The following is a 57,671-nucleotide window of genomic DNA, read 5'->3' on the forward strand; positions in this document are numbered from 1 at the left end:
GCACATACGGCGAGGTCGGTCCTTTTTGCGAAGCATTGTCTGAGAGCGGCCTTAGCTTCGACGGACAAAGCCTGCAATGCTGTCCCCAAGAAGGTATAGCCGCAAAATGCCTTTTTGATTCCTTTTGCGGCATAGGGCAAAAGGAATGCAAGTGATCTTCGATCACGCGCAGTAGCGGCAGTTAAAAGAACGTTTTTCAAGCAATAAAACTACCCTTCGTAATCGTCGGGCATGGGCTGGTAAACGTAGTTGGGGTCGTTAAGGCGGCGGGGCAATTGTTCCATCTCCCATTTGGTTTCTTTGTCTACAACTTCTACAATGATGGGGCGACGGCTTGGCGAGTTCTCTTTTTCTTCCTTTTCGGCTTTTTCGCGACGTTCTTCACGCTCCATTTTCAGTATATGGGCAATGTCCGAAGCTTTTGGTTCACAGTGTTTTTCGGTTACAATTATTTCTTTCAGTTCCATCTCTTCGGGGTCGAGTGGGGAAGGGACATATTTCTTTTTCACTATTTTCTGGGTATAGCCTTCCATTTTGCGGCGCATGGCATTTCGTGCAAGACGGTACAAGCGTTCCTGACGCTCTTCGATTGCTTCTTCAACAGCCTGAGCAAATTCGGGTTTGTTTTTCTTCCATTCGTAAAACGTTTCGCGGCTTATTTCTGCTGCATCGCACACGTTAGCAATCGACAGGTAATCTTCGGAGATAAGGATGCAAATTTTTTCTACTGTTTCGGGGGTATATTTTGCCATAATCGTTAGAATTTAAATATTAGTGTTTTCCTAATAGATAAAACCATCGAAATTTCTTTGGAAAACAAAAAAAAGACCACCCTGTGGATAGGGTAGTCTTTTTACGATTATGAATTGGTTTTGTTATTTTTTCTCTTTAAGAGCTGCAAATATCAGTTGTTCCAGTTCTTCGGCTAGTTCGGGATTGTCTTTTACACAATCTTTAGCAGCTTCACGTCCTTGTCCCAGCTTAGTTTCGTTGTAACTGTACCACGAACCGCTTTTCTTTATTATTCCAAGTTCGGAACCGAGGTCGATTATTTCGCCCGGACGCGAAATACCTTCGCCATACATAATATCGAATTCGGCTTTACGGAAGGGAGGTGCAACTTTATTTTTTACAACTTTTACCCGTGTTTGGCTACCCATAACCTGATCTCCGTCTTTTAATTGCCCTATACGGCGGATATCGAGACGTACCGACGCGTAGAATTTAAGAGCGTTACCTCCGGTGGTTGTTTCGGGGTTACCGAACATTACGCCTATTTTGTCGCGTAGCTGGTTGATAAATATACAGGTTGTATTTGTTTTATTTATAGCAGCCGTAAGTTTACGTAATGCCTGAGACATTAGGCGGGCTTGAAGTCCCATTTTAGAATCGCCCATATCGCCTTCGAGTTCGGCTTTTGGGGTAAGTGCAGCAACCGAGTCGATAACAACAATGTCGATAGCCGACGAACGGATCAACTGTTCTGCTATTTCGAGAGCCTGCTCGCCACTATCGGGCTGAGATATGTAAAGGTTTTCGATATCTACGCCTAACTTTTCGGCGTAAAAACGGTCGAAAGCATGTTCTGCATCAACAAATGCTGCTATGCCACCTGCTTTTTGAGCTTCGGCTATGGCATGGATTGCCAAAGTTGTTTTACCCGACGATTCGGGCCCGTATATTTCGATAATACGCCCCCGTGGGTATCCGCCAACACCAAGCGCCGCATTCAGACCTATCGAGCCCGAAGGTATTACAGGAATATCTTCCAGCTTTTCGTTGCCCATTTTCATAATAGAGCCTTTTCCGTAGCTCTTTTCTATTTTGTCCATTGCAGCTTGAAGCGCTTTCAGCTTTTCTGCGTTAGGAGCTTTTTTTTCTTCTTTTTCTTCGGCCATTTGTGTTTGTTATTTGTTGTTGTTATTTATTTAATCATGTCTAATATTTGTTCGGCATGCTCTTTGGTCATAATCTCTTTCGGGCCAATTATTTTTTCGATAACGCTTTCTTCGTTTATAAGGAAAGTTGTGCGCAGGGTTCCCATGTATTTTCGTCCTGCTAATGTTTTTTCGGCCCAAACCCCAAATGTTTCGACAAGTTTTTTATCGGTATCGGCAATTAGCGGAAATGGAAGTTCTTGCTTCTCTATAAATTTTTTGTGCGAACTTTCGCTGTCTACACTCACACCCAGAATTTCGTATCCTGCGTGGCGCAGTTCGTAAAAATTATCTCTGAAATTGCACGCTTCTGCCGTGCAACCGGGTGTACTGTCTTTCGGGTAAAAATAAAGTACTAATTTTTTGCCGGCATAGTCGCTTGCCTTAATTTCAATTCCGTCCTGATTTATACCAAGCACTGCTGGTATTTTATCTCCAACTTTTAAAGTCATGTATTAAATCCTTTTTATCTAGGTAATTATAAGTATTTAATGGTGTTTTTTTTTGAATGTAATATCTTGCTTTTTCCTTTGCAAGGTAGGCATTAAGGGCAGGTGCCTTAATGTAGTTTCAAAGATACTCTTTTATTTATTTCCGTACAAAATACTTTTTCAACAAGCCCAAAGGCTTATTTTACTTTTAGTTCAAACCACTTTTCGTTATCGATGGGAACAAAGTTTGTTATTTTGTCGAATAATTTATCTATTTCGGATTCAACAATAAACAAGTTTCTGTATTCTTCTTTCAGAAAACTGTTGTCTATCATTGTGTCGATAAATTTCAACAGGTTGTTGTAATAGCCGGCTGTATTCAGCAAAGCCACAGGTTTGCAATGGAGTGCCAGTTGTGCCCATGTGAGGGCTTCGAACATTTCGTCCATAGTGCCAAATCCTCCCGGCAATACAATAATAGCATCGCCCAAGCTATACATTATCGATTTTCGTTGGTGCATTGTGTCTACCGTTATAATTTCGGTAACTCCTTCATGTTCAAGTTCCTTTATTTTCATAAAACCGGGCAACACGCCTGTTACTTTGCCTCCGTTATCGAGTGCGCCATCGGCCACGGCACCCATTAAGCCTGTTTTTCCACCTCCGTATACAAGTTCCATTTTTCTTGTAGCCAGCTCTTTTCCCAAATCAATGGCCTGTGTTTTAAACAGAGGATTACTTCCCGAATTTGAACCACAGAACACAGTTATTCGTTTCATTAATGATATTTTTATTATGTTATTCAGTATTTCTCGCAAATATAAATATACCTTTACATAATGCAAATATTTATTATTTGTTAATAACAGAAACAAATGAAGATTATGAAATATTTTATTTTTTTGATTGGTTTGGCTTTTCTTTCATCCTGCTCAGTTCAGAAGCAAGGCCAAAGTAAAACCGAGTATGGATGGCAGGATGTAGTTGTTATAGAAGATCTGGAGGTTTTTGTAGATACAACCGATATCAGGCAGCAAAACGGCCTTTATTATGCCTATGTGAAGAATGTTTATACTACGGATGATAGCCGTGCGGTATATGTGAACAAAATAAGGAAGGTTTTTGAAAAACAAGGCAACAAAAAGGCTGACGAAAAGATAAAAAAATGGGAAAACTTTAGTTATAACATAGCTTTGTACGAGTTTGATTGCCCGAATAAAAGATATCGGATACTCGAAGTTACCGACTATGATAAGCGCGGGCAGAAAATATTGGCTACAAAACCTAATAAAAATACAGTGAATTGGGTAAATGTTGGTATAGACACTATGGGCGATTATACTTTATTTTTTGTGTGCGACTATTCTGATTGAACAGGGTAGGGAAAAGTGCAATCTTTTATTTAACTTTGCGTCCGAAAATAATTTCAATAATCAATACTTAGACGAATTTAGAGTTATGCAAAAACCATCTATACCCAAAGGAACGAGAGATTTTTCACCAGTAGAAATGGCTAAAAGAAATTACATATTCGATACAATTAAAGATGTGTATAAACTTTACGGCTTTTCTCAGATTGAAACTCCGGCGATGGAAAATTTGTCGACACTGATGGGTAAATATGGCGACGAGGGCGATAAACTTTTGTTTAAGATTCTGAATTCGGGTGATTTTCTTTCCGATATATCGGAACAGGATATGGCCGAACGGAATCCTTTGAAAATGGCTTCGAAAATTTGTGAAAAAGGACTTCGTTACGATCTTACAGTACCGTTTGCTCGCTATGTGGTAATGCATCAGAACGAGATATCGTTTCCGTTCAAGCGTTTCCAGATTCAGCCTGTATGGCGTGCCGATCGTCCACAGAAGGGGCGTTACAGGGAGTTTTATCAGTGCGATGCCGATATTGTTGGTTCCGATTCGTTGCTAAACGAAGTTGAACTTATACAGATTATTGATGAGGTTTTCAAACGTTTTGGAATAAGGGTTGCCATAAAACTAAACAATCGTAAAATATTGAGCGGAATTGCCGAAATTATTGGTGAGCCCGAAAAAATAGTCGATATAACGGTTGCGATAGATAAACTGGATAAAATAGGTTTGCAGAAAGTAAACGAAGAACTTTTATCGAAAGGTATATCTGAAGAGGCTGTAAGTATGCTTCAACCTATTATATTATTGGAGGGGGAGAACGATGCAAAATTGGAAACCCTCCGTTCTACATTAGCCACATCGGAAGTTGGCTTGCAAGGCGTAGAAGAACTCGATTTTATTCTGAATAAAATTAAATTAGCCGATATAACTACTCAATTAGATTTAGATCTGACTTTGGCTCGCGGGCTAAATTATTATACGGGTGCCATTATCGAAGTAAAAGCATTGGATGTTCAGATAGGTAGCATTACGGGAGGTGGCCGTTACGATAATCTTACGGGTATTTTTGGCTTACCCAATATATCGGGGGTTGGTATATCTTTTGGGGCCGACCGCATATTTGATGTGTTGAACCAACTGGACTTGTATCCAAAAAGTCAGGGACAAAGCACACAAATATTATTCGTGAACTTCGGGTCGAAAGAAGAGGATTATATTTTTCCCTTAGTATCGCAAATACGAAAAGCCGGAATTGCAGTTGAAATATATCCCGATTCGGGCGCTAAGATGAAAAAGCAGATGTCGTATGCCAATAACAAAAACATTCCTTATGTTGCGATAGTTGGCGATAACGAGATAGAAAATAACCTGATATCGGTAAAAAATATGATATCAGGAGAACAAAGCCAGCTTTCGCTGGAAGAATGTATTAAAGCTATTGCCTACTCGGAGTAAACTTTAGGCTTTCTTTTTTCGGCAATAACATTCATTATGCTGTCGCCTACCAATTTTATTTGTTCAACAACCAGTTCGTTGTCGGTGTCGAGTAACGAATCTTTAACACAGGGTATTTTTACCAGCGTGTTTTTCTCTATGTTAAGAGGGTTTTCTAACGTAGGGTTGGCTTGTATGATGTATGGCCAAAATATATCGCTGTTGTAGAATATTTTGGACAAATCCAAAATGTTGAATTTTTTATTGAGAATAATTTGGGCTTTGTATTTAGCCGAATCGTTATTTTCTAATAAAATATAGTCTTCTTTATGTTCAATTCCGGCTTGTGTAGCAGCATCTTGTGTTTCCAGATCGGTAATATAATAATAACCGATTGCAGCTATAGCTACTATAATAAGGAACGCAATAAAATTCTTTTTTGATTTTTTGCCACCTCTTCTCGACGATGAGCTTCTTCTTTTTTTAGACATGTTTATTTTCGAAATTACATACTTGTTACTTACCTTTTTTCCTTACTGAAACTTCTTATTTTGGCGAATATCAGCTCGTTTAACGATTTTATTCGCTCAACATTTTCTTCGTTGTTAAAGTCCAGAAGAGAATCCTCTATCTTTGGTATTTTAATAATTGTGCCTTTCTTTATATCTAAAGGAATAACTTCTCCGTTTTCGTTTGCATTGTATATGTACGACCAAAATATTTCGTGCCCGTAATTATATTTCGAAAGAAACAGGAAGTTCGTATTATCTTCTATTTTAATAACCTTTAGTATGTTGATAGTGTCAGGGTTTGTAATTTCTGTGTAAGGTAATTTTTCGTCAATAACTATTGGTTCCGACGGGTATAATAAATATAAAAGCGCAACGGCACATATTATAGTCGAAAGCACCAACAGGAAATTTCTTTTCCAGTTTGTCTTTTCTTCAGTGGGGTCGTCTATGTAATACTCGTCGTCGTTGTTGTCGTTAGCAACAAATGTTTGGGTTTCTTCTGACGAAGTAGTTACGTCTTGAGTATATTTTTCTTCTACTTCTGCAATAGGGTCTGTTGTCTCATTATTCTCGTTTTCGATAGGTATAAACAATACAGATTCCGAATCGCTTGTGTTAAAATCGGATGGTGGCGAAATTTGTTCATCTATGTTTATTTCGATGCCGGGTATTTCTGCTTCCGGTTCTTTTACTTCCTCCTTGTCATCTAATGGTATGAGTGCATATTTATCAGGATCGATACGCTCTTTTTCTTTGGCAAGTTCAATGTCTTTTCTGAATTTACCCAAAAAGAGAATTTTTTCGGATGTCGAACTTTTTATTATCCTGAATATCCCAAGACCGTTTATTTGAACATATGAAGATTCGACCAGCTCTTTTTCGATTTCTCTAAAGAGTTGGGTTATAAATAGCCTGACAATTTTCGGGTCAGTATTTGTCTGAGCCGAAACAATGTCAATTAGATTAAACAAATTCCTCTTGTCATTCATCTTCTTCTGTTTATCCGCTCTGTAAGCTTATCCGAAGGTTTGAAAAATGAAACCGATACATTGTGTTGCTTTCTTCTGGAGAAAGTCCCAAAATCATCGACTTCGAGAGTATCTTCTTTTTCGAGAACGGTATCTATTGCCGCAATAGTAGTATGCAGCAATTTTTTCAATTCGTCATCAGTCAAATCTCCAAGCCCTGATTTTGTATTGTTTTTTATGTTTTCGAGCAAGTCCCGCTCTTTCATTATGTTGTGGTGTTTTTTTATTTATCTGCTTATTAAGAAGTTAAGCTCTTTTTCGACAAATACTAAATCTTCCGAATCCATTCTCTCAATAATGCTGTTTATTATTTCGATAGTAGGTTTCATGTAATTGGTGTAATATTCGTCGTAAGTCTCGTCCATCAAGCCTTCATTTTCGTGTAGGTTTTGTACAGTATTTTTGTACTTTCTGGAAACCGAAGATAGTTCTTCCCTGAATGTTTCCAATTGCTCTTTCATTCGCGTCAACAGTTCTGTTTGATATGAATACGAAGTTTTATTAGCCATTTTCTTTTTAAGTTAAGTTTTGTATGTATTGTTAGTATAGTTTTATAATTCGTTTTTTTGCATAGCTTCTAATGCATGCACAAATGTAAAAAGTTTTTTCTATAAATTAAAGAATATCTTACGTCTCTTAAAAAAGAGTCTATTTATATATTATAAAATTCGATACTTTTCGACTCGCAGATTTCTATAATTTTACTTTTAATGTCTTTAATGTCGTTATACCTTAGGGTTCCCATATCCAAGGTGTAGGTTTTAGCTGCTTTGGTGTTGAAAACCAAACTGCTGAGGCCTATTCCTATTCCTGATATTTCGTTCCATTCTATATTCAGGCTTTTTTCGCCCTGAAGATTCGAAACAAGTTGCATGTTGTTTATTTTCAGCAAAGTTTTTTTATCCCATATAGCGAAACATAAAAATAGTATAACCGATAGGATAAGAAGCAGTAATGCTGCAAAAAACATGTAGTTATACACGCCGGCCACAAATTGGCGGATAGTTATATCGAGCGATATAGCCGCCGAAACAGCCGATACTGTAATGCCTAAGTATCTGAAGCTGCTTTTCAGGTTATCTATAATTAACAATTCATTCATAATTTTGCTTTCAAAAAACTGTAAATGCAAAGTTATATTTTATAATTATTAAAATATCCTTTTTAAATGAGAAAAAAAGTGAGACTATGCCGATATACAAAAAAAAATTTGTTAATTTGCTAGGAAATGTATAATTGACCTATTTTTAATATTTAGTATCTGTTATGAGTGAGAATATTGTTCCAGAGTTGCCAAATTTAGATAATGATGTGCAACCCGAATCGTCTAAAGAAATTCAATTGCCGGTAACCGAAGATTTGACCAAAGAAGAAATTGTAGCTAAACTGAAAGAAATTCAGGAAGGCGATGAAATGCCGCCGCGCTCGGTAACCGATGCTTATAAGCAAGTGTTTTATAAGTTGAGGTCTGCCGAAACAGAATCGGCTAAAGCTGCTTTTGTCGAAAATGGAGGTGTGCCCGAAGAATTTGTGCAAGAAGCTAGTCCTATCGAAGAAGAATTTAAGGATATACTAGGAAAAATAAAAGATAAAAGGGCTAGAATTATAGCGGAAGACGAGAAAGCAAAGGAAGAAAATCTGGCAAAGAAATTGCAGATAATAGATGCAATAAAAGATCTGACCGAAAGTTCGGACGACTTTGGCAAACTTTATAAGGATTTTAAAGATTTGCAACAACAATGGAGCGATATAAAAAATATACCACAAGGTAAAGTTAAAGAATTGTGGCGTTCGTACCAGATCTATACCGAGAAATTTTACGATTTGTTGAAGATAAACAACGAGTTGCGTGATTATGATTTCAAAAAGAATCTGGAACTGAAAACTGCATTGTGCGAGGCAGTTGAAAGATTAAAAGATGAACCCGATATTGTTTCGGCATTCCATCAATTACAAAACTTTCATCAACAGTGGCGCGAAATAGGCCCTGTGGCTAAAGAACTGAGAGATGAAATATGGGAGAAGTTTAAAGCTGCATCTACTGCAATAAATAAAAACTATCAGGAGCATTTTATCGATCTGAAATCGCAGGAAGAAAATAACCTTGCCGAAAAGACTGCTATAATAGATACCCTTAAGGCTATAGACTATGCAGTATTAACAAGCGCTAAAGAGTGGGACGAAAAAACCAAAGAGGTTATCGCCTTACAAGAAAAGTGGAAAACTATAGGTTTTGTGCCTCGTAAAGTAAATACTCAGATATTTGAAGAATTCCGTTCGATATGCGATTCGTTCTTTGAGAAAAAAGCCGAGTTTTTCCGTCATCAAAAAGATGGAATGGAAAAAAATCTGGAACGAAAGAGAGCTTTGTGCGAAAAAGCAAACGCTTTGAAAGATAGCATAGATTGGAAAGAAGCAGCCAACGAACTTATTGCAATTCAGAAAGAATGGAAAACGATAGGTCCGGTTCCGCGTAAATATTCCGATGCATTGTGGAAAGAATTTATTGGAGCGTGCGATTACTTTTTCGAACAAAAGAATAAGTCGCAGGCATCGCAGAAAGAGGAAGAGGTTGCTAATCTGGAACTTAAAAAAGATATAATTAAGCAAATAACCGAATTAGACAACAGTTTAGAACCGGATGCATTAATGCCTCAGATTCGCGAACTGATGAATAAATGGAACCAGATAGGTTTTGTTCCGTTTAAGGAAAAAGACAAGATTTATAAAGAATATCAGGCTGCGCTGGACGTTTACTTCGATAAAATGAAAATAAGTAAAAGTGAGCGACGTTTACAAAGTTATAAATCGTCGGTAACGGATATTTCGAAAGCCGACAGGCCTAAAGGTGCTTTGTATAAAGAACGCGATAAGTTGATGCATCAGTTTAATAAGGTAAAAGCCGAGTTGCAGACTTACGAAAATAATATGGGATTTTTATCGGTATCGAAAGGTAGCGGCAGTTTGCTGAAAGATATGAATCACCGTGTGGAAAATCTTAAAAACGAGTTGGATGTAATTGTCAAAAAGATCGAACTGGTTGACGAGAATCTAAACTCGCTTGAAGAATAGTTCAAACCTACCAACAGACACACTATTCATCAAATTCAGATCCCTTTCAAATTTATACTTAAAATAAAAGTAAATTTTGAAGGGGATTTTTATCCTTTATATTTATAGCTATTCGTAGCCCTGTTTTTTGCAGATAGTGCTGCGCGATTTTTTAAACAAATTCCTGTTTTTATTGTTTTAAAAACAAAGGAGCATTTAATGATTTAAAAATAAAAAAAGAAGAAAAGATGAAATTATCGAAAATAACATTAGTTGTAGCTGTTTTAGTTACAGTTTTTATGTCGAGCTGTTCGTACAATACAATGGTCGAAAAACAAGAGGCTGTTGACTCGCAATGGGCACAAGTTCAGAATGCATATCAGCGTCGTGCCGATTTGGTTCCCAACCTTGTGGCAACCGTGAAAGGATATGCTGCTCACGAAAAAGAAACACTGTCGGCAGTAACAGAGGCTCGTGCTAAAGTATCGGAAATAAAACTCGATGCCAGTCAGTTGACCGAAGAAAACCTAAAGAAATTTCAGGCGGCACAAGGCGATTTAAGTTCGGCATTAAGTAGGCTGATGGCTGTTCGTGAAGCTTACCCCGATTTAAAGGCTAACGAAAATTTTCTTAAACTTCAGGACGATTTAGTTGGAACCGAAAACCGTATTGCGGTAGAGCGAAACAAGTTTAACGAAATAACAAGGGATTACAATCAATATATACGTAAGTTTCCGCGTAATATATATGCCGGATGGTTCGATTTTGATAAAAAACCGTACTTCGAAGCCGACGCAGGAAGCCAAACGGCTCCCAAAATAGAATTTTAATAAAAATAGGATCAATAAGAGTAGCACTCGTTGTATATTTATGAAACTGTTCTCAGGCCTAATATTTGCTTTATTTTTTTTCGTTCATATAAATATATACGGACAGAATATACCCGACCCAATGTTTCCGCCCCGTTTGGTTAACGACTTTGCCCGGATATACACAGATGCCGAACGAAACCTGTTGGAACAGATGCTGGAAAGCTATAACGACACTACGTCTACCCAGATTTATGTTGTGTCGTTGTCAGACCTCGAAGGGTATGATATTGCCGATTATGCAGCACGCTTAGGCGAAAAATGGGGTATAGGGCAAAAAGGAAAAGACAACGGTGCTGTAATACTTATAAAACCGAAAACCAGCGATTCGCGAGGAAATGTTTTTATTGCTACGGGTTATGGGCTGGAGCCATTTCTTACAGATGGGCGCATCGGTCAGATATTAGATAATTACATGATTCCGTATTTAAGAAAAAATGATTATTACGGAGGAACAAAGGCTACCGTCGAGGTTATGATAAAATTGCTTTCGGGCGAGTTTAAGGCAGATAAAGACAACTATCAAGAGGGAGACAGTGTGTTCTCGTGGATATTCACACTTGTTTTGTTTATACTGATTATATATATTATTAGTAAAAACAACAGGCGAAACGACGACGACAGCGACTCGTCGGGTGGGCGTGGCGGATGGATTCCTCCGTTTTTTCCAACCCGGGGTGGTGGTTTTGGAGGTGGTAGCAGTTCCGGAGGCTTTGGTGGAGGTGGCGGAGGCCGCTTCGGAGGTGGTGGAGCCGGACGAAGCTGGTTTTCATGACCTAAAAACGGATGCCAAGTTTTATACTATCCATGCCAGCCAGTCAAGAAAAGAAGCTTTGGGTAATGAATAACGCCAAGGTAAACTTTATCAATAACAGTGGGGGCGAATTTTACTTGTTGTCTTTAACCTATTCAAATCAGAGAGAGCGAGTTGCTTAAATAATCTTATTTTTTTAATAATAAGTTCTCCCCATACTGATATTTCTATTCTAAATCTCTTATATTTGCTAAGTCGGGCAATGTAATAACTTTATCTAACCTGAATAATAACTTATGAAACTAAAAACATTAATTTATCCGGTTCTGATTATTTCATTATTAATAGGGTGTTTGTCTTCTTGCAACCCTACGGAAAAACAGTTAAAAGATGATGTTCAGGAAACTTCGATTTCGGACAACTGTAAAAAAGTAACAGACCTTAAAAAAGAGAATTTAAAAGGGCAGGTATCTTCCATCGAAGAAAAAGTAGTTTGGGCTAAACATACTGACAATAAAATATTTTCATATAACAAACAAGGAATGCTTTTGAAGTCTGACAAGGATGGTTTAGGAACTGTTATTTGTGAGTACAACGATAAAGGCCTGTTGGTAAAAAGAAGTATACAGCTTGCTGACACAGAGGATGGATGTTCTTCTTCTGAAATGGAGATCGACGGAGAGTCTTTTTTCAGTTCAGCGGAGCAAACTTTTATCTATGATGAGGAAGGAAAACTAATAGAAAGTTGTACCGGAGAGGAGAAAACTACCTATTTGCATACCGATAATGGGGTGTTGGCAAAAACTGTCATCAGCAATGATGATAATACAATCGAGGATATAAAATCATTTGTATACGATGATAAAGGGAATCTGATAAAAAAATGTATGGGCGAAAACATGGAAATCGAGTATTGTTCGATGGAATACGATGAAGACGGACGCGTGATATTTGAAATGAATCCTACTGCCCATCTAAGTAATGAGTATAATGATAAAGGAGATGTTAGTTGTGTTAAACTTTATTTTGACGCAGATCCTGTTGTAATGTTGTTTGAGTACGAATATGACCATAATGATAATTGGATAATACGTAAGCGTACAACACCGGAGGGAGAACTGGATAATGTGACAATCAGAAAAATAGAATATTACGATAATCAATAAGCATATCTTTTCTGATTATACAGTTTTAGGTGTCATTAAATTACGATTTTGTTAGCCGGTAGTTTTCCGTTATGTCAGTTTATCTAGCAAAATTAAGCATACAAGGCTATTAAGATCATAATAAGGCTACCCGCAAATGTTATAAGGTCGCCCAGGCTTTCTTTAAATGGATTGCTGATTTCTTCTTCGTAGTAAAAAAAACTGCCGTCTTTTTGATGAAAAGGAGCCAGGCGGTTAGCGTTAATATCATTTGCTTTCGAAACATTCGCAATAAAAAAATCGCCTTCAAACATATGTGTGTTTTCAGTATTCTCGCCTATTGTTACAGCTATAGTATATTTAAGATTGAAAGGCGAGTCATATTCTTTAAAAGAGGATGATTTTACATTTGCCATTCCTTTGTGTTTGAAAGCAATGCTGTCTTCCGTAAAAAGTTCATTATCTATTTTGTGCAAAGGTATATTTTTGAGTTTTAGCAAATACTGCGTTGTTTTTTCACCCGGTTCTATCAATGTCAGCTTGTTTTCTATATTTGTATTGTTTGTTAACCTGTGCGAATAACTATATTTGTACGACTGCGAATTTCTTTCATTTTGGTATATCCACGAATCTTCCCAGTTTATGTATATATTTTCGTTACCGATATTCTCTATAATGATTTTCGATTGGGCGTCTTTGCCATGAAACGAGAAAGTGAGTTTTACATGCCCACCTGTTACAACAAAGTTGTTTTTTTCATCTCTTTCAATATAAGGATTATTGGTGTCGAATTGTGCATAATAATATAGCGAATGACATGACGATAGAAGAATAGACATTAAAACAATGAGAGTAATATGGCGCATAATTAGTTCCGATTTATATATGAGATATTCCTTAAATTAAAACAGAGTGTTGCTGTTTTACCACCAGCTATTACCCGACTGTATCGATATTATTTGAAAGGTAACAAGGCCTACTGTAGCACCTAAAACAGATGCAATATATGCTGTTTGCTTTATTTTTGGGTTATTGTCTTTTTTTACGTAGAACGTATTTCCCTCTTTCGGGTTTAACGAAGCTATTTTTTTAGGTTTGATGCCGGGTGCTTTGGTAACTTTCGAAATATAAAAGTCTTCTTCGAAAATATATGGCTCTTCGCCTTTTTTGTCGAAGCTCATTTCGATAACATACCTGATATACAAGGGAGTGTCGTCTTCTGTAAATAATGTTGATTGAGTAGCTGCTACCTTATTTTTTTTCAACATAAGGCTGTCTGCGTTATTGTAATCAATCAGCTCAAGTCCGAGATTGGAAAATTCCAAAATGTGTTGTTTTTTTATTGCTCCCGAGTCCAATACCATCTGTCTTTCCTTACTGTTCATATACGACGAGAGTTTTATCTTATTGTTATCGCCATCGCCGATGTATAGCCACGAGTTTTCCCAATTTACATATAACTTTCTGTTGGTTTTGTTTTCGACAGTAATATCTGATTGAGCATCTTCGCCTGAGAACGAAAACGTGAGTTTTACATCGTCGCCGTTTACAACAAAGTTTTCTTTTGCGTCTTTTTCTATATATGGGTCGTTCGAGTCGAACATCCCATAATAATAGGTAGTGCCACACGACGAAAATAATATAACAAAAATCAACAAAATAGGGATATAACGCATACTTCTTTGTGTTTTTGTGGTAATTAAAGAATAAATATATACAATAATACAGTTTTTAGGCGAATAAACAAAAAGGATGAAAATAAAACTATAAATAAATGCGACAAGCGAATTAAAGGTTTTTTATTAACTTTGCCAGCCTATAAAAACTGAACATCAAGTACAAATACATTAACAAAAAAGTAATATGAAAGCATTTGTATTTCCGGGACAAGGTGCCCAATTCGTAGGAATGGGTAAAGACTTGTACGAAACATCTGAGGTAGCTAAAGAAATGTTCGAAAAAGCAAACGAGATACTTGGTTTTCGCATAACCGATCTTATGTTTGCGGGAACTGACGAAGATTTGCGTCAAACAAAGGTTACCCAACCTGCAATTTTCTTGCATTCGGTAATTTTGGCTAAAACAATGGGTAGCGAGTTTAAACCCGATATGGTAGCTGGTCACTCGTTGGGCGAGTTTTCGGCGTTGGTTGCAGCAAACGCGCTGTCGTTCGAAGATGGCTTGCAATTAGTGTACAAACGTGCATTGGCTATGCAAAAAGCTTGCGAACTGAATCCGTCTACTATGGCTGCGGTTCTAGGTTTGCCCGACGAAAAGGTAGAAGAAATATGTGCTTCTATTACCGATGAGGTTGTTGTGCCTGCTAACTATAACTGTCCGGGGCAAATTGTGATTTCGGGTTCGAATGCAGGTATAGATAAAGCGATTGAGCTAATGAAAGAAGCCGGAGCAAAACGTGCTTTAAAACTTAGTGTAGGTGGTGCTTTCCACTCTCCGTTGATGAACCCTGCTAAAGAAGAATTAGCGAAAGCTATTAACGAAACACAGTTTAGTGCACCTATTTGTGCTGTTTATCAGAATGTGACAACTGTTGCCGAAACCAATCCTGCAACTATTAAGCAAAACCTTATAGCGCAATTAACTGCTCCTGTGAAATGGACACAGTCGGTTGAACACATGATTGCAGACGGCGCCGACGAGTTTATCGAATTAGGTCCGGGTGCAGTTCTTCAAGGTTTGGCAAAGAAAATAAACAGAGAAGTTGCTACAAGCGGAAGACAATAAAATACTTCGTAAGTATTAAGCATATAATAAAAAAGGAATCAATTTTAATTTGATTCCTTTTTTTGTGTCTTGTATCTGTCAGCAATAATCAGATTATATTCGATTCTTTCAAAACGTTGTTTGTTTTATGCACAGCTGCAGCCGATGCGTCGAATTTAGCTTTTTCTTCGGCAGTAAGTTTCAGGTCGATGATTTTTTCCCAACCTTTACGTCCTAATACCACAGGCACACCTATACATAAATCTTCGTGTCCGTATTCGCCTTCAAGAAGTATGCTGCAAGGTATCACTTTCTTTTGGTCGTGCAGAATAGCTTCTACTACATAAGCTCCAGCTGCACCCGGTGCATACCATGCCGATGTACCCAACAGTCCTGTTAAGGTAGCACCACCAACCATAGTATCGGCTGCTACTTTATCAACAGCTTCGGGTGTCAGTAATTCCGTAACCGGAATTCCTTTATATGTTGCTAAGCGGGTAACGGGTATCATTGTTGTGTCGCCATGTCCGCCAATCACCATTCCTTCAACTTCGTTGGCATTTACACCTAAAGTTTGGCTCAGGTAGTACTTGAAACGCGAGCTGTCTAAAGCTCCCCCCATACCTATAATACGTTCTTTAGGTAAACCTGTTATTTTTGCGGTAAGGTATGTCATTGTGTCCATTGGGTTCGATATAATAACCAGAATGGCATTGGGCGAATGTTTCAGTATGTTTTCGGCTACTTGTTTCACAATACCGGCATTAACCCCGATAAGTTCTTCGCGAGTCATACCCGGTTTGCGGGGAATTCCCGATGTGATAACAACTACATCCGAATTTGCAGTAGCCGCATAATCGTTTGTCACTCCCATTATTTTAGAATCGAATCCCAAAAGTTGGGCGGTCTGATTCATATCCATTGCTTTTCCTTCCGAAACACCTTCTTTTACGTCGAGCATTACAATCTCGTCCGCTACTTCGTTAAATGCAAGGACATTTGCACAAGTTGCGCCTACGTTTCCGGCACCAACAACTGTTACTTTAGACATAATGATAAAATTTTTGTATTTTGTTATATATTTAAGATCGTTTTATCTTGAAAAAGTGAGTAACAAATTTAGGTTCTTATTTGTAAATAACGAAGTCTTTTAGTAGTAAAATTCGGTATATTTATTAAAAAACTTGAAAGGTCGCTTTCGTTTTGTATAATTAAAGCTAAAAGCTCTATATTTGTTATAGGAATTAGGAATATAATAACTTTATGGATAAAAATAAGAATACTTATACTAAGTACTTGGCTGTAGCTATTGTTCTTTTGGTGCTGGGCTTATGTGTTGCAGGATATTTTATATTCAAGAAAAATACCGAAATAGAAGAACTGCAACAATCGAGCGAGATATCCAAACAGCAGCTGGAGGACGAATATGAAAGTATTTCGATGCAATACGAAGGTTTTAAATTCAGTGTGAAGAACGACTCGTTGTTGCGCATGCTCGATAACGAACAGGCAAAGGTGCAGCGTTTGCTTGAGGAACTTCGTACTGTTAAATCTACAAATAAGGCCGAAATTACACGGTTGAACAACGAATTGTCGTCGTTGAGGAAAATATTGAAATCGTACATAATACAGATCGATTCGCTGAACAGGGCGAACGAACGTTTAACTCAGGAGAAGGCGGCTATTACAAAAAAATATCAGGAAACTACCCAGACTTTGAGCAAGGTTACACAGGAAAAACAGAACCTGACCGAAAAAGTAACATTGGCAGCCAAACTCGATGCTGCTGCGGTTTCAGTGTCGGCAACAAACTCGAAGGGGAAGGTGCAGAAAAAAATAAAGAGCGTTGAACAGCTTATCGTTTCGTTTGTTCTTACCAAAAATATCACAGCTGAACCGGGAGAACGTACAATATATGTACGGATAATGAAGCCCGACGACGAGGTGTTGGTTAAAAGCAGGGCTAATGTTTTTCAGTACGAAAACCGCGAGATAAATTATTCGATGAAACGATCGGTTGAATATGGCGGAGAAGAAACGCCCGTTACTTTATATTGGGCCGTAGAGGAATATTTGATGCCGGGCACTTATCGGGCTGATATATTTGCTGATGGAAGCCTTATCGGGTCGCGATCGTTTACATTAGATAAGTAATATTTATTATGTGTAACCCTAAATTATAGAAGATATGATATTGAATGCACTAAAATATATACGCTCGAAGGGTGAAGCCAAAGAATGGGTCATCGAAGGGCGAAACGAAGATAGGGTACATTTTGGTAATATAAATCTTATTGTAGGTAAAAATGCGGTAGGTAAAAGCCGTACTTTGGCTGTAATAAGAGAAATTGCAAACTTATTGTCCGGGTCGAAAACAATTCAGGACATGCCATACGATAATGCCGGATACGAGCTGGAGTTTAAAGACGGCGGAAACCTTTACGAATATATATTTGCCTACACTAATGATAAAGTAACAGACGAAAAACTCTTTATAAATGGCGAACTTAGGCTCGACAGGAGTAAGGGAAGGTTGTACTCTACTGCTTTTGACGATTTAGTACCATTTCTTTTCGATGAAAATAACCTTACCACTAAGGGATACGATGCTCAAATGCATCCGTTTATCGAAAAACTTGTTGTTTGGGGGCGTTCATTGCATAACTCGGCCTTTACCAATCAATTGGAAAAAAACTATCAGGTAAAAGATTTATCGGAACTTAACAGCGATTTGTATGCTCAAAAGTTAGAGCCTGTGGCACTTCTTCAAACTTTTTGGCAGGGTAAATTGCGTTTTGGTAAAACATATATCGACAAGATAAAAAAGGGTATGGAAGTGATGGGGTATCCTATCGAGACTATTGATATACTGGAAGGTAAAGGCGGATACAGCTTGCATGTGAAAGAAGATGAACTTGACGATGTGACGAGCCAGCTCGAAATGTCGCAGGGTATGTTCAGGGCATTGTCTTTTATCGTATTGCTCAATTTTGTGATGCTAAGCGAAATTTCGGTTTGTATCCTTGTCGACGATCTTGGCGAAGGGTTGGATTTCGAACGTTCGAAAACTTTAATAGATATGATTGTCGAAGATCTTGATAATACCAGCATACAAGTGTTTATAACAACCAACGACAGATATATAATGAATAAGTTGCCTCTGCAATATTGGACTGTGTTGAGGCGCTATCCGAATAAAACATTGTTTTACAACTATTTTAATTCGAAGGAAATATTCGACGATTTTAAATATACGGGGCTTAGTAATTTCGATTTTCTGGCATCCGATTTTTATGTTGACGGTTTCGAGGAGGAGTAAAGAAAAAGAAAGGGGATGAAGAAAATTGCTTTTTTTGTAGAGGGGCAAACCGAGCAGATTTTCGTCGATAAACTGGTTAGAAATGTTTTGGGTGAAGACCGCATTTCTATAATAATCAAACGGTTTGTTGGCGGAACTAATGCGCCTAAACAAGAATTGGTAAGAAGCGCCTCTTTTGCTCGTCATCCGGACATTCATGTGTTGATATATGATTGCGGAGCCGATAACAGGGTAAAAACCGAAATTCTGGAAAATATGAAAAGCCTTACCGAAAGCGGTTATTCGCATATTGTAGGTTTGCGCGATTTGTATCCTTTACCCATCGAAGAACTGTCGCGTCTTGAAAAAGGTCTGACTTTTTTGCCATCGCATCTGAAAAAGCATAAAGATGCTTACAATCTGATAGTTGTGGTTCAGGAAATAGAAACATGGTTTCTGGCCGAGACACATCATTTCCGAAAAGTAGACCGACGGCTTACGGGTTCGTTCATACATCAACGGTTGGGGTTTAACCCGTTTAGTATTAATGCCGAAGAAAGAAGGCATCCTTCGCGCGACTTAAATAATATCTATCATTTGGTAGGCAAATCTTATACAAAACGTTATTGGCAGGTTCAAAAACTTGTGAACCGCCTCGATTTTGACTACATAGATCGTCATCTGAAATACGAATTAGCATCTTTGGGGAAACTAATTGAAGTGCTCGACGAACTAAAAAGGTGAAACAGAGTGTTAATCATTCTATATTTTTTGTGATTAACTTGTTTTTCGCAACAGCATGCCGTCCCTTTTTCGTTAAAAATAGTATCTTTGCTCAATTAAGGTAACAAGGTTGTTTTGCGCGAAGAGGGTTCTTTTCTATTCATTTTATGAAGAGAAAACTGTTCGGTAAAAGCAGTTTTCGTAACCGAAAATTACTTAAAATGTACGTATGTTAATAGCAGATTTTTTTGAAAAATTAGGAGAATATGCGCTTTTAATGAAGAAGGTGTTTACCAAACCTCAGAAATGGAATGTTTTCTTCAAACAATATATAAGCGAAATAAGCAAACTAGGAGTCGATTCGATATGGATTGTAATTATAATTTCATTTTTTATTGGAGCTGTAATTGTAGTGCAAATAGCCTTGAATATCGATTCTCCTATAATGCCAAGATATACTGTTGGTTATGTTTCTAGAGAAATAATTATTCTCGAATTTTCTTCCTCAATAATGAGCCTTATTCTGGCCGGAAAGGTAGGTTCGAATATTGCTTCCGAAATAGGTACTATGCGAGTAACCGAACAGATTGATGCATTGGAAATTATGGGCGTAAATTCGGCCAATTATTTAATTCTGCCCAAAATAACAGCCTTAATGAGCTTTGTGCCTGTATTGGTTGTGTTAAGTATGTTTTTCGGGATAGTAGGAGGTTTTGCTGTGTGTGTATTTACGAATGTGGTTGCAGTATCCGATTTCGAATATGGTATCCAAATGTTCTTTAAGCAGTTTTATATTTGGTACGCAATATTTAAAACCATAATATTCGGGTTCATTATATCGTCGGTTGCGGCATATTACGGTTATTTCGCACGTGGCGGATCGCTGGATGTTGGGCGTGCCAGCACAAATGCAGTAGTACTAAGTAGTGTACTTATTCTTGTTTTCGATTTGTTAATCACTCAATTAATGATGGGATGATAGAAGTAAAGAATTTAGTAAAATCATTCGAAGGCAGAGAAGTGCTTCGCGATATAAGCATAACTTTTGAAGAGGGAAAAACAAATCTGATTATAGGGCGAAGCGGATCGGGAAAAACCGTTTTGTTGAAAAATCTGGTAGGGTTGTTGCGCCCGACAAAAGGACAGATTTTGTACGATGGACGTAATTTACCGCAGATGTCGTCTTCGGATATGAAAGCATTACGTCAGGAAATGGGAATGATTTTTCAGGGGTCGGCATTGTTCGATGCCATGACCGTGTTTGAAAATGTATATTTTCCCCTCGAAATGTTTTCTCCTTTATCGAAAAGCAATAAAATGAAACGTGCCGAATTTTGCCTCGAAAGGGTAAACCTTGGCGATGCAGGGCATTTATACCCATCGGAGATCAGTGGAGGGATGATGAAGCGAGCTGCAATAGCCAGAGCTATATCGTTGAACCCTAAATATTTGTTTTGCGACGAACCTAATTCTGGGCTCGATCCTCAGACGGCATTGGTTATAGACGATCTGATTCATTCAATAACCAAAGAGTACAATATAACGACTATAATTAATACCCACGATATGAACTCGGTAATGAATATTGGCGAGAAAATATGCTTCATTAAAGAGGGGCATCTTGAGTGGCTGGGTACTAAAGACGATATATTGGATGCGACAAATAAAGCCTTAAACGATTTTGTTTTTGCATCCGACTTATTTAAGAAAGTGAAAGAAATACAACAAAAAGCAGCAAGAGAATCATGAAAATAATATCGTACAACGTAAACGGAATTCGTGCGGCCATAAATAAGGGGCTGTATACATGGATTCAGGAAGAAAATCCCGATATTCTTTGTTTTCAGGAGTTAAAAGCTCAGGAAGAACAGATAGATGTGATATCGTTGCAAGCCATGGGGTATAACTACACTTGTTTTCATCCGGCAGTAAAGAAGGGTTACAGCGGGGTGGGAGTTATCTCGAAACATAAACCCGACTTGGTAAAAATAGGAATGAATATGGATATTTACGATTGTGAGGGGCGTGTTATTCGTCTCGATTTCGGAGATATGACCATTATTAACGTATATATACCATCGGGGACGACAGGCGATATTCGTCAGGATTTTAAAATGCAATTTCTTGACGATTTCACAAAATTCATACTCGAACTGCGGAAAGAACGTAAAGAAATACTTATTTGTGGCGATTACAATATTTGCCACAAACCGATAGATATAAATCATCCCGAAAGGCATACTAAATCATCGGGATTTTTGCCCGAAGAGCGGGCTTGGTTCGATAGTTTTATCGAAACAGGTATGGTCGATACATTCAGGGTTTACGATCAGAGCCCCGAAAAATATAGCTGGTGGAGCTATCGTGCCGGTGCACGTCCTAAAAATCTGGGCTGGCGCATCGATTATCATCTTATCTCGGAAGAAGCGCGCCATCGTCTGAAGGGAGCTGCCATACTACCCGAAGCTATGCATTCCGATCATTGCCCTGTGGTAGTAGAGATGGATATCTAGAAATTGATATTAATTGAAATGATATTTTTATGAAAACAACATTGAAGCTTTTACTGCTGCTACTGACGTTTTTTTGTGGAGGTATTTGCTCTGCTCAAAGCCTTAAATCCATATCTATATTAGGCGATTCCTATTCTACTTTCGATGGATATATGAAACCCGATACCAATAGTGTATGGTACTTTACACATTTAAAACATAAAACGGATGTGAATTCGGTAAGGCAAACTTGGTGGCATCAATTTATTAAACAAAATGGCTACAAGCTTTGTGTAAATAATTCTTTTTCAGGGGCTACTATTTGTAATACAGGATACCGTAAGGAAGATTATACAGATCGTTCATTCATTACACGTATGAATAATCTGGGATGTCCTGACGTTATTTTTATATTCGGAGGAACAAACGATAGTTGGGCAAATGTTCCTATAGGAGACTATCGATACGAAGCGTGGACAAAGGATGATTTGTATAAATTCCGTCCCGCGATGGCGTATATGCTGCATCAGATGACAGACTATTACCCGAATGTTGAGATTTATTTCCTATTAAATTCCGAGTTGAAAGACGAAATTAATGAATCGGTTAAAGTTATATGTGAGCATTACAATATAGATTGTATCGAATTACAGAATATTGATAAGAAAGGAAGCCATCCTTCGATAAAAGGGATGAAACAGATTAGCGATCAGGTAAAGAGATATATCGAGCAGAAAGCAAATTGAAAAAACGCTATATGCCTACCTTGAGAACAGAATTTGCGTCTTATAAATTCAGAAAATGATATATAAATAAAATGAATGAGAATAGCTTACTTTTAAAGTAGGCTATTCCTTTTTTATTTGTTATTTTTGCACATAATCTGCAATAGAAATGAACTTTTACAACTTAATAGTGGTTGTTAAGTAATAATTTAAAATACAATTAACATATAAATATGGGTAGTTTGTTGACAATAAAAGATTTACAGGCCAAGGTTGAAGGCAACGATATATTGAAAGGTGTGAACCTGACGGTTAACGCAGGAGAAGTTCATGCTATTATGGGACCTAACGGAGCAGGTAAAAGTACGCTGGCATCGGTTCTGGTAGGGCATCCTAATTTTGAAGTAACGGGGGGAGAGGTTATTTTCGATGGAAAAGAACTTCTCGATATGTCGCCCGAAGAACGTGCAGGCGAAGGAGTGTTTCTTAGTTTTCAGTATCCGGTTGAAATTCCGGGTGTTAGCATGGTTAATTTTATGCGTGCGGCTGTTAACGAAACCCGTAAACATAAGGGGTTAGAGCCTATACCGGCTTCGGATTTTTTAAAAATGATGAAAGAAAAACGTGAGTTGGTTGAACTCGACAGTTCGTTGGCCAGCCGTTCGGTAAACGAAGGCTTTTCGGGTGGAGAAAAGAAAAGGAACGAGATATTCCAAATGGCTATGCTCGATCCTAAATTGGCTATTCTTGACGAAACAGATTCGGGGCTCGATATCGATGCTTTACGTATTGTTGCGGCAGGAGTAAACAAATTACGTCGAAAAGATAATGCAACTATAGTTATTACTCACTATCAGCGTTTATTGGATTACATTAAGCCCGATTTTGTTCACGTATTTTATAAAGGGCGCATAGTGAAAAGTGCAGGGCCTGAATTGGCGCTCGAACTTGAAGAAAAAGGTTACGACTGGATTATAAAGGAAATTAAAGATTAAGAGATGATTGAAACCCAATATATAGATTTATTCACCGAATACCGTACAACGATAGACGAACATTCGTCGGGTATTATGAATAATCTGCGAGATAAGGCTTTCGAGGCTTTTAAAAAAGAAGGATTTCCGACGAAAGAGCTTGAGGATTATCAAAACTCGGATATTGCAGAAAAGTTTGTGCCCGATTATGGGTTGAATATTCGTCAGCTTATTCCGAATATAGACCCTTATGTGGCTTTTAAATGTAATATTCCCGAACTATCGACCAATCTGTACTTTATGTTGAACGATTCGTTGTATAACAAATCGTTACCCGCAATGGAGTACCCGGCGGATGTTTTTGTGGGAAGCTTAAAAGAGTTTGCCGGACAATACCCCGATGTGTGTGCAAAATATTACGGGCAAACTGCCAATGTTGAGGGTAATAGCCTTGTAGCTTTCAATACAATGTTTGCACAGGATGGATTTGTAGTTTATGTTCCTGATAATGTTATTGTAGAACAGCCTATACAACTAATAAACATACTGATAAGTAACGCCGATTTTTTAGTGAATCGCCGTTTGTTGCTTATTGCCGGTAAAAATTCGCAATTTAAAGTGTTGGTTTGTGACCATGCTGTCGATAACTCTCAATTTTTAGTAACTCAGGTAACTGAGATATTTGCGGACGAAAACGCCCATGTCGATTTTTACGAATTGGAAGAGAACTCGGATAAGGTTACACGCTTGGCTTCTACTTTTATCCGTCAGGATAAAGGTTCGAATGTAATGGCTAATAATGTGACTCTGAATTGCGGATTTACCCGAAATAACTATCGATTGACTTTTGCCGGCGAGTATGCCGAAGGGCATGTATGCGGCGTAGTTGTTGCTGACAGGAAGCAACATGTCGATAATTTTGTGTTTGTAGATCATGCTAAACCAAACTGCCATAGTAACCAGTTATTTAAATATGTGTTGCAGGACGAATCGTTAGGTGTGTTTTGCGGGCGTATTCTGGTTGAAAAAGATGCACAAAAAACAATTGCATATCAATCGAACAATAATCTTTGTTCATCGGCTAAGGCGCATATGTATTCGAAACCACAGCTCGAAATTTATGCCGACGATGTAAAGTGTTCGCATGGACTAACTACAGGACAGTTGGACGAAGATGCGTTGTTTTATTTGCGCGCGAGGGGTATTCCCGAAGTACAGGCCCGTTTAATGCTTATGCAGGCTTTTACAAGCGGAGTACTCGATTTAATCCGTTTGGACGTATTGAAAGAACGTTTGTACGAGCTTGTCGAAAAACGTTTTAAAGGAGAGTCAGCTCGCTGCGGAAATTGTTTGATTTGCAAATAACATACATATATGTTCGATATAAATAAAATACGGGAGGATTTTCCTATACTTAACAGAAAGATATACGGGAAGCCTCTTGTTTATTTAGATAACGGAGCTACTGTTCAGAAACCCAGATGTGTAGTAGATAAAATTGAAGAGCTGTATTATACCTGTAATGCGAATATTCATCGGGGGGTGCATACACTGAGTCAGGAGGCTACAGAACTGACTGAGCAGGCTCGCAAAAAGGTGCAGGCTTTTATCAATGCAAAGCATTCGCACGAAATCATTTTTACAAAAGGAACAACCGAGAGTATCAATTTAGTAGCTTCGAGTTTTTGCCGCCGCTTTTGCAAAGAAGGAGACGAGATAATAGTTTCGGCAATGGAACATCATGCCAATATTGTACCTTGGCAAATTGAGGGCGATATATCGGGGGTGAAGTTAAAAGTGATACCTATAAATGAGAAAGGCGAACTTATTCTGGAAGAATTCGAAAAGTTAATCTCGCCTAAAACCCGCTTGGTATCGGTTACCCATGTGTCGAATGTGTTGGGTACTATAAACCCTATTGAGAAGATTATCGATATCGCACATCGGCATGGAATTCCAGTGTTGATAGATGCTGCGCAATCGGTACAACATATCCCTGTTGATGTGCAACAGCTCGATTGCGATTTTCTTGCTTTTTCGAGTCACAAAATATACGGGCCTACGGGTGTTGGCGTTTTGTACGGAAAAGAAGAATTTCTGAACCGGATGCCACCATATCAGGGTGGAGGCGAAATGATCGGGCACGTATCGTTTAAAGGAACAACATATAACGAGTTGCCATTTAAATTTGAGGCAGGTACGCCTAACTACATAGATGTAATTGCATTGGGAACGGCTTTAGATTATGTGCTTTCGGTCGGTTTGGAACAAATAAAAGAACATGAAGACTATTTGCTGCATTATTGTACGTCTAAGCTTCAGGAAATTGATGGTATTCGCTTTTTCGGAACATCACTCAACAAAAGCAGCGTAATATCGTTTCTTGTTGGCAATATTCATCATTACGATATGGGAATGATGCTCGATAAAATGGGTATAGCAGTTCGTACAGGGCACCATTGTGCTCAACCTTTAATGGAGGAATTAGGCATTGAAGGCACAGTGCGTGCTTCTTTTGCCGTTTATAATACAAAAGAAGAGGTTGATATCTTTGTAGATGGAGTGAATAGAATTGTCGGGATGTTTAAATAAACTCTCATATAGAGTAAAAGAGCTGATCTGGTTTATGAACAAGATCAGCTCTTTTTCTTTTTAGGGGAGGGTATTCGGGTTATTTATTCACAGTTTCTTCTTCAGAATGTTAAAGCTCCCGATAGTTATAAGTTTGCTTTCGGTATTGCCGGCTTTTTCGTAACATGAAGTAGAGTATATGGAGCTTATTGATATTTATAATTGATATGTCTTTTATTGTTGAGATAAATAAGGTTTTTATAAATTTGTGCTGAAAAAAATCTGGATATGTCTTTAAAATATGCGATAATAGGTACAGGTGCCATAGGCGGATACTATGGCGGAATGTTGGCTCAGGCAGGCCAAGAGGTTCATTTTTTATTTAACTCTGATTACGGATATGTTAAACAGAACGGATTAAGGGTTGATTCGGTTAAAGGTAATTTTCATCTGGATAATCTTTTAGCATATAATAATACGGCTGATATGCCGGCGTGTGATGTTGTTTTGGTTTGTTTAAAATCGACGAATAATTATCTGTTGAAAGATTTGTTGCCTCCTTTGTTGCATAACGATACTCTTGTTATTTTGATTCAGAATGGATTAGGATTGGAAGAAGATCTTCAGAGTGAATTCCCCGACCTGAATATAGCTGGAGGTTTAGCTTTTATATGTTCGAATAAAGTAAGCGAAGGCTACATCGCTCATCTTGATTATGGTAAATTAAGTATGGGGCTTTATTCCCGTAATGGGCTTAATACGTTGAAGCTGGTTTGCGAAGATATGCTTAATGCAGGTATTGAGTCGGTTTTGGTTGATTTAGAGCCTGCCCGTTGGATGAAACTTGTATGGAATATACCATATAACGGGATAACTGTGGTTTTGAACACTACTACCGACAAATTAATGAATACACCTTGCTCTAAGGAACTTCTTTATGAAATAATGCTGGAAGTTATCAGAGGAGGAAATAGAGTAGGGGAAGGGCGTTTTTCGATTTCGGAATCTTATGCAACTCAAATGCTTGAAATGACCGAAGTAATGACTCCGTATTCGCCCAGTATGAAACTCGACTTTGATAATTGCCGCCCGTTGGAGATTGATTATATTTACTCACGCCCTATTCGGGTTGCGGCAAAAGCAGGTTTCGATATGGCAAAAATCAGTATGCTCGAAAAGCAATTGCGTTTTATACAAGCGCAATATTAGGATTGCTGTTTTGCAGCTTTCAGTTCTATCCTGAAAGTTGTGCCAACTCCTATTTCCGACGATTTTACATATATCTTACCATTGTGGTACGATTCGATAATACGTTTTGTTAGCGATAACCCGAGTCCCCAACCTCTGGCTTTGGTGGTAAATCCGGGTGAAAATACTGTTTTGAACCGCGATTTTGGAATACCTTTTCCTGTGTCGCTGATATCAAGAAATATAGTTCCGTTCGATTTGGTAATAGTGTAGTTGATAGAACCTTTGCCTTCCATTGCGTCAACCGCATTTTTTGTAAGGTTTTCGATAACCCAGCTGAAAAGCGAATTATTGAGATTTACATAAATATCTTCTTCGGGAAAATTAAACGAAAAGCTTACTTTTTTCGAAATCCTGTTTTGTAAATAGTTTATCGAGTTTGTTACCACTTCTTTAAATTCGTGCAGATCGGGGTCGGGCATCGAGCCTATTTTAGAGAAGCGGTCGGCTACGATTTGCAGGCGTTCCACATCTTTGTCCATTTCGCGTGCAATGGACGAGTCGGGGTCTTTCAGCTTCATGTATTCAGTCCATGCCATTAGCGATGATATGGGTGTTCCTAATTGATGCGCAGTCTCTTTCGATAATCCCACCCATACTTTGTTTTGCTCGGCTTTCTTGGTGCTTAACAGGGCTAGGAACGAAGTTAATATGAATATGGTTAGCACTCCCAATTGTATGAACGGATATATCTGAAGGCGTTTAAGTGTATAAGAGTCGTCGTAATACACGTATTGCTTAAAAGCATCGTTATCTATTTCTATTGCATCGTGGTTTTTCTTGAAAGCTATAACTTTCTTTTTGAGGTACAATGCCGAATCCTGAACATCTTTCATGTCTATGTTCATGTGGTACATAACATTGTCGTCAACATCGCATAAGATAACAGGTACGGTTTCGTTTCCCGAAAGTATACGGAGTATGATGTTGGTATCGGTATTTTCGTCTTCGGTCGATGCAGCAATGCGCATTGCCTCAGCCCAGAGTTCTATTTTTTGCCTTTCTTCTCTTGATAAGTCCTCGATAAGATAATTTGAAACAACCAGCGAAGATGTGGCAATAATAACCGCAACAGCAATAAACAGGTATTTGAATAAATTGTTATGTTCCTGCAAATTCATCTTTTGCTAAATTGTTTATTTCTATAAACGGACGAAAAAAAGTTTTATTCTCAAAAGTAATCAAAAACTTAGAAATACGCTACAGCGCATATCTCTAAGTTATAGGGTTGTATTACGGCTTCTGATTTTAGTATCAGTCTTTTTCCGAGAAATTTTCGACAAGAACCTCCCGATAAGTATTTAATACGCTCGATTTGGAGAAGAATCCCTGATATACTCCGTTTTCGTCTACTACAGGTAGGTTCCATGCTTTGGTGTCGTCAAACAACCTCATTATTTTTTCTATTGTCATGTTTACAACAATAACAGCAGGAGGCGATACCATGAAGCGTTTTACTTTGAATCGGTCGTATAAATCGGGGCGGAACATTATGTTCCTGATATTATCAATAAGCACAATACCCATCAGCTTGTTGTTATCATCAATCACAGGAAACACATTACGTGGCGAACGCGAAATAACAGTAACAACATCGCCCAAAGTCATATCGGGCTTCACTGTCTCGAAGTTCTTTTCGATAAGTTCTTTTCTCGACATAAGAGTTAATATAGCCCTGTCTTTATGATGGGTCAACAATTCGCCTTTTTTAGCCAAGCGCATTGCATATATACTATGCGGTTCGAAAAGTTTTATAGTAGCATACGACACCATAGACACAATCATCAGAGGTAGAAATAATTCATATCCTCCCGTTAACTCGGCAATAAGAAAGGTTCCTGTTAAGGGTGCATGCATAACTCCTGCCATAACTCCTGCCATACCCATCAGTGCAAAGTTTTGTTGTGGCAATCCCGGCCCGAATCCTACATTATTTGCCCAATAGGAAAATATATATCCGGCAACACAACCGAGAAATAGCGAAGGTGCAAAAATACCTCCGGTTCCACCACCACCATTGGTGGAGCTGGATGCAAATACTTTAAGTAATAGTACAGGGGCTAAAAACCAGATAATACCCCATTTAAAATCTTTATATTGGTAGAATATGCTTCCATCCATAAGTCCTGTGTTGTCGGTTAAGCCAACAAGTAGCTGATTAATGGTATCGTATCCTTCACCATACAATGGGGGTAAAAAGAATATGAGTATACTTAATATACATGCGCAGATTATAAATTTTGTCCAATAACCGAGCGGGCGCATTTTATCTTCGAAGAAGCTCATGGCACGGGTAAAGTATAACGAGACTAAACCACAGAATAGCCCCAATAGTATAACGAACGGTATGCGTTCCATTTCGAATTGGTTTCCGTGCGAAAATTCGAACATGGCATTCGATCCTGTAGTGATATATGCAAAAGTAGCAGCAGTAACAGAAGATACAAGCAGTGGCAGTACTGTTGTTAGCGTAAGGTCTATCATTAAAACTTCGATAACGAATATAAGACCTGCGATGGGGGCTTTAAATATTCCCGCAATGGCTCCGGCAGCGCCACATCCCAAAAGTAGCATAAGATGCCTTGGCTCCAGCTTAAAAGCCCGTCCTAAGTTAGACCCGATGGCCGCACCGGTAAGCACAATGGGAGCCTCGGCTCCTACCGATCCTCCGAATCCTATGGTAACCGAACTGGCTACAACCGAAGTGTACATGTTGTGAGGCTTTATATAACTCTTTCGTTGAGATATAGCGTATAATATTTTGGTAACCCCATGGCTGATATCGTCGCGAACAATATACCTTACATATAGCCCGCCTAGCAGAATACCTATAATCGGCAATATCAGGTATACATAGTTTACTCCTTCGGGATTGAGGTTATCGGTAAGAAATGTTTGAATAAAGTGTATAAGTGTTTTTAATATAAGGGCTGCGCATGCAGTAAAAAGCCCTATCAGAAAACTTACGAACATAAGAAAGTGTTGTTCCTTTATGTTCTTGTTTTTCCATGTAAGAAACCTGTTAAAATATCTTTTTAAAGTTGCTACCATTTTGACATCTTGATAAGCTAGCAAAAGTAAAAAAAAAGAAAGAGTAAATAAAATTTTTTATTTACTCTTTTTTGATGTTTTTTCAGGAGATGTTTAATATAATCCGTCTACCGACAGGTATCTCTCGCCAGTGTCGTAGTTTATGCTTATTATTTTTGTTCCAATATTCGATTTGTTTAAAATACGGGCAATGGCAGCTAGCGAAGCACCTGTGGAAATTCCTGCAAAAATACCTTCTTTTTTAGCAAGTTTGCGGGCATATTCGTAAGCATCGTCTTTGCTTATGGTTTGTATTCCGTCAAGTATTTTTGTATTCATGTTTTTAGGAATAAAACCGGCTCCTATTCCCTGTAAAGGATGTGGTGCTGGTGCTCCACCGCTAAGTACAGGCGACTGCTCCGGCTCCACTGCTATTATTTTTATATTTGGAAAGCATTGTTTTAGTGTTTCGCCAATACCCGATATGTGTCCTCCGGTTCCGACACCCGATACAAAATAATCGAAGCCATCGGGGAAATCTTTTATAATTTCTTGTGCTGTGGCAGTACGGTGTATAGCCGGATTGGACGGGTTTTCAAATTGTTCGGGAATCCATGCTCCTTCAATAGTTGCGGCCAATTCCTTTGCTTTTTCGATAGCACCTTTCATTCCCTGCTCGCGGGGAGTCAGTACAAATTCGGCACCAAATGCCGACATGCTTTTTCTTCGTTCAATACTCATCGATTCGGGCATGGTTATAATAACTTTATATCCTTTTATGGCTCCTACCATCGATAAACCTATTCCTGTGTTGCCTGAGGTTGGTTCTATTATTGTTCCTCCGGGTTTTAAAATGCCGTTGGCTTCGGCGTCTTCTATCATTGCCAAGGCTATGCGGTCTTTTATACTTCCTCCCGGATTTTGCCTTTCAAGTTTTAACCAAACTTCATGTTCGGGGAATAATTTATTTAAACGAATATGAGGGGTGTTCCCTATCGATTCGAGTATACTGTTGTATTTCATTTTCTAAATATTTTTATCAAAAACTTATCTTTTCTTTTTTCTCCGTTTAAAATTTCTCATTCGGAGTTATACGGTTGTATGTTACTTTACTGTCTATTTCGCTATCTGTTAAGTTTTCGTTGCCTTTTATTTCTCTTATTTGCTCCAGTGCCGCTTCTCTGTAGAGGAGTGCTCCCGAAGGGTCGCAGTTAAATAAATCGGAATAACAGGAGGAGTTGTTTAGATCGAACGGGTTAGGTTCCATTACTTCAGTAGCCTCCAATAGCCCCAAGTTGTTTTCAGCACTGTATTTAAGAGCTTCTAAAAAGACGGTTATCCTGCTGTGCGAATAAAAATAGTTTAAAGCTTTTCGTATATTCTCGTTATTTTCGTAATCAGCCAGAAGTTCTTTTACCTTATCGGCGGGTATAAATACCCCTGATGAATAGTTTTCTACTATTCGGTTAGCTTTTTCGTTAACATACTTAGCCGGAATAAAAGTCTCCCATCCTTTTGTATAACGCGTGTAACTGCTATCTTGTTCTATCAGGAACGAAAAAGCTGCCCCCCGTATGTAGAAGAATTTACGGAAAAAGCCTTGTATTACAGCTATATAATACCCGTGAGTTTTCTCGAATGTTTCGGAGTTTTCTGTTTGCAGTGCTACCGATATTGTTTTTTTGTACTTGTCGATGTAAAACTGATCGATGTTGTATTCTTTTCCAAGTGTTTCCGTTAAGATGGGTTGTTCTAGTACATCGAAATACCATTTCGATATTTCGTCTTCGGTTATCGGATGATAAGTTATGTCAAATCCCATAATTTAGTAGTTTTAAGTTTGGTATTATATTACATAATCTATTGGCTCATCAAAGTCGTGTGTGTTTTTTATTTTTACAGCAGCATTATGGAATACCAGCGAATAGGGTATAACACTTTTTGTAAGCCAAGTGTTACCGCCTATTGTCGAATCGTGTCCTATAACCGTATCTCCGCCTAAAATGGTTGCTCCTGCATAAATAACAACATTGTTTTCGATAGTGGGGTGTCGTTTTTTGTTTTTCAGGCTTTTGGTAACAAATAAAGCACCAAGTGTTACTCCCTGATATATTTTTACGTTTTCGCCAATTGTTGCAGTTTCGCCAATAACAATACCTGTTCCATGGTCTATGAAAAACATAGGGCCTATTTGTGCACCCGGATGAATGTCTATTCCTACTTTCGAATGGGCATATTCCGAAAACAATCGGGGTATGATAGGTACTTTAAGTTTGTATAGTTCGTGCGATATGCGATGTACTGTTAGCGCAAAAAAACCGGGATATGTCAATATAATTTCTTCCACGGTTTGTGCGGCAGGGTCGTTTTTCAGAAAGTTTTTTGCTTCTTCGTATAATGCCGATTGTAGCTGAGGTAGTTTTTCTATAAACTTTTCAACTATTTTTTCTGCTTCTTTTTTGTTTAGCAGGTTCGATAAGTTTTCGAGCAGAACCGAATAGACCAAATAGATGCTCTTTTCGGATTTGCATTCCTCGTCGCATACGGGGAATAATATTCTGTGGAAAAGAATGTTTAAAACATTTTCTAGTTCTATTTTGTTTATAGGCAGGCTTTTGGATTTAGCATTCAACAGTCCTGCAATACGGGATATATTATTCATCGCAAATCTTTGTTATGAGCTTTTATTATAGCAAAAATAGGAAAAAAAAGCTAATTGTTTCGATGCATACAGCTATATTATAAACACATGACGGAGATGCAAAAAATAAATGCAAAATAGGAATAAAATAGTTGTGTGAAAATGATAGTTTCTCGTCTAAATTTATATATTTGTAGTAAATAGTTGTAACTTAAATGATGTTTAAGTATGAATATAAATAACATTATGTCATCATTGGAGGCTAGGCATCCGGGTGAATTGGAATATTTGCAAGCTGTGAAAGAGGTTTTGATCTCGATAGAAGGTATTTATAACGAACATCCCGAATTTGAGAAGGCACGTGTTATTGAACGCCTTGTTGAACCGGATCGGATATTTACATTTAAGATCCCTTGGGTCGACGATAAAGGGGATATTCATGTGAATTTAGGATACAGGGTTCAGTTTAATAATGCGATAGGTCCTTATAAGGGTGGTTTGCGTTTTCATGCTTCGGTAAATTTGTCTATCCTGAAGTTTTTAGGTTTCGAACAAACATTTAAAAATGCTTTAACAACTTTGCCTATGGGTGGAGCAAAAGGTGGTTCCGACTTTTCGCCGAAAGGAAAATCCAATGCCGAAATTATGCGTTTTTGCCAATCGTTCATGCTTGAGTTGTGGCGTAATATAGGGCCCGATACCGATGTTCCAGCAGGGGATATAGGTGTAGGTGCACGTGAGGTTGGATATTTATATGGAATGTATAAAAAACTGGCGCGTGAAAATACAGGAACATTTACCGGTAAAGGCTTGGATTATGGAGGCTCGTTAGTCAGACCTGAGGCTACAGGTTTCGGAGGTTTGTATTTTGTAAACCGTATGCTCGAAAAACACGGAATCGACATAAAAGGAAAAACCGTTGCCTTGTCGGGGTTTGGTAATGTGGCATGGGGAGCGGCAATTAAAGCTACCGAATTAGGAGCAAAAGTAGTAACAATATCGGGCCCTGATGGTTATGTGTACGATCCCGATGGTATTTCGGGCGAAAAAATAGATTATTTGCTCGAATTGCGCAGCTCGGGTAACGACATAGTTGAACCTTATGCAGAACAATATCCCAAAGCTAAGTTTTTTGAGGGAAAACGTCCGTGGGAACAAAAAGTAGATATTGCTTTGCCTTGTGCTACTCAGAATGAATTGAATGAAGATGATGCCAAGATGCTGAAAGCAAACGGTGTGTTGTGTGTTGCTGAGATATCGAATATGGGCTGTACTGCCGAGGCTGTAGATTATTTTATAGCCAATAGGGTATTGTTTGCACCCGGAAAAGCTGTAAATGCCGGCGGGGTTGCTACTTCGGGGCTAGAAATGACCCAGAATGCGATGCATATACAGTGGACGGCCGAGGAAGTAGACTCGAAATTGCGGCAGATAATGGCGAATATACATGCCCAGTGTATAGAGTATGGCTTGGAAAAAGATGGTTATATTAACTACGTAAAAGGAGCTAATATTGCAGGATTTATGAAAGTTGCCCGGGCAATGATTGCTCAGGGTGTTATATAATTGTTTGTAGTTGTAAGTGTTAAAAGAGGTGGAGGTTTTCTGCCTCTTTTTTATTTCGCTATTGAGAATAGATGTTTGTAGGGGATAAATAGGGTAGAGCTTGCTTTTCAAAAATAACGGGTACTTATAAGTGTATTTACCTCGTTAGACTATTTTTTATACTTTTGTAAAATTAGGGTAACAATATAAACAACAACAAAGAAGCTTTTTGCTTTTAAGATATGCTTAATAAAGAACAAGATATTTATAGTTTTCGAAGTTTGCTATATCCGCAAAAATATCCTATTCAGTACACTATATTGAATATTTTATTTCTTCTTGTTATAGTAGCTGCCATTTACACAGGTTTTTCGATGCTTATGGTTGGACGAAGCTTGTGGCTCGACGAAGCGGCATTGGCATATTCGTTTAGCGAAAGGCCTTTTATTGGTCTTACTTCATCAGCTTTCGAATATATGCAATCTGCACCAGTTGTTTATCTTTATATAGTTAAGGCTATAACTCTGTTGTTTGGAAATACGGAGATTACGCTTCGGTTGTGGTCTTTTATCTCCTATCTTCTACTTATATTTATAAGCTATAAGTTTTTAACTAAAATATTACCTGTCCGATTTCCGCTTTTAGGTACGGCATTTATTGCAAATCTTTCATATTTAATCTGGTATTCTGTTGAGTTTAAGCCGTATATGAGCGATTGTTTTTCTGTGTTATTAGTTATCCTGTGCTATTATTTTTATTGTGGGAAAAAGATAAATGTTTATGTTTTATCCTTAATTTATGCCATTGTTATATGGAACTCAAATCCGGCATGTTTCTTTATATCGGGTATCATTATTTTCGAATTTGTAACAGGTTTAATAAGGAAGGAGTATAGCAGAGTTAAAAACAGCATTGTTGTAGGAATTTTCGCATTAGTAAGTTTTGTCGCTTATTATGCCTATTGGCTAAAGCCTGTGATTGATGCGGGAGACATGGGCGAATATTGGAAAAATGCTAAATTCAACTTTTTACCGCTAAGTGTTCAGGAGCTAAAAAATCAGTTTATTCTTTTGCGTGGAATTGTATACCCAATGGGTTTAATTAATGGCCCTGTGCTTTTTCTTGCCGGAGGTATCGGATTTATCATAAACCTGATAAAAGATAGGAACAGGTATGTTAGTGTTATTTATATTGGTATTATTATATCTCTTATAGCTTCATACTTGGGCTTTTATCCGATGAAAAACAGACTTTTCCTGTTTGTGTACCCATTGTTAGCCGTTCTTTTGTTTTATTATCTCAACATGCTATTGTCGTGGGGGAATAAGAAAAAATATGTTCTGGTAATTGCTTTCTCTGTTATGCTTTTATTTATGACTGACGGAATTGTTAAATATCGGACACGCGATAGTGCATATATGCCTATGGGCGAAACAAATCTGGCATTAGATTATATTTCGGGGAGAATAAAGAGCAACGAAAGTTTGTATTTGTACTATTATAGTGTTCCAAGTTTTTATTACAAAACAAAATTCAAGGAAAACAGAGATACTTTTTTCGATGACAAAAATGTGAGATTTGGAAAAACTTCTTTTACGGAAGAAAAGAGTAAAGATGATGCTGATTATATACTGTCAAATCAGCCGACCTATATTCTTACATCTAACATGTACGACGAATATAAAGGCATTGAACCTCTATTCGATTTACTAAAATCTAACGGAAAATTGGAGCTGATTTATGACAGGTACGAAACAAGAGTCTATTATTTTACAAATAAATAAGTAGGGCTTGTTAAAGACGTGTTTTTGCTTTTTTATTATCAATAAATATGTTCCCAAACATATTTTTATTACTTTTATAGGAAGATAAAGTAATAATCGGTAACGTGAGTTGGTATATTTAATGCGTTAATATGTACAGGTTTAGTCTTATAATGTTTGTTTTGTCAACAATAGGTGTTTTGCTTAATGTTGTACTCATTATAATAAATAAAACCAATACTTCGGACTATATAAGGGCGGTTTCGCTATTAATATTTTCTTCTTATTTTCTTTTTCTGGTACGGTATTACTACAAAAAAAATACATTGAAAAAGAAATAGTATAATTAAAAACTTCAAACAATGTTTGAGTATTTAGCGAATCAAATAAGGTGCATATTTTAAACTTGCCTATTAAAGTTGCTAATTCTTATTATCTTTGCAAACAGAAACGTATTCTATAAAAATAGTAACTAAAAGAAATTAATATATGACTTTTGATGTTAAAATGATTGAAACGCTGTATCGGTCGTTTCCGGAAAAAGTGAACGAAGCCAGAAAAGCCTTGCAAAAGCCACTGACTCTTGCCGAAAAAATATTGTATGTACACCTATCGGGAGGTGAAAAGCTTTCCGATTACGAAAGGGGAGAAGCATACGTTAACTTTTCGCCCGACAGGGTTGCTATGCAGGATGCAACTGCACAAATGGCATTATTGCAATTTATGACTTCGGGGCGAACTAAGGTTGCAGTGCCAAGCACAGTACATTGCGACCATTTGATTCAAGCCTACAAATCGGCTAAGGAAGATTTACATACGGCAGAAGTAACGAATAAAGAAGTATATGATTTTTTAAGCGAAGTTTCTAATAAGTACGGAATTGGTTTCTGGAAACCGGGGGCGGGTATTATCCATCAGGTAGTATTAGAAAATTATGCGTTTCCGGGAGGTATGATGATTGGGACAGATTCGCATACACCTAACGCCGGAGGTTTGGGTATGGTTGCCATTGGTGTAGGTGGAGCCGATGCTGTAGATGTTATGGCCGGTATGCCTTGGGAACTGAAGATGCCAAAACTAATAGGTGTTAAGCTTACCGGACGTATGTCGGGTTGGACATCGTCAAAAGATGTTATATTAAAGCTAGCTGGTATATTGACAGTTAAAGGAGGAACAAATTCGATTATAGAATATTTCGGAGAAGGCACAAAGTCTATATCGGCAACCGGTAAAGCTACTATTTGCAATATGGGTGCCGAAGTGGGTGCAACCACATCGATATTTCCGTATGACAAAAAATCGGCAGAATACCTTGCTGCAACAGGGCGTAAAGATGTTGCCGAAATGGCAAATAAGATATCGGCTTATCTAAAGGCTGATGCTGAGGTTGTAGCAAATCCTGAAAAATATTACGACAGGGTTATAGAAATAAATCTTTCGGAGTTAGAGCCATATGTAAACGGTCCGTTTACGCCTGATGCAGCGTACCCTATCTCGGAGTTTGCAAAAGTGGTGAAAGAAAAAGGATATCCTCGCCAAATGGAAGTGGGGCTCATCGGATCGTGCACAAACTCATCGTACGAAGATATGACCCGTGCAGCTTCGATAGTTGAAGATGCTAAAGAAAAAGGAGTATCGGTAAAGGCTCAGTTTATTATAAATCCGGGTTCGGAGCAAGTACGGTATACATCGGAACGTGATGGAATACTACAGGTGTTTGAAGATGCGGGTGCTACAATTATGGCAAATGCCTGCGGACCTTGTATTGGTCAGTGGAAACGTGACACAGATAATCCCGATCGTCCAAATTCCATTGTGACATCCTTTAACCGCAACTTTGCAAAACGTAACGATGGTAATCCTAACACGCATGCGTTTGTAACTTCGCCCGAAATTGTGGCGGCTCTGACTATTGCAGGCGACCTTTGTTTCAATCCGATGACGGATACATTGCAGAATGCTAAAGGCGAAGATGTGATGTTAAAAGAACCGGAAGGGCAGCAGCTTCCAGCAAAAGGATTTGGTGTTGAGGATCTTGGATATATTGAACCGGTTGCAGATGGTAGTGGAATAGAAGTGAAGATTGCCCCCGATTCGCAACGCTTACAGGTTTTGCAACCTTTTGCTCGATGGAACGGAAAAGATATAGAACAACAACCTTTATTGATAAAAGCTAAAGGAAAATGTACAACCGATCATATATCGATGGCCGGGCCTTGGCTGCGTTTTCGCGGACATCTGGATAATATATCGGATAATATGTTGATTGGTGCAGCGAATGCTTTTAACGATAAAACAAATTCGGTATTGGATGTCAAAACGGGCGAATATATAGCTGTGCCCCAACTTGCCCGCAAGTTTAAAGCAGAAAATATAGGCTCGATAGTTGTTGCGGAAGAAAATTACGGAGAGGGTTCGTCTCGTGAACATGCTGCTATGGAACCCCGTTTTCTGAACGTGAAAGCTATTGTCGTTAAATCGTTCGCTCGTATTCACGAAACTAATCTGAAAAAGCAGGGTATGTTAGCCCTTACGTTTGTCGATAAGAATGATTATGATAAAATACGTGAGGATGATAAATTAAGCATACTTGGGTTAACGGATTTCCGACCCGGTAAAAACCTTACTGTTCAATTGAATCATAGCGATGGAACTATCGAATCGTTCGACGTAACTCATACTTATAACGATTTACAGATTGAGTGGTTTAAAGCCGGAAGTGCTCTTAACTATATGAAACGGGGATAAATGAAATATAGTTTCAGGGATATAGAAGAAAATGATTTTGAATTGATTTGCTGTTTTCCACAGAACGAAGATGAATTGTTTAATATGTTTCCTAAAGCACAATATCCTTTAACTGCAGAAAAATTGAAGGAATGTGCTAAAGAACGACTGGAGCCTACCGTGTTTATGTATGACAGTAAAATTGCAGGGTATGCTAATTTATATCATATAGAGAATGAAAAACTTGGGTTTGTTGGAAATGTTATTGTTCATCCCGATTATAGAAATAAAGGAATTGGTAAGTATATTCTGGAAATCATGTCGCTGAAATTGGAAGAGATTTATAAAGCAAAAGAAATTCATTTATCTTGTTTTTCAGATAATACATCTGCTTTGTTATTGTACGAAGATTATGGTTTCACTCCTTATAAAATGGAACGGCGAATAAATCATAAAGGACAAAGAATAGTTTTGATTCATGCAAAGCGAAATATCTGATAGTAAATATCAATGTATTAACAGGATATAAAAAGAATAATAGCATATGCAACAAAAAATTACAATACAAAACGGCGAATTAAATGTCCCTAATAATCCAACAATACCATTTATCGAAGGGGATGGAGTAGGGCAGGAAATTTGGAAAAATGTACAGCCCGTCTTAGATAAAGCTGTGGAAAAGGCATACGGTGGAACACGCGAAATAAACTGGATTGAAGTACTTGCAGGCGAAAAGGCTTTTAATAAGACAGGAGCGTGGTTACCCGATGAAACTATGGCTGCTTTTCGCGAATATTTAGTCGGAATAAAAGGTCCTCTTACTACTCCCGTGGGAGGAGGAATCCGTTCCTTGAATGTTGCGTTGCGTCAGGATTTGGATTTGTACGCATGTGTTCGTCCTGTGCGTTGGTTCGAAGGTGTTGAATCGCCAATAAAGACTCCCGATAAAGTGAATATGACTATATTCCGAGAGAATACCGAGGATATTTATGCCGGAATAGAATGGATGCAGGGAACACCCGAAGCTAAAAAAATCTTTGATTTTCTTCGAACCGAAATGGGGGTGAAAAAAGTCCGTTTTCCCGAAACTTCATCGTTTGGTATAAAACCCGTATCTGTTGAGGGTACAGAGCGTTTGGTGCGGGCTGCTATCGATTATGCATTAGAAAATAATCTGCCATCGGTAACCATTGTTCATAAAGGTAATATTATGAAGTTTACCGAGGGTGGTTTCAAATTATGGGGGTATACTCTAGCTGAGCGAGAGTATGGCGATAAAGTTTTTACCATGCTGCAATGGGACAGAATAAAAAAAGAACAGGGCGAAGATACAGCCAATAAGCACTTGAATGAAGCCAAGAAAAACAGAAAGCTTATAATTAAAGATGTAATAGCCGATGCTTTTCTTCAAAATACGCTGTTGAAACCAGCCGAGTATTCGGTGATAGCAACATTGAATCTGAATGGCGACTATATTTCCGATCAGTTAGCTGCTATGGTTGGAGGTATCGGCATTGCCCCGGGTGCAAACATAAATTATAAAACAGGTCATGCAATATTCGAAGCCACTCATGGTACGGCTCCCGATATTGCAGGTAAAAATATTGTAAATCCATCGTCTGTTATATTGTCAGCTGTAATGATGCTGGAATATATGGGATGGGCAGAAGCTGCGGAACTAATAACAAACGCCCTTTGTAAATTGTATGGTGCAGGAAAAGCAACAGCCGATCTTGCTCGCTTTATGGATAACGGACAAAGTTATTCGACATCGGAATTTACCTTATTACTGGCAGAGAATTTATAACAAACAAAAATGAGGTTGTATTATGGAAAATTTGATAGGTAAAATATCGGAAACAATAAGGGATAATACCCAGATAGATCCCGAATTGTTTAAAAAGCACAACGTAAAACGCGGGCTTCGTAACGAAGATCATACAGGGGTTGTTGTTGGTTTAACCAAAGTGGGAGATGTTGTAGGTTACGAACGTAACGAGGATGGAACTACCAGAGCTATTCCCGGAAGGTTACTATATCGTGGTATTGATATTGAGGATATGGTAAAAGCCGTACAACAGGAGAACAGGTTGGGATTCGAAGAAGTTGCATACCTTATTTTGGCAGGAGAATTGCCTACAAAAGAAGAATTGGACGAATTTTCTAAGATTCTGAGCCAGACAATGGATCTGAATTCTAAAATTACGATGCATATTCTCGATCTTGAAGGTCAGGATATTATGAATATCTTAGCACGTTGCGTATTAGAGTTATATACTTTTGATGAGAATCCTGACGATACCTCGGAGGAGAATCTGATAAAGCAATCGATAAATCTAATTGCAACTTTCCCTACTATTATTGCGTATGCTTATAATGCATTAAGGCATAACAGAGGTAAATCGCTTCATATTCGCCACCCAAAACCGGGCTTATCGTTGGCCGAGAATTTTCTTTACATGATTAAAGGGCAAAATTATACCGAGTTAGATGTAAAAATACTCGACTTGGCACTTATGGTTCATGCCGACCATGGTGGAGGTAATAACTCTACGTTTACAGTGAGGGTTACAAGTTCGGCCGGAACAGATACTTATGCGTCAATATCTTCGGGTATAAATGCCTTGAAAGGTCATTTGCACGGAGGCGCAAATCTTAGGGTTGGCGATATGCTTAGATATTTGAAAAAAACTATAAAGGATTGGACCAGTGTTTCCGAAATAGACGATATTCTACAAAAAATTCTTCGTAAGGAGGCATATAATAAAACCGGTAAAATATATGGTATAGGACATGCTATTTATACAATATCGGACCCTCGAGCCATGTTACTAAAAAAAATGGCGCGCGATTTGGCCTTAGAAAAAGGTAGGGAAGAAGAATTCAATTTTATGTGTTTGCTTGAAGAAAGGGCTATACATAACTTTATGGAATTTAAGGGTAAGGCTTCGGGTAAACAGGTATGTGCAAATGTCGATTTTTATTCAGGATTTGTATATGATATGCTAGGCTTACCTCAGGATATTTATACTCCGTTATTTGCTATGGCTCGTATCGTTGGATGGTGTGCGCATCGTAACGAGGAATTGAATTTTAATCAACGGCGTATAATTCGTCCGGCATATAAAAATGCATGCGAATCGAGAATTTATAGTTTGTTGGAAGATAGAAAGTAATAAATACTTTGTTTTCTGGTAATAATTTGGTAAAAAGTGTTTTCGTCGTACATTTGTATTCATTGTTATTTTAATAAAGACAGAAAATGGAATATAGGTTAAATAAATATATCAGTAGTTCAGGCTTTTGTTCCCGTCGCGATGCGGATAGATTTATCGAAGAAGGCAAAGTTACGGTTAACGGAAAACGAGCATCGGTAGGGATGCGCGTTCTTCCCGGACAAAAAGTGAGAGTAAATGGCGAACTCATTATAAATAACATCGAGCCTGTATACATTGCCTTTAACAAGCCTGTAGGTATTGTGAGTACTACAGACCCTCAGGAGAAGGATAATATTATCAATTTTATCAGGCATGAACAACGTATATTTCCTATAGGACGTTTAGATAAAGACTCGCAAGGCTTAATTTTACTGACTAATGATGGTGATATTGTAAATAAGATACTGAGAGCTGGTAATAATCATAAGAAAGATTATTTAGTTAAAGTAAATAAACCCATAACAAAAGAGTTTTTAACCCGTATGGCTAACGGGGTTCCTATTTTAGACAGGGTTACCCGTAAATGCGAAATTGTTGAAATAAACCCTTATGTGTTTCAAATATCACTTATTCAGGGTTTAAACAGACAGATCAGGCGTATGTGCGAATATTTTGATTATGAGGTGGTAAAATTGGAGCGCATTCAGATAATGAATATCAAATTAAATAACCTTGGACAAGGAAACTGGCGCAACCTTACCGAAACGGAATTGGAGGGGTTATTTGATATGTTGGAAGATTCGGAAAGCACAGTGCAGTCGAAGAAAGATCCCAACAGCAATAAGAGAATAAATAAGGCTCTGGAAAAAGAAGATCTGAAAAAGAATTATCGTAAAGCGAGCAGTGTTTCAAAATTTACAAAAAAAACCGAAAAACCCAGACAAGTATCGGAAGAACAAAGTGATAGCCCAATTCGAAAACAAAAGCCGAAAGCAAAAGGAAAACCGGCGAGTGGGTTGAGGGTTGGTAAACAAAAAGTAGCAGCTAATAAACCAAAACCTAAGCGGGGACCATCTGCTGTTAGTAAAAGAAAATAGTTGAAGACTATAGCGAAAATAGTAAGTAAAATTTGCAAAGAAAAAAGACAAAGTAGATGGCTAAGATATAATATGTTACCTTTGTCAGATGAAAACAGAAAATCAAACAGCTACTATATTATCTAATCTGGGTATTGATATATTGAACCAGATGCAAATTGCTGCACAAAAAACAATAGTCGACAACCAAGATACAATGCTTTTATCCCCAACAGGTTCGGGGAAAACTCTTGCTTATTTATTGCCTATCCTTCAGTTGCTGAAAGAGGATATAAAAACTGTACAATGTTTGGTTATTGTACCATCGCGCGAATTGGCTCTTCAAATAGAACAGGTTTGGAAAAAGATGGGGACTAAATTCAAAGTGAATGTTTGTTATGGAGGACATTCTATTGATACAGAACTAAAAAATCTTAGTAACCCTCCTGCTTTGCTTATCGGAACTCCCGGACGATTAACAGATCATCTGGAACGAAAATCTTTTGATACCCATTCCATAAAAGTATTGGTGTTGGACGAGTTTGACAAGTCGTTGCAATTGGGCTTTCAGGAAGATATGAATACGATTATCGATCGATTGCCCAGTTTACAAAAAAAAGTTTTACTTTCGGCAACATCCGATGTTGAAATTCCTGATTTTATTAAGATGGAATCACCTATAGTTCTTGATTACATACAAGAAGAAAAAAGTGATACTCTTTCAATCAAACTTGTTTTGTCTCCTGAAAAAGACAAGATAGAATCTTTATTTCAGCTTATATGCTCTTTCAAATCCGAGCCTGCACTTATTTTCTGTAACCATAGAGAGGTAGCAGAACGTATCAGTGACTTGTTAAATAAAAAAGGGATATATTCAGGATATTATCATGGAGGTATGGATCAGGATGACAGGGAAAGAATACTTATTCAGTTCAGAAATGGCAGCCTCAATTATTTGGTTACAACCGATTTGGCGGCCAGAGGTTTGGATATTCCTGAGATGAAACATGTAATTCACTATCATCTTCCGGCCAAGGAAAGCGAATTTGTTCATCGCAATGGTCGTACGGCTCGTATGCATGCATCCGGTACGGCATATGTTTTATTATATAAGGGAGACAAAACTCCGGAATACATTTCTCAATCTTTAGAGTTATATTCTGTAAAAACGGGTAGTCCGTTACCGAAACGCCCCGAATACCAAACGATTTATGTGAGTGGCGGTAAGAAAAACAAACTGAATAAAAGCGATATTGTTGGCTTCTTTTTGCAAAAAGGAAAATTGGATAAAGCGGATATTGGGTTGATAGAAGTTAAGGATTTTATCTCCTTTGTTGCCGTTCGTTTATCTGTAGTGAAAACTCTTTTATCTAATATCAGAGATGAAAAAATGAAAGGCAAAAAGTACAAGATAGAGGTAGCCCGGAATGTTGTTAAAAAAGACGATTAGTTGATAGTTTCTATATCGGGTGTCTTTTGTTGACTTCGTTATTTTTTAATTTATCATGTATGTTTCGATGATGCACAACAAAATAGTAACGGTGGCTGCCGTTATGACAAAAGCATACTTGTAACGGCTACCTGAACGCCGTAAATATAACCTTATAAACAAGGCTTGCAGGCAAAGCAATGCGAGTAATGTGCTAAAATACACGATGTACTGCCACTTCGGTTTTACATATACTTCTATGTCGGGGCGTTCCATTAGGTTTTCAGCATCGAACCATGTACCCTGCATAAATCCCATTACCGAAACAATGAATATTGGGATGAGTATGATTATGGCTACGTATAAATTTTTATTTCTCATACATGTCAAGACTATTCTTTCATTTTACTATTCCCAATCGTAGGTAATTACGGGCAGGTTATTGTAAGCTTTGTTTATGTAAGTTCTTTGCCCCCAGATGCTAGTGTGTCTTGTGTTCCAGTTTATGTGATATATTGTCCATTGGCAGATGTGTTTCTTTTTGTCAATCCATTTAAATTCGTAACACATTTCGGCCCAAGGATAGAAGCGGTATGATCCACTGTTTGGGTAAAACAATACCCGATCAAATTTTATCGAATCTGTCATACTCATAGAGTTTAGATACCTGACCGCAATAACATCGCCTTTAATCTTGATTATAAGGCGGTCATAACTGTTGCTTTCATCGTGTCGTGCAGGATAATCGTACACCACATCGCCGATATCTGTCTTGCTAATATGTAGCCATGTTCCCTCGTAAGGGTGCTCCATTGTTTTATACGTCTTCGTATTCAAATCAATTTCTATGGGTTCTTCATCCAATTCATACTTGCCGGAAAAGAGAGGTTTTTCAATAGGCAAAAAGTTTTCATTATCCGGATTATGCGGTGTTGTGCGTTGGTTTTGATAATAGTGTCCCGACGGAAGTATATCGTAGCTATCGATCCACAAGGAGGAGTCTGACGCAAAATCTTCGGTATTGATAGACCAGAGTAAAGTTGATTTATCTTTTGTTAGGACGATTTTTTTTATCGATTTTCCTGGGTTGTGCATCTCTTTCCAATCGAGAGTTTGACGACCAGCCAATACGTCGGGATATTGTGCAAAAGCCATGTAATCGAAATCGATCATAGCCGTAATAACAGAATCTCCTTGATAATTTAATTCCTGTATTTTGTACATACGTGAATCGCCGTGAATAAATTCTCGTATAAATACCTGATCGTCAACGATAAATATTCGTCTTGTTTTGGAAACATGATAGCCTTTGCCGTCTTCGCCCTTCCATGTTGTATAAAAAACCTTACTGCGGTTTTTCCAGTTGATACTGTTATCCATTGTTTTTACTTCATTTTCAGCCTGAATGCCTTCAAGCGGAATATTTTCTCCTGTTGATCTGTAAAACTTTGTAGAATAGCCTATATGATACTTTGAGCCATCGGCTCGCTCTTTTTCACTAAGGTAGTGTATTGTGTTATCATCAACCCAGTACACCCCCGTCAAGTCGGTATTCATCTGATCAATGCCGTATGGTACGTATTTATTACCCTCTTTTACCTCGATATAATAGTTCATTCCATCATATTCAAAAGTACCGAATCGGTATTTACCCGAAGGGGAATAGACGTAACTTGAAGGATTGACGAAAATTTCTTCTGAAGTTCTTAAATCGTATGCCGACACAAATCCGTGTCCGCCTGTTATCATCACATACTCCAATTCGGGACAATATTCGTATGCCTCTTGTTCTCTGACGTAAATTGTCGAATCATCTTCCTGAACGATAGTAATATATTCAGCGAAAGGCTTAAAATTTCTAAGCCTTTCGTCAGACATCAATCTTTCATTGAATTTTTCATCGGCTTCTTCTGCGTAATAAATTTTATAGGGGCATTTTTTTACTTTACTATAATCGTAAACTCCAATATCTAAAGCTTTGGGACTAATGCGATATTGTTTCTCTTGTGCCTGTATCCGAAAAGCGTTACATGTAATTAGTAATAACAGTACAATTATGCTGTTTAATATGGAGGATGTTTTCATTATCTGTTTATTTAATTATTCTGCTTTTATTTTAAATTCACAAGACTTGTCCTCTGTGGAACTAAGAATATAATATCTGCTTTGTTTATCTTTAATAAAAACCGATTCATAGGCATTACCGTGTGTTACCCACGGGTCTTTTTCTTTGTCGGGCAGTACCAGTTGGGTTTTATTTCCTGTTTTCAAGTTACAAACATAAGTGTTTTACCTGCAGTTCAAAAAAAACTTTCGAATCAAGTGTTAATCTGTTCTCTGTATTCCTTTGGATTTCGATTGGTTATAGTGTAAAACTGTTTAATGAAATAAGGAATATTATTATAGCCTGATTCATAAGCGATTTGAGATACTGTCAGATTGGAGTAAGAGAGCAGCCTACAAGCATGTTCAATCCGGATTTCGGCAAGACACTGAAATATACTCTTGTCTGTTTTCTGTTTAAAAGAACGGCAAAGTGCCGATGGATTCAGGTTTACATAGTCTGCAATATCCTTTAATGTAATTTTGTCTTTAAAATGATTAAACAGATAAGTATAAACTTTATTGATGGGATCGTTTACCTCGTCAATAATATTAGAGCTATTATAAGCTGTATGGGATAGTAATTTTGTTTTTTTACATAGTGATAGTTTTTCTAAAATACGGAATAAGTGGATTAACCGTGCAGTAAATTCCAACCCATTTATTTCCCGAATCATTTGCTTTATCTTAAAATAAAGTTCTTTGTCGTAGAACCGTATTCCATACTGGCTTTTATATAGCAATTCGCAGATATCCCGATAGTCAGGAAGATTTTCCATGTTCAGGGGAAAAATTTCAGGTAGAAATTGTAAAGTGTCTCCTCCGCTTATTTCGGTTTCCGGCGAATCATTTAGTTTGGTATTGCATAAATGAAGATGAGGAACATTGCTGCCTATCAGGGCTAAATCGCCTTGGCTATAATCGGCAACACCTTCTCCTACAAACTGTTTTCCACTACCTTGGTTAAAAACCATTATTTCAAACTCGGGATGTTTATGACGGGGTAATACAAACTGCGGATAGGGTACATGGCTACACAAGGTGCTCATGCTATGGATGATTTTTCGTTCTAAAATAGCCATAGATTGATTTTTTATTTATTGCAAATATAAGAAAGTATACTGCAAATAAAATAGAGTTTAATAAGAAATAGTTCCTCTAACTTTGTCGAACAATAATTTTATATAATTCTGGATGCTAGTTTAATAGCTGAGTTTGTATTTATTTGAATATTCAAATAACAGGGAAATGGATTTTTCGATATGGATGCTCTCGCCTTCTGATTGGTTGATATTTTTTATGGCTGCTTTGTTCATCGGTATGTCCAAAACGGGCATACAGGGTGTTAGTTTGCTGTCTATTCCTTTGATGGCTATGATTTTTGGTGCAAAACCTTCCACAGGAATTATGCTTCCAATCTTATGCTTTGCTGATTTGATGGCTGTACTTTATTACAGAAGAATAGCCGAATGGAAATATATATTCAAATTATTACCATCGGCTTTGATAGGGGTTAGTATTGCCTTATTAGTTGATAAGGTAATTCCACCCGAAGAGTTTAAACAATTGATGGGTATTTGCTTACTGGTAGTTTTTTTGTTTATGCTTTGGGCTGAATTGAAGGGAAAGGAGAATAATATATCCGCTCATTGGTGGTATGCTCCATCGTTTGGTATATTGGGAGGTTTTACAACAATGATAGGCAATGCTGCCGGTCCGGTTTTAGCTATATATCTTCTATCTATGAAACTGCCTAAATATAGCTTTGTTGGAACTAATGCATGGTTTTTTCTTGTTATAAATTATTTAAAAATGCCTGTTCAGGTTATTGTTTGGAACAATATAAACACTTCCTCTTTAATATTAGGCTCCTTGGCTATTCCTTTTGTTGTTGTTGGAGGAATATCGGGCATTAAATTGGTAAAGAAGCTTCCGGAAAAAGGATTCAGATATTTTACGATAATTATGACTTTTGTATCGGTTCTATTGTTAATAATATAAACTCAAAATCAAAAAAAAGATGGAATACAGAAAATTAAATGGGTCAGGGTTATTTGTTCCTTCGTTAACGTTAGGTACTGGTACATTTGGTGGAACCAATGGTTTTGAAGGTTGGGGAAATACAGATGTAGCAGAAGCAACAAGGATGGTAGATATTTGTTTGGATGCCGGACTGAATATGTTCGATACGGCGGATATTTATTCAATAGGTTATTCCGAAGAAATACTCGGAAAAGCAATCAACGGAAAACGAAATAAATTGCTTATCTCAACAAAAGCAACTTTCCCGATGAGTGAAAGCCGGAATGATATGGGAAGTTCGCGTTGGCATATTATAAATGCCTGCGAAGCCAGCTTAAAACGATTGAATACAGATCATATAGATATGTATTATATGCACGGATTTGATGCAAACACTCCGGTTGAAGAAACGTTGCGGGCTTTGGACGATTTAGTAAGCAGTGGTAAAATTCGTTATATAGGATGTTCTAACTTTTCGGGATGGCATTTGATGAAATCTCTTTCGATATCAGAAAAACAAGGATGGAATCAATATGTTGCCCATCAAGTGTATTACTCTTTACTCAACCGTGAATTTGAATGGGAATTAATGACTCTAGGTCTTGACCAACAAGTTGGCACATTTGTATGGAGCCCTTTGGCTGCCGGAAGATTGGGTGGACGTTATCGTAGAAATAATCCAGTGCCCAAGGATGGAAGGGTAGCTCGTGGTGGTGCTCCGGTTCCTGATAACGTAGTCTCGTACAACAGATTGTATGATATTATGGATGTGCTTGACGAAATTGCAGGCGAAGTAGGGAAGACTGTGGCTCAGGTAGCGTTGAACTGGTTACTGCAACGTCCTACTGTATGCAGTTTGGTAATCGGAGCTAGTAATGAAGAGCAACTGAAACAAAATTTAGGAGCCGTTGGCTGGAATCTGACAGAAGGGCAAATCGAACGCCTTGATGAGGTAAGTAAAACGCCTAAAAACTATCCATATTGGCACCAAGATGAAAAGCCGTGGTTGAAATCGCAAATATTTATTTAATACATATAAAAAAACAGTAAAGATGAAAAAGAGAAACATTATTATTTTGTCGATATTTGGAATGTTATTATTCAATAGTTGTACAAATAAAAACGCAAATTTGCCGGAACCAGAAAAAGCTATTAATGCTGATTCGGCACAAATAAGTGGTGTTGACTGCAATGTAAACATTAGCGGAATTAATTTTACCAAGTCAATAAATAATGCAGCTTCGCTTATATCTATTGAAGAGAATAACAAGGTGATATTTACTACTGGAGAAAAAACCGATTATTTTGCTGATCCAGACAATAAATTGTCGAATAGAACAGCCCCTATCTTATTGTCGGAAGTAGATAATACCAAACCTTTTACCTTAACAGCAAAGGTAACACCTGAGTTTACCGAAACAGGACTATACAATGCAGGGGTGTTATATATTTATGTACACGATAATTTTTGGCAGAAACTATGCTTTGAGCAAGATGAACGCGGTAAACATCGTGTAGTAACTGTACGAACCATAGGAACATCGGATGATAACAACCACGATATAGTTGAACAACCTTTTATTTATATGAAGATTTCCTCGGACACAAATACAATAGCATCTTATTATTCTCTCGATAATAAAAACTGGCAGATGGTACGTGTGTATCAAAATAACTATCCGGCTAAAATCTGGATGGGTATTAGTACCCAATGTCCGCAAGATAAAGGAAGTAGCAGTACTTTTGAAGAGCTTCATTTGGAGCAAAAGAGTGTTTCCGATTTCCGGATGGGAATCTAAAGATACTTATGTTGCACCCTAAAATAGCTTGACAGGGTTTATATTAAAATATTCGACGAACCGATGGATTTATATTCATCGGTTTTTTTGATTCAAAAAAATCATCCGATTTTCTATATATTGTAATGTTTTCAATGTTTTTTCGTAATTTCGAATGTGGTTGTTTATGTATGTGTCTGAAAATTAGTGGTTTTGTTTTTTTTGAATACGCTATGTGTTAATATAGTTATTTTGAAATAAAACTAATATTACAGAAAAATATAGACTTATAAATGCGAAGAAAATGAAGGTGTAATAATGAATTGGTAAATTAGAAAAAGCATAAAATACAATGAAAATATTTACAAGGTTAATTCTTTACTTAACATTACTTTTTGCAGGAAATACTGTAAACGCAAATATGGCTTCGCCATACGTTGATGGAACAAAGGTTAGCAGTCCTTTTTCGAGCAGGCATGTCGATATTCTGCACGAAAATATTTGTATACAAATTGACGAGCATTTCCGGACAGCTAAATATATTATCGAATATACCATTAAAAGTGATACGATAGGTAGGCAAATTCCACTGTTATTTTATGCTGTTGATTATAAAGAAAATTTTTGTGTTTGGCTTGATGATACGCCAATGAATATTTTGGAGATTCCGTTTGATATAACCCCTGCCATAGATTCTCTATTACTTGATTTTTCGAAGAATATTGAACTTGCAGAAAATCGACATTACAGAGGTGTAATGGTTCGTTGGGATGAGCAAGGCGCAGATTGTGTACCATGTTGCCGCTTCCGGCAATCAACACACCTTTGCGGCGGAGAAACGACAATTCTTTCCCCAAGTTATAGTGGTATTGCATATCTTGGGAATAATCAATACTTAGTTGTACTACCGGAATATCAGCATCCGGGTACATGTGTTTTAGAAACGACCATGTGCCATGATCCAATCCCCATCGGTAATCTTTTTCTATCTCATACATTTTTACTTTATCCCGAAGCATATCTGTCAACCGTGGTGAACCCGGAGCAGGATATTGTTGCCGATATAATTCTTCAGGAAAGCCTCCGAAATCGTGGATAGTTTTAGGTTTATCCATCGCCGTAACCATAGGCACTTCAGTTTCCCAGTGAGCAGAGATGCAGAGTATGGCTTTGGGACAGGGCAATATTTCTCCCATCCTTTTCCATTCTCTTGAGAATAAATTATCCTCAATAGCGTTTGTAGGCGTTCCATGCCCAATAAACAAAACAGGCATTACCGTTTTATCGTATTCCATATCGTATTCTATAAGATGTTATTGGTAAAACAATCTTACCGGGGAATAGTTTTTAAGCCATAAGGGAGAAGAGAATAGTTAAAGGAAATTCAGAGGGACGAATCCCTCTGATTATTGTATTATTATCTATCCGATTCATCATTCCTCCAATGCTCAGGTTTGTTCAATTCATCGCAACACCGGATCTTTCCTTTGCCTATCTCAAATCCTTTCGGACTGATTGCCTGAACCATCCAATAATCACTGTATTCTTCAGCAATCGGATAAGGAGCCGGATAACCCAACCGAGTCGCATTTGGCAGGAAACCATATTTCGGATAGTACTCTTTGTGTCCCAATACAAACACAAGGTTTGAACTCTTTTTTCGCAGTGCCTCTATGCCCGCTTGTATCAGCATTCCACCAATACCCTGTCTTTGGTATTCGGGTTTGACAGCTAAAGGGGCGAGAGTGTGCATCATCGGTTGTGTTTCCTGATTATCAAAATAGGCTCTGGTAAAAAGGATATGCCCAATAGCTTCATCCTGATAAAAAGCGAGTAACGAAAGCATGGGTTCTGCGGTTTTATCAGCTAATAGATCGGCTACTAATTGAGCTTCTTTATCATAGCCAAAGGCTTGTTTCTCGACAGTTATTATGTCCTTGAAGTCGTTTGTGTTTGTTTCTCTTATCTGTATATTATTCAAATTTATCATTTCATTGTTTTTTAGCACGCATATGTGCAGGTAGCTGTGTATACGCCACAAATATGCAATTGTTTTGATTGTAAAATACGAAAATAACTTGGGCAAGAATATGCCTGAGTATGAATTGAGGGATAACCCTGACAAGACTTTGCCAAAGGTTATTTACTTCACGGACTCCTTCTTTGTTTTATACATAGACCGTAAAAGTAATATTTTTTTTTGTATTTCTTCAAGCATTGAAGTTAATCCCCGCTTTGCGAGCCTGTGCATGTTGCAATCGTCGGCTTATATTATACAGTTTACCATCTTTGATAAGCTTGCCTCCGGTCTGTTTGAACCAGAATGAAACATTCTGTTCTACGCATAAATTATGGAGTTCCATTATCCAATCAAAATTGCAGGGACGGGCGTTATAGCCCGATTCTCCACCTACAACGACTTGTTCTACCCACGAACCAATATCATACGAACTTAAATCTATTCGTTCCAAAAGTGGTTCACAGATAATGATCTTGTGTTTTATTGGAGCGTTTTTGTAAATAGGCAGGCGATAATCGGCGCGGTCTTGATTCTCAACAGTGCAACAGATGGTTACATTCTCATATCCATCACCCCAATCTTCGGGTAGAGATTGAGTCAGACGATCGATACGTTTGGTAATCATCATAAATCGCAAATCGCTTCTAATGCGTATCATTTTCCATGCTTCGGTACGCCATTCATCGGCATCTTCCAGAAAGAAGTCGGAAGTGAAACAGGTATAGACCAGCGAACCGGAAGGAATCTTGTATTCGCCTCCTCGTTTCTTTTGAATGGGCAGATCGAAGCTCTTGGTTTTGGTAACAATGCTGCTGTCAATACCGCGCTTCGAATCGCCTCGGTAGACGTAGCAGTGCTGGCAACCTGTACTCAGCTTATGACAGCCATGCCACAGGTTCCACATCTTTGATTTGGATTCGATAGCGTTCTTGGGCATTCGACGATATTATTTCTAAAAGTGTGTAAATACTGTGCGATATAGAAAAACAAAAAAAGCTAACAATCTGTATTAAAGACTATTAGCTTTCTCTTTGGCGGTATGGACGGAATCCATTATCTCTTAGTTAAATAGCTACATATCAAATATTTGTCCTACCAATTTCTGTAAAGGTGAACACTGTAGGACATTTCAAAATATCACATTTTGGCTTAGTATTGGACGCTCTTGTCCACACATAACTTACTCATTACAAATATACTATATTTATTGAGAATAAGAACTATTTTTTCAGACTATTTTTATAATTATCTATATATCATAGAATTAAATGATTGTTGTTCGATAATCTCGTTAGTTGTAACCTTTATTTTGCAAAATATGCGAAGAAAATTTCTCATGCGAAGAAAAATTTGTATATTTATCGCAAATATTGCGTAGAATAAAAAGCGAGATTATGTATATACATCAACATAAAAATTGGACTAACTTCACTTGGGATAATAACAAGCTGCTTACATTGTTAGCTAATGTCAGGCATTTGCAAGGGCGTTTATTGGGGCAAATGGAGAATTTAGGCTTTAAATTGAAAGAAGAAGCCGTACTTTCTACACTCACTTTGGATGTGTTAAAGTCGACAGAAATAGAGGGAGAAATATTGAATAAAGATCAGGTGCGTTCGTCTATTGCCCGAAAATTGGGTTTAGAGGTATCGGGGTTGGTTGATTCTCCACGAGATGTAGATGGTGTTGTGGAAATGATGCTTGATGCAACACAAAATTATATGCAATCCATAACAACAAAAAGATTATTCGGTTGGCATGCTGCTCTTTTTCCAACAGGTTACAGTGGCATGTATAAAATAGAAGTTGGTAAATACAGAAATGGAGATATGCAAGTTGTTTCCGGCGCAATGGGTAAAGAAAAGATCCATTACGAAGCACCTGAAGCAAATCAGGTAGAATCTGAAATGAATACATTCTTGGAATGGTTTAATAATACATCGGAAACAGATCCGGTACTTAAAGCGGCTATCGCTCACTTCTGGTTTGTAACAGTCCATCCTTTTGACGATGGGAACGGACGTATCGCACGTGCCATAACAGATATGCAACTTGCTCGAAGTGACGGAAGTCCTCAACGTTTTTACAGTATGTCGAGCCAGATACTTACCGAACGTAAAAAGTATTATGAGATACTTGAAAAGACTCAGCGAGGAACAAGTGATATAACCAATTGGCTGGTATGGTTCTTATCTTGCCTCGAAAATGCACTCATAAATAGCGGGGAAGTATTAGATTCTGTTTTGGTTAAGGCTAAATTTTGGGAGAAACATAGTCAGACTTCGTTGAATGATCGGCAACGCTTCATGTTAAATAAGCTGTTGGACGGATTTGACGGGAAACTGACATCTTCCAAATGGGCTAAAATGGCAAAGACTTCACAGGATACAGCTATACGGGATATACAAGATTTGATGGATAAAGGAATACTTCGCAAAGAAGCACAAGGTGGCAGAAGTACAAATTATGAGTTGATTATAGATTCTCATACGGTATATTGTAAATAATAGATTTAAGTATGAACATTCCAATAAATATTCTATCGTAATTCTGGCTCTTTTGATAAGCTTATAGCTTAAAGGATAGTTTGCTCATATCCACTAAAAAACAACTGATATAGATAAGATAACTCAGAAAAACGAATATCTTGGTAGGGTAATTTCTTTTTCAAGCGGTACATAAATAAAAAGATATCATTGAAGTGATAAGCAAAACAGAATTTCAAAAACTGTTTGACAACTATTTCGATACGATCAGAAACTTTGTCTATTACAGATGCGGAGATACAGAAACCGCATCTGATATAACACAGGAGGTCTTTATGAAGATATGGGAAAAACACAAGCAGTTTGAAGTTAGCGATATTAAAAGCTTACTTTATAAGATGGCGAATGATATGGCTATATCGAATTATCGCAAGGAACAAACCCAGCTTAATTTTGAACAGAGTATGACCATAGAGCAGGATTATGATGCATCTCCCGAAGAAATGGTACAGTTCGAAGAATTAAAATCCTCTTATGCAAGAGCTTTAACCGATATGCCGGAGAATCAGCGTGTAACATTTCTGATGAATCGTAACGAGGGTTTAAAGTATCACGAAATAGCGGAAAACTTGAACATTAGCATCAAAACTGTAGAAAAGCGAATCAGTACAGCACTGGCTTATCTGAAAAAAGAATTACTCTAAAAAGTATGTATATGAATACCGACAAAATAAAAATAGAACCCCGGTGGGAAAAGAGCAAAGATAAGATATGGAATGAAACCTTTGCTGACTTGACAGAAGAAACCACTACACAAGGGATAGAACCGAAACGAAAATCCCTTCGGTTTTATGTAGCTGCTTCAGTTGCCGCCATTATAATACTGTTGCCCAGTATAGCATTTTTCTATACCAAAAATGAGGTTGTCGGTAGAGGCTCGCATCTGGCTGTTGTACTACCTGATGGCTCTACAGTAGATTTGAATGCCGAAAGTAAAATAACTTATAAACCTTTATGGTGGCATATTTCCCGTGATGTGGAACTGAAAGGAGAAGCGTACTTTGAAGTCAAAAAAGGAAGCACTTTTGATGTACGTTCAGGAGAATATACAGTCAGTGTGTTGGGTACAAGTTTCAATATATTCAGTCGTGACGGGAAATATAATGTAACTTGTTTGACAGGAAAAGTGAATGTTTCTGATAAATTAGAATCAGTAATACTTACCCCGAACATGCAGGCATTATGGGATAACGGCAAATTGACTTCAAAGGATATAGATGATGCAAAAGAATCTATCAACTGGAAACAGGGGAAATTTATTTTCGTTGGTGTACCTTTACCGGATGTAATTCAGGAGATTGAAAGACAGTACAACATTGAAGTATTGCCAAACTCAATTCCGGATTATTCATATTCAGGTAATTTTACAAAAACGAATGATCCGAACGATGTTCTTAAAATAGTAGGTACTCCGTTCGGAATCGAATTTAAGATAAAATAATTGAAGAAACTATTTGCTATATTGGCAATAATCTTTGTAAGCACTATTGCAGCTTTTTCACAAGAGCTGCATTTGGCTGTTAAAGATAAACCCTTGAATGATGTATTGAGAGGTTTGTCCGTAGAAATTTCATTTGATGACAATGCACTATCCAAATATAAGGTATCAGTCAATAAAACATTTAATAGCCCTCATTCAGTACTTGATTTTTTACTAAAAGATAAACCGTTTCGCTTTGAGAATATAAACGGGGTTTATGTTATAACGACATACATTGAAAAGAAAGAGCTGCCGTTAGTTGTTGAAGCTAAAAAATACTATACGTTTTCGGGAATAATAAAAGATGCCGAAAACGGAGAAAATCTGCCTTACGCCTATATTACCACTCCCGAAGGAATAATATCGACTGACGAAGCTGGTTTTTTTTCGTTTAGAACTGAAAGAAAAGGGAAGCTGCATGTACAGGCTCAATATTTAGGCTATCAGGTACAGGACACTATCCTATCTCCGGGATTAAATGAGATAAGTTTACTGCCCACTATTTATACAATGGACGAAGTCATTGTCAGCCCTTTGTCTGCAACCATGCTTATGCAATCGGGAAATAACGCAGGTGAAATCCGCATCAATCATCAGGTTGCAAAATATCTGCCGGGAAGCATCGACAATACCGTGTTTAATCTTATGCGAATGATGCCCGGTGTAAGAGCATCGGGAGAACCATCGGAAGATATGATTGTATGGGGCAGCAATATGGGCGAGAGCAAAATAACGTATGACGGATATACGCTGTTCGGTATAAAGAATTATAATGACCATATAGGTTCTGTCAATCCTTACATGGTGAAAGATATCCGCATTATGAAAGGAGGTTACAGTTCCAATCAGGGAGGGCGTATTGGAGCTATTACAGAGATTACAGGTATAGATGGTGATTTTTTCAGACCTTCGGTAAAAGCAAGCATCAGCAATTATACAATGAATCTTTTCGCTTCTGTTCCTCTGACTAAGAAGCTGAATATATCTGCCGCTTACAGGCAGACATTTTACAATTTGTACAATAAAGAGAATGTTGATTTTTCCAACAAGGACAATATTACAC

Annotated in this window: 56 protein-coding genes (1 of these 56 running past the window's edge); 33 read left to right on the plus strand and 23 right to left on the minus strand. The window is 37.8% G+C overall.

What is annotated here, in order from left to right:
* Nucleotides 1-209: 209 nt before the first annotated feature.
* From D0T53_RS11545 to D0T53_RS11560, 4 genes are all read right to left on the minus strand, one after another.
* Nucleotides 210-752, minus strand: a complete 543-nt coding sequence (locus tag D0T53_RS11545) for a phBC6A51 family helix-turn-helix protein (RefSeq protein WP_163268045.1) — start codon at nt 750-752, stop codon at nt 210-212.
* Between the two features lie 123 nt (nt 753-875).
* Nucleotides 876-1,898: a recombinase RecA gene (gene recA / locus D0T53_RS11550; protein ID WP_163268047.1), complete on the minus strand. Its 1,023-nt coding sequence runs from the start codon at nt 1,896-1,898 to the stop codon at nt 876-878.
* A 26-nt stretch (nt 1,899-1,924) separates the two neighbouring features.
* Nucleotides 1,925-2,389 (minus strand): thioredoxin-dependent thiol peroxidase, encoded by a 465-nt coding sequence (gene bcp, locus D0T53_RS11555; protein ID WP_163268049.1) that lies wholly within the window; start codon nt 2,387-2,389, stop codon nt 1,925-1,927.
* A gap of 176 nt (nt 2,390-2,565) precedes the next feature.
* The gene (locus tag D0T53_RS11560) at nt 2,566-3,147 is read right to left on the minus strand and encodes a TIGR00730 family Rossman fold protein (protein WP_163268051.1); all 582 of its coding nucleotides are present in this window, start codon (nt 3,145-3,147) and stop codon (nt 2,566-2,568) included.
* A gap of 105 nt (nt 3,148-3,252) precedes the next feature.
* Here D0T53_RS11560 and D0T53_RS11565 point away from each other — a divergent pair, with 105 nt between their 5' ends.
* Together D0T53_RS11565 and hisS are read left to right on the plus strand one after the other, a co-directional pair.
* On the plus strand, nt 3,253-3,741 hold the full coding sequence (locus D0T53_RS11565) for a surface-adhesin E family protein (RefSeq protein ID WP_163268053.1): 489 nt from the start codon (nt 3,253-3,255) through the stop codon (nt 3,739-3,741).
* An 85-nt stretch (nt 3,742-3,826) separates the two neighbouring features.
* Nucleotides 3,827-5,197, plus strand: coding sequence for a histidine--tRNA ligase (gene hisS / locus D0T53_RS11570; protein ID WP_163268055.1), 1,371 nt, complete (start codon nt 3,827-3,829; stop codon nt 5,195-5,197).
* Here hisS and D0T53_RS11575 read toward each other — a convergent pair.
* From D0T53_RS11575 to D0T53_RS11595, 5 genes are all read right to left on the minus strand, one after another.
* The gene (locus D0T53_RS11575; RefSeq protein ID WP_163268057.1) at nt 5,185-5,667 is read right to left on the minus strand and encodes a hypothetical protein; all 483 of its coding nucleotides are present in this window, start codon (nt 5,665-5,667) and stop codon (nt 5,185-5,187) included. The genes hisS and D0T53_RS11575 overlap by 13 nt on opposite strands.
* 29 nt (nt 5,668-5,696) lie before the next feature.
* On the minus strand, nt 5,697-6,677 hold the full coding sequence (locus D0T53_RS11580; RefSeq protein WP_163268059.1) for a hypothetical protein: 981 nt from the start codon (nt 6,675-6,677) through the stop codon (nt 5,697-5,699).
* Entirely contained in the window at nt 6,674-6,922 is a 249-nt protein-coding gene (locus tag D0T53_RS11585) for an HU family DNA-binding protein (RefSeq protein WP_163268061.1), read from the minus strand. The genes D0T53_RS11580 and D0T53_RS11585 overlap by 4 nt, the downstream gene beginning before the upstream one ends.
* Nucleotides 6,923-6,943: 21 nt before the next feature.
* Nucleotides 6,944-7,225, minus strand: coding sequence for a hypothetical protein (locus D0T53_RS11590; protein WP_163268063.1), 282 nt, complete (start codon nt 7,223-7,225; stop codon nt 6,944-6,946).
* Nucleotides 7,226-7,368: 143 nt separating this feature from the next.
* A complete protein-coding gene (locus D0T53_RS11595; RefSeq protein ID WP_163268065.1) occupies nt 7,369-7,818 on the minus strand; it encodes a hypothetical protein in 450 nt (149 codons plus the stop codon).
* A gap of 164 nt (nt 7,819-7,982) precedes the next feature.
* Here D0T53_RS11595 and D0T53_RS11600 point away from each other — a divergent pair, with 164 nt between their 5' ends.
* From D0T53_RS11600 to D0T53_RS11615, 4 genes are all read left to right on the plus strand, one after another.
* Nucleotides 7,983-9,788 (plus strand): DUF349 domain-containing protein, encoded by a 1,806-nt coding sequence (locus D0T53_RS11600; protein WP_163268067.1) that lies wholly within the window; start codon nt 7,983-7,985, stop codon nt 9,786-9,788.
* A 227-nt stretch (nt 9,789-10,015) separates the two neighbouring features.
* Nucleotides 10,016-10,597 (plus strand): LemA family protein, encoded by a 582-nt coding sequence (locus tag D0T53_RS11605; RefSeq protein WP_163268069.1) that lies wholly within the window; start codon nt 10,016-10,018, stop codon nt 10,595-10,597.
* 40 nt (nt 10,598-10,637) lie between these two features.
* Nucleotides 10,638-11,411 carry a YgcG family protein gene (locus tag D0T53_RS11610; RefSeq protein ID WP_163268071.1) on the plus strand — a complete coding sequence of 258 codons (774 nt, stop codon included), beginning with the start codon at nt 10,638-10,640 and terminating at the stop codon, nt 11,409-11,411.
* 275 nt (nt 11,412-11,686) lie between these two features.
* Nucleotides 11,687-12,556: a hypothetical protein gene (locus tag D0T53_RS11615; RefSeq protein ID WP_163268073.1), complete on the plus strand. Its 870-nt coding sequence runs from the start codon at nt 11,687-11,689 to the stop codon at nt 12,554-12,556.
* Between the two features lie 92 nt (nt 12,557-12,648).
* On the opposite strand, the gene D0T53_RS11620 is transcribed toward D0T53_RS11615, so the two are convergent.
* Nucleotides 12,649-13,401 (minus strand): hypothetical protein, encoded by a 753-nt coding sequence (locus D0T53_RS11620; protein WP_163268075.1) that lies wholly within the window; start codon nt 13,399-13,401, stop codon nt 12,649-12,651.
* Between the two features lie 57 nt (nt 13,402-13,458).
* Nucleotides 13,459-14,211, minus strand: coding sequence for a hypothetical protein (locus tag D0T53_RS11625; protein ID WP_163268077.1), 753 nt, complete (start codon nt 14,209-14,211; stop codon nt 13,459-13,461).
* A gap of 187 nt (nt 14,212-14,398) precedes the next feature.
* Between D0T53_RS11625 and fabD the strand changes: the two genes are divergently transcribed.
* Nucleotides 14,399-15,280 carry an ACP S-malonyltransferase gene (gene fabD / locus D0T53_RS11630; RefSeq protein WP_163268079.1) on the plus strand — a complete coding sequence of 294 codons (882 nt, stop codon included), beginning with the start codon at nt 14,399-14,401 and terminating at the stop codon, nt 15,278-15,280.
* 88 nt (nt 15,281-15,368) lie between these two features.
* Here fabD and mdh read toward each other — a convergent pair whose 3' ends face one another.
* Nucleotides 15,369-16,310 carry a malate dehydrogenase gene (mdh, locus tag D0T53_RS11635; protein WP_163268081.1) on the minus strand — a complete coding sequence of 314 codons (942 nt, stop codon included), beginning with the start codon at nt 16,308-16,310 and terminating at the stop codon, nt 15,369-15,371.
* A gap of 212 nt (nt 16,311-16,522) precedes the next feature.
* On the opposite strand from mdh, the gene D0T53_RS11640 reads away from it, so the two are divergent.
* From D0T53_RS11640 to D0T53_RS11690, 11 genes are all read left to right on the plus strand, one after another.
* Nucleotides 16,523-17,413 carry a hypothetical protein gene (locus D0T53_RS11640; protein WP_163268083.1) on the plus strand — a complete coding sequence of 297 codons (891 nt, stop codon included), beginning with the start codon at nt 16,523-16,525 and terminating at the stop codon, nt 17,411-17,413.
* 34 nt (nt 17,414-17,447) lie between these two features.
* Nucleotides 17,448-18,578, plus strand: coding sequence for an AAA family ATPase (locus tag D0T53_RS11645; protein ID WP_163268085.1), 1,131 nt, complete (start codon nt 17,448-17,450; stop codon nt 18,576-18,578).
* 15 nt (nt 18,579-18,593) lie between these two features.
* Entirely contained in the window at nt 18,594-19,301 is a 708-nt protein-coding gene (locus D0T53_RS11650; protein ID WP_163268087.1) for a DUF4276 family protein, read from the plus strand.
* Between the two features lie 208 nt (nt 19,302-19,509).
* Nucleotides 19,510-20,259, plus strand: a complete 750-nt coding sequence (locus D0T53_RS11655; RefSeq protein ID WP_163268089.1) for an ABC transporter permease — start codon at nt 19,510-19,512, stop codon at nt 20,257-20,259.
* The gene (locus D0T53_RS11660) at nt 20,256-21,029 is read left to right on the plus strand and encodes an ABC transporter ATP-binding protein (RefSeq protein WP_163268091.1); all 774 of its coding nucleotides are present in this window, start codon (nt 20,256-20,258) and stop codon (nt 21,027-21,029) included. The genes D0T53_RS11655 and D0T53_RS11660 overlap by 4 nt, the downstream gene beginning before the upstream one ends.
* Nucleotides 21,026-21,793 (plus strand): exodeoxyribonuclease III, encoded by a 768-nt coding sequence (locus D0T53_RS11665; protein WP_163268093.1) that lies wholly within the window; start codon nt 21,026-21,028, stop codon nt 21,791-21,793. Before D0T53_RS11660 ends, D0T53_RS11665 begins: the two co-directional genes overlap by 4 nt.
* Before the next feature lie 29 nt (nt 21,794-21,822).
* Nucleotides 21,823-22,518 (plus strand): SGNH/GDSL hydrolase family protein, encoded by a 696-nt coding sequence (locus D0T53_RS11670; RefSeq protein WP_163268095.1) that lies wholly within the window; start codon nt 21,823-21,825, stop codon nt 22,516-22,518.
* A 221-nt stretch (nt 22,519-22,739) separates the two neighbouring features.
* A complete protein-coding gene (sufC, locus tag D0T53_RS11675; RefSeq protein WP_163268165.1) occupies nt 22,740-23,492 on the plus strand; it encodes a Fe-S cluster assembly ATPase SufC in 753 nt (250 codons plus the stop codon).
* Between the two features lie 3 nt (nt 23,493-23,495).
* Nucleotides 23,496-24,836 carry a Fe-S cluster assembly protein SufD gene (sufD, locus tag D0T53_RS11680; protein ID WP_163268097.1) on the plus strand — a complete coding sequence of 447 codons (1,341 nt, stop codon included), beginning with the start codon at nt 23,496-23,498 and terminating at the stop codon, nt 24,834-24,836.
* A gap of 9 nt (nt 24,837-24,845) precedes the next feature.
* On the plus strand, nt 24,846-26,063 hold the full coding sequence (locus D0T53_RS11685; protein ID WP_163268099.1) for an aminotransferase class V-fold PLP-dependent enzyme: 1,218 nt from the start codon (nt 24,846-24,848) through the stop codon (nt 26,061-26,063).
* A gap of 267 nt (nt 26,064-26,330) precedes the next feature.
* On the plus strand, nt 26,331-27,251 hold the full coding sequence (locus D0T53_RS11690; protein ID WP_163268101.1) for a putative 2-dehydropantoate 2-reductase: 921 nt from the start codon (nt 26,331-26,333) through the stop codon (nt 27,249-27,251).
* Here the strand turns inward: D0T53_RS11690 and D0T53_RS11695 are convergent.
* The 5 genes from D0T53_RS11695 to epsC form a co-directional block, all read right to left on the minus strand.
* Nucleotides 27,248-28,411, minus strand: a complete 1,164-nt coding sequence (locus D0T53_RS11695; RefSeq protein WP_163268103.1) for a PAS domain-containing sensor histidine kinase — start codon at nt 28,409-28,411, stop codon at nt 27,248-27,250. The genes D0T53_RS11690 and D0T53_RS11695 overlap by 4 nt on opposite strands.
* 133 nt (nt 28,412-28,544) lie before the next feature.
* A complete protein-coding gene (locus D0T53_RS11700; protein ID WP_163268105.1) occupies nt 28,545-30,341 on the minus strand; it encodes a chloride channel protein in 1,797 nt (598 codons plus the stop codon).
* Nucleotides 30,342-30,434: 93 nt separating this feature from the next.
* Entirely contained in the window at nt 30,435-31,343 is a 909-nt protein-coding gene (gene cysK / locus D0T53_RS11705; protein ID WP_163268107.1) for a cysteine synthase A, read from the minus strand.
* Nucleotides 31,344-31,389: 46 nt separating this feature from the next.
* Nucleotides 31,390-32,142 carry a hypothetical protein gene (locus D0T53_RS11710; protein WP_163268109.1) on the minus strand — a complete coding sequence of 251 codons (753 nt, stop codon included), beginning with the start codon at nt 32,140-32,142 and terminating at the stop codon, nt 31,390-31,392.
* A 24-nt stretch (nt 32,143-32,166) separates the two neighbouring features.
* Nucleotides 32,167-32,982, minus strand: a complete 816-nt coding sequence (gene epsC / locus D0T53_RS11715) for a serine O-acetyltransferase EpsC (RefSeq protein ID WP_163268111.1) — start codon at nt 32,980-32,982, stop codon at nt 32,167-32,169.
* Nucleotides 32,983-33,189: 207 nt separating this feature from the next.
* On the opposite strand from epsC, the gene gdhA reads away from it, so the two are divergent.
* The 8 genes from gdhA to D0T53_RS11755 all read left to right on the plus strand — a co-directional run bounded on the left by gdhA (nt 33,190) and on the right by D0T53_RS11755 (nt 44,680).
* Nucleotides 33,190-34,527 carry an NADP-specific glutamate dehydrogenase gene (gene gdhA, locus D0T53_RS11720; RefSeq protein ID WP_163268113.1) on the plus strand — a complete coding sequence of 446 codons (1,338 nt, stop codon included), beginning with the start codon at nt 33,190-33,192 and terminating at the stop codon, nt 34,525-34,527.
* A gap of 221 nt (nt 34,528-34,748) precedes the next feature.
* The gene (locus tag D0T53_RS11725; protein ID WP_163268115.1) at nt 34,749-36,290 is read left to right on the plus strand and encodes a hypothetical protein; all 1,542 of its coding nucleotides are present in this window, start codon (nt 34,749-34,751) and stop codon (nt 36,288-36,290) included.
* 468 nt (nt 36,291-36,758) lie between these two features.
* Nucleotides 36,759-39,017, plus strand: coding sequence for an aconitate hydratase (locus D0T53_RS11730; protein ID WP_163268117.1), 2,259 nt, complete (start codon nt 36,759-36,761; stop codon nt 39,015-39,017).
* A complete protein-coding gene (locus tag D0T53_RS11735) occupies nt 39,018-39,494 on the plus strand; it encodes an N-acetyltransferase (RefSeq protein ID WP_163268120.1) in 477 nt (158 codons plus the stop codon).
* Between the two features lie 46 nt (nt 39,495-39,540).
* Nucleotides 39,541-40,803 carry an NADP-dependent isocitrate dehydrogenase gene (icd, locus tag D0T53_RS11740; RefSeq protein WP_163268122.1) on the plus strand — a complete coding sequence of 421 codons (1,263 nt, stop codon included), beginning with the start codon at nt 39,541-39,543 and terminating at the stop codon, nt 40,801-40,803.
* Between the two features lie 22 nt (nt 40,804-40,825).
* A complete protein-coding gene (locus D0T53_RS11745) occupies nt 40,826-42,172 on the plus strand; it encodes a citrate synthase (RefSeq protein WP_163268124.1) in 1,347 nt (448 codons plus the stop codon).
* A gap of 86 nt (nt 42,173-42,258) precedes the next feature.
* Nucleotides 42,259-43,251 (plus strand): 23S rRNA pseudouridine(2604) synthase RluF, encoded by a 993-nt coding sequence (rluF, locus tag D0T53_RS11750; protein ID WP_163268126.1) that lies wholly within the window; start codon nt 42,259-42,261, stop codon nt 43,249-43,251.
* Nucleotides 43,252-43,339: 88 nt separating this feature from the next.
* The gene (locus tag D0T53_RS11755) at nt 43,340-44,680 is read left to right on the plus strand and encodes a DEAD/DEAH box helicase (protein WP_163268128.1); all 1,341 of its coding nucleotides are present in this window, start codon (nt 43,340-43,342) and stop codon (nt 44,678-44,680) included.
* A 45-nt stretch (nt 44,681-44,725) separates the two neighbouring features.
* Here D0T53_RS11755 and D0T53_RS11760 read toward each other — a convergent pair whose 3' ends face one another.
* From D0T53_RS11760 to D0T53_RS11770, 3 genes are all read right to left on the minus strand, one after another.
* Complete coding sequence (locus tag D0T53_RS11760) at nt 44,726-45,040, minus strand: hypothetical protein (protein WP_163268131.1); 315 nt, start codon at nt 45,038-45,040, stop codon at nt 44,726-44,728.
* A gap of 27 nt (nt 45,041-45,067) precedes the next feature.
* Nucleotides 45,068-46,744, minus strand: coding sequence for a hypothetical protein (locus D0T53_RS11765; RefSeq protein ID WP_163268133.1), 1,677 nt, complete (start codon nt 46,742-46,744; stop codon nt 45,068-45,070).
* 233 nt (nt 46,745-46,977) lie between these two features.
* Nucleotides 46,978-47,844: an AraC family transcriptional regulator gene (locus tag D0T53_RS11770; RefSeq protein WP_163268135.1), complete on the minus strand. Its 867-nt coding sequence runs from the start codon at nt 47,842-47,844 to the stop codon at nt 46,978-46,980.
* 166 nt (nt 47,845-48,010) lie between these two features.
* Here D0T53_RS11770 and D0T53_RS11775 point away from each other — a divergent pair, with 166 nt between their 5' ends.
* Genes D0T53_RS11775 through D0T53_RS11785 form a run of 3 tightly spaced genes read left to right on the plus strand, consistent with a single transcriptional unit; the run spans nt 48,011 to nt 50,583 of the window.
* Nucleotides 48,011-48,763, plus strand: a complete 753-nt coding sequence (locus D0T53_RS11775; protein ID WP_163268137.1) for a sulfite exporter TauE/SafE family protein — start codon at nt 48,011-48,013, stop codon at nt 48,761-48,763.
* 19 nt (nt 48,764-48,782) lie between these two features.
* Nucleotides 48,783-49,814, plus strand: coding sequence for an aldo/keto reductase (locus D0T53_RS11780; RefSeq protein ID WP_163268139.1), 1,032 nt, complete (start codon nt 48,783-48,785; stop codon nt 49,812-49,814).
* A 22-nt stretch (nt 49,815-49,836) separates the two neighbouring features.
* A complete protein-coding gene (locus tag D0T53_RS11785) occupies nt 49,837-50,583 on the plus strand; it encodes a DUF1349 domain-containing protein (RefSeq protein ID WP_163268141.1) in 747 nt (248 codons plus the stop codon).
* Between the two features lie 536 nt (nt 50,584-51,119).
* On the opposite strand, the gene ygiD is transcribed toward D0T53_RS11785, so the two are convergent.
* The 3 genes from ygiD to D0T53_RS11800 all read right to left on the minus strand — a co-directional run bounded on the left by ygiD (nt 51,120) and on the right by D0T53_RS11800 (nt 53,519).
* A complete protein-coding gene (ygiD, locus tag D0T53_RS11790) occupies nt 51,120-51,857 on the minus strand; it encodes a 4,5-DOPA dioxygenase extradiol (protein ID WP_163268143.1) in 738 nt (245 codons plus the stop codon).
* 122 nt (nt 51,858-51,979) lie between these two features.
* Nucleotides 51,980-52,552 (minus strand): GNAT family N-acetyltransferase, encoded by a 573-nt coding sequence (locus D0T53_RS11795; RefSeq protein WP_185152999.1) that lies wholly within the window; start codon nt 52,550-52,552, stop codon nt 51,980-51,982.
* A 220-nt stretch (nt 52,553-52,772) separates the two neighbouring features.
* Nucleotides 52,773-53,519: a DUF5131 family protein gene (locus D0T53_RS11800; protein WP_163268145.1), complete on the minus strand. Its 747-nt coding sequence runs from the start codon at nt 53,517-53,519 to the stop codon at nt 52,773-52,775.
* Between the two features lie 457 nt (nt 53,520-53,976).
* Here D0T53_RS11800 and D0T53_RS11805 point away from each other — a divergent pair, with 457 nt between their 5' ends.
* The 4 genes from D0T53_RS11805 to D0T53_RS11820 all read left to right on the plus strand — a co-directional run.
* The gene (locus tag D0T53_RS11805; protein ID WP_163268147.1) at nt 53,977-55,089 is read left to right on the plus strand and encodes a Fic family protein; all 1,113 of its coding nucleotides are present in this window, start codon (nt 53,977-53,979) and stop codon (nt 55,087-55,089) included.
* A gap of 194 nt (nt 55,090-55,283) precedes the next feature.
* Entirely contained in the window at nt 55,284-55,772 is a 489-nt protein-coding gene (locus tag D0T53_RS11810) for an RNA polymerase sigma-70 factor (protein ID WP_163268149.1), read from the plus strand.
* Nucleotides 55,773-55,783: 11 nt separating this feature from the next.
* Nucleotides 55,784-56,569: a FecR family protein gene (locus D0T53_RS11815; protein WP_163268151.1), complete on the plus strand. Its 786-nt coding sequence runs from the start codon at nt 55,784-55,786 to the stop codon at nt 56,567-56,569.
* Nucleotides 56,570-57,671 carry the beginning of a TonB-dependent receptor gene (locus tag D0T53_RS11820; protein ID WP_163268153.1) on the plus strand. The gene runs 1,331 nt beyond the window's last position, so the window shows 1,102 of its 2,433 coding nt (coding positions 1-1,102); it begins with the start codon at nt 56,570-56,572; its stop codon lies beyond the right edge, outside the window.

This window comes from Dysgonomonas sp. 216, assembly GCF_010501065.1.
In the GTDB taxonomy this organism is placed as follows: Bacteria; Bacteroidota; Bacteroidia; order Bacteroidales; family Dysgonomonadaceae; genus QVMM01.

What these genes read in the sequence shown, in the direction of transcription:
- D0T53_RS11590 (WP_163268063.1), bottom strand. Translation starts at nt 7,225, where the DNA reads ATGGCTAATAAAACTTCGTATTCATATCAAACAGAACTGTTGACGCGA.
- D0T53_RS11770 (WP_163268135.1), bottom strand. Translation starts at nt 47,844, where the DNA reads ATGGCTATTTTAGAACGAAAAATCATCCATAGCATGAGCACCTTGTGT.
- D0T53_RS11800 (WP_163268145.1), bottom strand. Translation starts at nt 53,519, where the DNA reads ATGCCCAAGAACGCTATCGAATCCAAATCAAAGATGTGGAACCTGTGG.
- D0T53_RS11755 (WP_163268128.1), top strand. Translation starts at nt 43,340, where the DNA reads ATGAAAACAGAAAATCAAACAGCTACTATATTATCTAATCTGGGTATT.
- D0T53_RS11605 (WP_163268069.1), top strand. Translation starts at nt 10,016, where the DNA reads ATGAAATTATCGAAAATAACATTAGTTGTAGCTGTTTTAGTTACAGTT.
- D0T53_RS11745 (WP_163268124.1), top strand. Translation starts at nt 40,826, where the DNA reads ATGGAAAATTTGATAGGTAAAATATCGGAAACAATAAGGGATAATACC.
- icd (WP_163268122.1), top strand. Translation starts at nt 39,541, where the DNA reads ATGCAACAAAAAATTACAATACAAAACGGCGAATTAAATGTCCCTAAT.
- D0T53_RS11670 (WP_163268095.1), top strand. Translation starts at nt 21,823, where the DNA reads ATGAAAACAACATTGAAGCTTTTACTGCTGCTACTGACGTTTTTTTGT.
- sufD (WP_163268097.1), top strand. Translation starts at nt 23,496, where the DNA reads ATGATTGAAACCCAATATATAGATTTATTCACCGAATACCGTACAACG.
- D0T53_RS11595 (WP_163268065.1), bottom strand. Translation starts at nt 7,818, where the DNA reads ATGAATGAATTGTTAATTATAGATAACCTGAAAAGCAGCTTCAGATAC.
- bcp (WP_163268049.1), bottom strand. Translation starts at nt 2,389, where the DNA reads ATGACTTTAAAAGTTGGAGATAAAATACCAGCAGTGCTTGGTATAAAT.
- D0T53_RS11725 (WP_163268115.1), top strand. Translation starts at nt 34,749, where the DNA reads ATGCTTAATAAAGAACAAGATATTTATAGTTTTCGAAGTTTGCTATAT.
- D0T53_RS11565 (WP_163268053.1), top strand. Translation starts at nt 3,253, where the DNA reads ATGAAATATTTTATTTTTTTGATTGGTTTGGCTTTTCTTTCATCCTGC.
- gdhA (WP_163268113.1), top strand. Translation starts at nt 33,190, where the DNA reads ATGAATATAAATAACATTATGTCATCATTGGAGGCTAGGCATCCGGGT.
- D0T53_RS11660 (WP_163268091.1), top strand. Translation starts at nt 20,256, where the DNA reads ATGATAGAAGTAAAGAATTTAGTAAAATCATTCGAAGGCAGAGAAGTG.
- D0T53_RS11695 (WP_163268103.1), bottom strand. Translation starts at nt 28,411, where the DNA reads ATGAATTTGCAGGAACATAACAATTTATTCAAATACCTGTTTATTGCT.
- ygiD (WP_163268143.1), bottom strand. Translation starts at nt 51,857, where the DNA reads ATGGAATACGATAAAACGGTAATGCCTGTTTTGTTTATTGGGCATGGA.
- D0T53_RS11585 (WP_163268061.1), bottom strand. Translation starts at nt 6,922, where the DNA reads ATGAAAGAGCGGGACTTGCTCGAAAACATAAAAAACAATACAAAATCA.
- D0T53_RS11730 (WP_163268117.1), top strand. Translation starts at nt 36,759, where the DNA reads ATGACTTTTGATGTTAAAATGATTGAAACGCTGTATCGGTCGTTTCCG.
- mdh (WP_163268081.1), bottom strand. Translation starts at nt 16,310, where the DNA reads ATGTCTAAAGTAACAGTTGTTGGTGCCGGAAACGTAGGCGCAACTTGT.
- D0T53_RS11640 (WP_163268083.1), top strand. Translation starts at nt 16,523, where the DNA reads ATGGATAAAAATAAGAATACTTATACTAAGTACTTGGCTGTAGCTATT.
- D0T53_RS11645 (WP_163268085.1), top strand. Translation starts at nt 17,448, where the DNA reads ATGATATTGAATGCACTAAAATATATACGCTCGAAGGGTGAAGCCAAA.
- D0T53_RS11760 (WP_163268131.1), bottom strand. Translation starts at nt 45,040, where the DNA reads ATGAGAAATAAAAATTTATACGTAGCCATAATCATACTCATCCCAATA.
- D0T53_RS11580 (WP_163268059.1), bottom strand. Translation starts at nt 6,677, where the DNA reads ATGAATGACAAGAGGAATTTGTTTAATCTAATTGACATTGTTTCGGCT.
- D0T53_RS11620 (WP_163268075.1), bottom strand. Translation starts at nt 13,401, where the DNA reads ATGCGCCATATTACTCTCATTGTTTTAATGTCTATTCTTCTATCGTCA.
- D0T53_RS11625 (WP_163268077.1), bottom strand. Translation starts at nt 14,211, where the DNA reads ATGCGTTATATCCCTATTTTGTTGATTTTTGTTATATTATTTTCGTCG.
- D0T53_RS11710 (WP_163268109.1), bottom strand. Translation starts at nt 32,142, where the DNA reads ATGGGATTTGACATAACTTATCATCCGATAACCGAAGACGAAATATCG.
- rluF (WP_163268126.1), top strand. Translation starts at nt 42,259, where the DNA reads ATGGAATATAGGTTAAATAAATATATCAGTAGTTCAGGCTTTTGTTCC.
- hisS (WP_163268055.1), top strand. Translation starts at nt 3,827, where the DNA reads ATGCAAAAACCATCTATACCCAAAGGAACGAGAGATTTTTCACCAGTA.
- D0T53_RS11665 (WP_163268093.1), top strand. Translation starts at nt 21,026, where the DNA reads ATGAAAATAATATCGTACAACGTAAACGGAATTCGTGCGGCCATAAAT.
- D0T53_RS11805 (WP_163268147.1), top strand. Translation starts at nt 53,977, where the DNA reads ATGTATATACATCAACATAAAAATTGGACTAACTTCACTTGGGATAAT.
- D0T53_RS11685 (WP_163268099.1), top strand. Translation starts at nt 24,846, where the DNA reads ATGTTCGATATAAATAAAATACGGGAGGATTTTCCTATACTTAACAGA.
- D0T53_RS11600 (WP_163268067.1), top strand. Translation starts at nt 7,983, where the DNA reads ATGAGTGAGAATATTGTTCCAGAGTTGCCAAATTTAGATAATGATGTG.
- D0T53_RS11690 (WP_163268101.1), top strand. Translation starts at nt 26,331, where the DNA reads ATGTCTTTAAAATATGCGATAATAGGTACAGGTGCCATAGGCGGATAC.
- D0T53_RS11610 (WP_163268071.1), top strand. Translation starts at nt 10,638, where the DNA reads ATGAAACTGTTCTCAGGCCTAATATTTGCTTTATTTTTTTTCGTTCAT.
- D0T53_RS11775 (WP_163268137.1), top strand. Translation starts at nt 48,011, where the DNA reads ATGGATTTTTCGATATGGATGCTCTCGCCTTCTGATTGGTTGATATTT.
- D0T53_RS11735 (WP_163268120.1), top strand. Translation starts at nt 39,018, where the DNA reads ATGAAATATAGTTTCAGGGATATAGAAGAAAATGATTTTGAATTGATT.
- D0T53_RS11650 (WP_163268087.1), top strand. Translation starts at nt 18,594, where the DNA reads ATGAAGAAAATTGCTTTTTTTGTAGAGGGGCAAACCGAGCAGATTTTC.
- D0T53_RS11615 (WP_163268073.1), top strand. Translation starts at nt 11,687, where the DNA reads ATGAAACTAAAAACATTAATTTATCCGGTTCTGATTATTTCATTATTA.
- D0T53_RS11765 (WP_163268133.1), bottom strand. Translation starts at nt 46,744, where the DNA reads ATGAAAACATCCTCCATATTAAACAGCATAATTGTACTGTTATTACTA.
- cysK (WP_163268107.1), bottom strand. Translation starts at nt 31,343, where the DNA reads ATGAAATACAACAGTATACTCGAATCGATAGGGAACACCCCTCATATT.
- epsC (WP_163268111.1), bottom strand. Translation starts at nt 32,982, where the DNA reads ATGAATAATATATCCCGTATTGCAGGACTGTTGAATGCTAAATCCAAA.
- D0T53_RS11785 (WP_163268141.1), top strand. Translation starts at nt 49,837, where the DNA reads ATGAAAAAGAGAAACATTATTATTTTGTCGATATTTGGAATGTTATTA.
- D0T53_RS11815 (WP_163268151.1), top strand. Translation starts at nt 55,784, where the DNA reads ATGAATACCGACAAAATAAAAATAGAACCCCGGTGGGAAAAGAGCAAA.
- fabD (WP_163268079.1), top strand. Translation starts at nt 14,399, where the DNA reads ATGAAAGCATTTGTATTTCCGGGACAAGGTGCCCAATTCGTAGGAATG.
- D0T53_RS11575 (WP_163268057.1), bottom strand. Translation starts at nt 5,667, where the DNA reads ATGTCTAAAAAAAGAAGAAGCTCATCGTCGAGAAGAGGTGGCAAAAAA.
- D0T53_RS11655 (WP_163268089.1), top strand. Translation starts at nt 19,510, where the DNA reads ATGTTAATAGCAGATTTTTTTGAAAAATTAGGAGAATATGCGCTTTTA.
- recA (WP_163268047.1), bottom strand. Translation starts at nt 1,898, where the DNA reads ATGGCCGAAGAAAAAGAAGAAAAAAAAGCTCCTAACGCAGAAAAGCTG.
- D0T53_RS11780 (WP_163268139.1), top strand. Translation starts at nt 48,783, where the DNA reads ATGGAATACAGAAAATTAAATGGGTCAGGGTTATTTGTTCCTTCGTTA.
- D0T53_RS11795 (WP_185152999.1), bottom strand. Translation starts at nt 52,552, where the DNA reads ATGATAAATTTGAATAATATACAGATAAGAGAAACAAACACAAACGAC.
- D0T53_RS11545 (WP_163268045.1), bottom strand. Translation starts at nt 752, where the DNA reads ATGGCAAAATATACCCCCGAAACAGTAGAAAAAATTTGCATCCTTATC.
- D0T53_RS11560 (WP_163268051.1), bottom strand. Translation starts at nt 3,147, where the DNA reads ATGAAACGAATAACTGTGTTCTGTGGTTCAAATTCGGGAAGTAATCCT.
- D0T53_RS11700 (WP_163268105.1), bottom strand. Translation starts at nt 30,341, where the DNA reads ATGGTAGCAACTTTAAAAAGATATTTTAACAGGTTTCTTACATGGAAA.